Here is a 52,909-nt window from a genome sequence, read left to right as displayed (position 1 = left end):
AATCACTAATCACTAATCACTAATCACTAAAAAAGGGGGTTGGTGGGATTTGAACGGTGGTAGGAATAAAACTAAAGGAATAATATAATATGGCATACAAATAGCGACTTGGAATTTTTAAAGCGATTAAGCTCTAGCGATTTGAAAGATTTGTTTGATGCGCTTGTCTATGATGAAGATGGCACACTAAGAATGAATGAAGAATTGACAAGTTCAACAGAATACCAAAGGTATGGCCATGATTACGCCAAATACCCAAGAAGGATCGCTGAAGAATTGCAGCGTTATGGGGGCAATAGTTTTGCGAATTTTTTTAGAAACGAAGGGGTCTTATACAAAGAAATTTTGTGCGATGCGTGCGATCATTTAGATATTAATTACAATGAAAGATCTGCAACCTCTTTGATTGAGCAAAACATGCTTTCTAAACTTTTGAAAGATAGTTTAGAAAAAATGAGTGGGAGACAGATTAAAGAACTCACCCATGAATTAGGCATGACAAATATTGATAAAGTGATTGGTGAAAACAAACAAGTCCTAATCGCATCTGTTTTAACGCTGTTTAAAGCGGGCGGCTCTCATTCTTATGCGTTGGCTGTATCTGTTGCAGATGCAATGGTAAGACAAACTCTAGGGCATGGTTTATCGTCTGTGGTGGGTAAAGTAGCGCTTAAAAAAACTCTAGGCATTTTAGCTGGCCCTATTGGTTGGGTCATTACGGGAGCGTTAGTGAGCATCAATCTTGCTGGGCCGGCTTATAGGGTGACCGTGCCTGCATGCGTTTTAGTTGCCACCTTACGCAAAAAATTAAAAGCAGAACAAGAAGCGGAACAAGCAGAACAGGAAGCAAAACGGAAAGCAGAACAAGAAGCGGATAAAACTGAGAAAATGTGGTATCTGGCTATCATTTCTATCGTTCTTATCGGTCTAGCTGTTTTGGCTGTTTTTTACATGAAAGGGAAACACCATTCAAGCGATAACCCAAGCAACAACCCAAAAAGCGGTGTTGAAAAACTTAAAAACCCTAACCACAAGGATTAAAGAATAACGACACCGCTCCAATTAGCGTTTGAGGGAATTGACTGTTTGGAGCATGGCATCAGCGGTTTGAATGCTTTTAGAATTGGCTTCATAAGCCCTTTGAGCGGTGATTAGATCCGTCATTTCTTCTACCAATCTCACGTTACTAAGCTCCAAAAAGCCTTGCCTTAACTTGCCTAAGCCTTGAGAATCCGGGTTACCCACAATCGCATCGCCGCTGGCGTTGGTGATGGAAAATAAATTATCCCCCATAGAATGAAGCCCCGCCGGGTTGACAAAATTAGCCAAAGTGATTTGCCCGATCACATTAGAAGTCGTTTGCAAGCCTTGAGTCACGCTCACTGTGCCATCCACACCGATATTCACTTGCGTGGTGTCTTCGGGTAAAGTGATTTGAGGGATGAGGAGATAGCCCTCGCTTGTTACAAGATTGCCCTGCTCGTCTAGCTTGAAATTCCCGCTCCTTGTGTAAGCGGTAGTGCCATCAGGAAGCTGGACTTGAAAAAAGCCTTTACCTGTAATAGCAATATCTAAATTATTCTCCGTTTCTTTAGGGCTGCCTTGCGAAAACATTTTGGTAATCGCGCTAGGGCGCACGCCTAAGCCCACTTCCATGCCATCTGGCGATAAAGTCGTGTTGCTTGTGTTAGTGCCGGCGTATTGCATCGCTTGGTAAAACAAGTCGTTAAAATCCGCACGAGATTTTTTAAACCCGGTGGTATTGACATTGGCGATATTGTTTGAAGTGGTGTCAATGTGCGTTTGTTGGGCGAGCATCCCTGAAGTGGCGCTATAGAGAGAGCGGAGCATGGTTTTCCCTTTAACTAAACTTAACAGCCTAAAATTATAACAAAAATAAGATTAAATTTGACCAAACTTGAAACGCTTTGTTTAATAAAAAGTTTAAAAAAGGTTTAAACCTAGTCTCATGCAGAAACCTTAAACGCCTTTAGAGCTTGAAGTGAATGCGTTAGCGCTTTTAAACGCTATAAAAACCTTGTCAGTGGCATTATTTTGATTTTCTAAGCGTTTTTACAACAACATGCTTTTCATGAATAAATACGCCAGAATCCAGCTTGAAATTAGGAATTTATAGAAATTTCATTTTAAGCTTAATATCTTATTTAATGGGATTTATACTAATAGGACTATTTTATGGTACAATTCACAACATGTGTTTTTTAAAGACATTTAAAAACACTTCAAACCATTAACATTAAACCAAGAACTAATGGCTTGAACAAAAATAATGTCTCATTAAAACACGCAAAAATTCCCAAAAAAAGGAGTAAGCATGAAGCTGATCATAATCATGATAGTGCTAATGGTGATCGCAACACCACTACACTAAATACAGATTCTTAAGAGTTACCAACTCTCAAGGATTTTTTAAACCCTTTTTCTTTGAAAAGATTGTAATACGATAATCATTAAATTTAGCTTAAATAATAGCGGTTTTTTTAGATAATAATTCAGTTTAATGTGCTTTTATTCAATAATCATCTCAAATACAGATAAAAGGTTGATAAATTTTAGGGCGTTTGATTATGCACTTTCTTTTTGTATCCATTCACTCAAAAGCCTTTTTTAGTAGCGTTCTTGGCGAAATATCGGCTTTTTCTAAAGGGACAAAGCGTTTTTTTTGATAAGCCTCTAGGCTTGATCGCCCTATCATGGCGGCATTGTCGCTGCAAAATTCTAAAGGGGCTAAAACAAGCTCGCAATCAAACTCAGCGCACAAATTTTCAAACGCCTTTCTTAAAGCCAAATTTTGGCTCGCTCCCCCCACAATGCCAAAAATTTTAGGGCGTTTGATTTTAAAATAGCGTTTAGTTTGCTGGATTAAATGCTCAATAGCCGCGCTTTGAAAATGATAGCTAATCTTTTGTTTCACCTCATCGTTCAAATTATGGGCGTTTTTTTCAACCTCCAAACGCACCGCATTTTTTAAACCTGAAAAGCTAAAAGCCAGATTCGGGCTGTTTTTTAAAGGGATAGGGAACATTAAAGGCTCGTTTGGGTGCGCATAATCAAGGGCTAATTTTTCCACTATGGGGCCTCCTGGATAGCCTAAATCAAGCATTTTAGAAACCTTATCAAAACTCTCCCCAAAGCTATCGTCCAAACTCGTGGCAACGATTTTAATGTCTTCATAATCTCTAGCCTCTAAAATCAAAGAATGCCCCCCAGAAACTAGCAGAACGCTTAAAGGCATGCGAGTTTGTTTTTCATTGATGAATAGCGAATACACATGCCCTCTCAAATGATCTTCCAAAATCAAGGGCAAATTCAAAGACAAGCTCAAGGCTTTTGCCATCATCAAACCTTCTATTAAAGTAACGCTCAAACCTGGCTGATTAGTGATAGCGATGGCTTTAAGTTTAGAAAAATCCTTATTCAAGCTTATTTTAACGCGTTCTAATAAAAGCGGCAAATTCTCAGCATGCAAGCGCGATGCAAGCTCAGGCACAACGCCCCCATAAGAGCTGTGGTGCTTTTCTTGAGAGATTTTAAAATGAGCGATAAGTTTGGCGTCCTCTATTCTTGTAAGGGCTAAAGAGCTGTCATCGCAAGAACTTTCAATGCTTAAAATCATGTCTTTATCTTTTGGTGTTTTTGCTTGAATTATACCTTGTTAGCAACACTCTAAAGCCTTTAAACCAAAAACTAATGAGCGCTATTTTTTTAATCCTTTTTAATCCTTTTTAATCCTTTTTAATCCTTTTTAATCCTTTTTAAAATTAGGCAATTTGTTTCATCGTTTTGTAACTGGCCAAGCCTAAGAAATCTTATTGAACAAAGTTTATTGGTATAAAAAAGTGAATTGATAAAAATACCCATGAATGGGAAATTAAATACTTGGCATAAAGAATAAAGAGATGAGATCTAAAATTAAAGCTTTGAATAAAATAAGCCCCCTTTTTTAGAAAAAGCCTTTAAGCCAAGTATTTGATCGCATTCAAATAGCTTTTATGGTTCGCCTTATTTTGGTAAGCAATATCAAACGCTGTGCCGTGGTCAGTGGAAGCGCGTAAAATGGGGGCGTTCAAACTCACATTGATGCTTTCATCAAAATAGAGCGCTTTTAAAGGGGCTAGCCCGACATCATGGCTCATGCTCACATAAAAGGGGGTTATTTTGCGTTTATTAGGGGCAAAAGCGCTATCAGCCGGCAGTGGCCCTAAAAAGCATTCAAAACCTAGCGTTTGGTTGCTCTCTTGAATGGCTTTTAAAATCTTTTCATCTTCTTCCCCAAACAATCCCTCTTCGCCCGCATGGGGGTTAAAACCACACACTTGAACGATTTTGGCTTGAGTGCTTTTTTGAAACGCTAATAAAAACTTAACTAACGCTTCTACTTGAATGAGCTGAGAAACCGCGCTTAAAGGCACATGATCGCTAAATAGCCCCACAAAGAGTTTTGAACACCCAAGCATCATAATAATTTGATGATCTTTGTAGCGTTGTTTTAAAAAATCGGTATGCCCCACAAAAGGGATTTGAGCTTGTTGCCATGCGAGTTTGTTGATAGGCAAAGTGCAAATGCCATCCACTTCTTTACTATCCGCCAACTCGCAAGCCTTTTTAAAACTCTCAAAGCTATACGCCCCGCTTTGAGCGCTGACTTTGCCTATCGTGCTAGAGTTCAATAAGGGTAAGGGGGCATCAATAGCGATCGCATTGAGCGTTTTAGTCTCATAAGCGTTATGAAGCAATTGATTGGCTCGCTCTAAAAGTTCGCTATGAACGAGATACAACGGCTCACAAATCGCGCTCACTTCCTTATGGCTTTTTAAGATCAATTCTAAGCCTACGCCTTGAATATCCCCACAGCTGATCGCGATTTTCTTTTTAGCCATTTTATCGCTTGATGAGTTGCGCCATTTCTAAAATCGCTTTTTCTAAACCCACTAAAACCGCTTTTGAAATCACGCTATGCCCGATATTAAGCTCTCTTAAAGAGGGGATTTTTAGCAATTCTTTCACGTTAGAGTAATTCAACCCATGCCCAGCGCACACCACAATTCCCATAAAAAACGCTTCTTTGCTCATTCTCCTTAATTGCAAAAAGGCGTTGTGCAATTCTTCTTTCAATTCTTTGGGGCATTTGTCTTTGAGCGCGCTAATGGCATGGATTTGATTGTTAGCGTTAGAATATAAAGCGTTGTGCAAATTCGCATACACCCCAGTGTGGAACTCCACCTGCTTGACTTGATGCTCCTTTGCAAAATGCAGAGCGTCTTTTAAAGGATCAACAAACAAAGACACCTCAATGCCTTTATTGTGATACGCTCTAATAACTTCCCCCAAACCCTTTAATGAACAATCCAACCCTCCCTCTGTCGTAACCTCATTTCTGTTTTCAGGCACGATCGTAACCTTACTCGGCTTATTTTTTAAAGAGCATAAAAAATCAGTGATTTCAGCATTAATAGAGCATTCAATGTTGATAGGCAAAGGGCTAATTTCAAGCAGTCTCAAAACGTCTTCATTTTGAATGTGCCGTTTGTCTTCTCTTAAATGGATGGTGATTAAATCCACTTTATGGGTGTTTTTAGCGATAAACAGAGCCTCTAAAATCTCAGGCTCATAAGTCTTTCTCACTTCCCTTAAAGTAACAATGTGATCAATATTCAATCCAAAACGCATGACTATCCTTTATTTTATAATAATGATTTTTGGAATTGTAACATAAAACCCCTCCTTATGCCTATAAGATTTTGTCATCAAGCTATCTTTTAAAAATGCTATAATACCCAAAACAAAATGCCAATTAAATCCAATAAAAGTGTTGTGGGTGCTATATTTTTTAACCAGTTTATTTATTTGCTCTCTGATTATTTTGTGGTCTAAAAAATCCATGCTCTTTGTGGATAACGCCAATAAAATACAAGGCTTTCATCATGCGAGAACCCCACGAGCTGGGGGGCTTGGGATCTTTCTTTCTTTTGCGTTGGCTTGTTATCTTGAACCTTTTGAGATGCCTTTTAAGGGGCCTTTTGTTTTCTTAGGGCTATCGCTAGTGTTTTTGAGCGGTTTTTTAGAAGATATTAATCTTTCATTAAGCCCCAAAATACGCCTTATTTTGCAAGCTGTAGGGGTCGTTTGCATCATTTCATCAACGCCTTTAGTGGTGAGCGATTTTTCGCCCCTTTTTAGCTTGCCTTATTTTATCGCTTTTTTATTCGCTATTTTTATGCTGGTGGGTATCAGTAACGCTATTAATATCATTGACGGGTTTAACGGGCTTGCATCAGGGGTTTGCGCGATCGCGCTTTTAGTCATTCATTATATAGACCCTAGCAGTTTGTCTTGTTTGCTCGCTTACATGGTGCTTGGGTTTATGGTGTTAAATTTCCCTTCAGGAAAGATTTTTTTAGGCGATGGGGGGGCGTATTTTTTGGGTTTGGTGTGCGGGATTTCTCTCTTGCATTTGAGTTTAGAGCAAAAAATCAGCGTGTTTTTTGGACTCAATTTAATGCTTTATCCGGTCATAGAGGTGCTTTTTAGTATCCTTAGGCGCAAAATAAAACGCCAGAAAGCCACCATGCCGGATAATTTGCATTTGCACACCCTCTTATTCCAATTCTTGCAACAACGCTCTTTCAATTACCCTAACCCTTTATGCACTTTTATCCTTATTTTATGCAACCTGCCTTTTATTTTAATAAGCGTCTTGTTTCGTTTAAATTCTTACGCCCTCATTGTCATTAGCCTAGTCTTTATCGCATGCTATTTAATAGGCTATGCTTATTTGAGCAGGCAAGTTTTTGCCTTAGAAAAGCGAGCGCTTTAATGAAAAAACTCAAAAGTCTTTTTTTGAGCTTGCTCTTATGGGTATATCCTTTAAGGAGTGAGCCGATCAATGAGGGGGCATACATTTTAGAAGAGATTGGCGATGTGCTTAGGTTTTTGCCTATTTTTGTAGGTACGGTCAGTTTAGCGATGCGCGATTATAGAGGGTTAGGGGAATTAGCGGTCGGCACTTTGATTACTCAAGGAGTGATTTATGGCCTTAAAGGAGCTTTTAGCACCGCCCATAAAGATGGGGCTAGAGTGGGATTTGCTAAACGCCCATGCTGTAATTCCTGGAGAGGCATGCCAAGCGGGCATGCTGGGGGGGCGTTTAGCGCGGCTGGGTTTGTGTATTACCGCTATGGGTGGAAGCCGGCTCTTCCTGTGATCGCTCTTGCAATCCTCACTGACGCTAGCAGAGTGGTGGCAGGACAACACACGATCTTGCAAGTTACGATCGGCAGTCTTATCGCATGGGGGTTTGCCTATTTATTCACTTCACGCTACAAACCCAAGCGATGGATGCTCTATCCTGAAATCTCTAGCGACTTTAAAGGCAGTAGCCGCTATGGGGTGAGCTTTTCTTATCAATGGTAAAGGGATAAAATGCTAAAAAAGTTATTGCTCATTTCACTATTTTTAGGGTTTTTAAGAGCAGAGGGCGAACATTATGAAATCATCGCTGAACTTTCCAAGGCTTTTTTGAAAGCCAAAGAGGTTTTGACTGCGATCAATAAAACCTATAAAACCTGTATTGAAACCGGGCATGATCGCACCCAAATACGCCTTCAAAACGATTTTTTAGAGAATTTGTCTCAAACAGAGCAACAATTTGATGATTATTTTGAAAAGGATTTTAAAAGCGTAGGGGTTTTAAAAACCTTGCTTAAAGACATCCAATCCTTAGAAAAGTCTTCCAACAAGCTTGCATGCATTGCCCCAAAAAACGCTAAAAATTTTGAAATTTTAGAGGGAGCGATAACGCAAATCATAGGATTAGAAGAGCAGATGAATCAATTTATCAATGGCGCAAAATAAAGCCCATTTTTGCATGAGGATTTAATGGAATATTTGATCGCAAAAAGCTTTAATCCAGTGTTGAGCGATAACCTTTAAAAGCGTTTTTAAGAATTGAATTCCGCCATAAACAAAGCTTAGAAATCCCATTTAAAAAGCCAAAGCGTATTAAAGTTGGCCTTGAATATTCGTATTTGATGAGAACCAAATCCCTAATACTTATGCTTTCTCAAGCGTTTCACCACATAATCCCCCGCGCTTTGAATGATTTGCACTAAAACGATAATCACAACCACCGCGTAAAAAAGCACATCGCCCCTATAACTTTGATAGCCAATCCTAATGGCTAAATCCCCCAATCCCCCAGCCCCTAACGCTCCAGCCATAGCCGAATAGCCTATTAGAGAAATTAAAGTGATGGTGATATTATTCACTAAAGAAGGCAGGCTCTCTAAAAGCATCATTTTAATGACTTCCAAATGAGACGCTCCCAAGCTTAAAGTGGTTTCAATCTTGCCATGCTCTACTTCCATTAAAGAATTTTCAAAAAGCTTTGCGACAAAAGGAATGGCTGAAATGGCTAACGGGATAATGCTCGCGCTAGATCCAATGCTTGTGCCAATCAAAAAGTGCGATAAAGGCAGGAGCAAAATAATCAAAATGATAAAAGGGAAAGAGCGAGTCATGTTGATAGAAGTGTCTAAAATCTTATGCAAAAGGGGTTTGTTTAACAAATGCCCTTTTTTACTCACTAACAATAAAACCCCCAAAGGCAAGCCAAAAACAACCGCCAAAAAACTCGCCACAAACACCATATAAAGCGTTTCTAGCGTGGCTTGAATGAGCATTTGAGAAATCATTTTAATCCTTTAATTTTTCCACTTGCAAGCCTAAAGCGTTTAAATACTCTAAAGCCCTTTGAGTCTCTGCAGTGCTGCCTAAAAACCGCACCACTAAATACCCTATATCTTTAGTCGTAAGCTCTTCAATATTGCATGAAATGATGCTCACGTCTATTTTAAAACGCCTGATCAAATTAGAAATGATCGGCTCGTCTAAATGCTCCCCTAAAAACACGATGCGATAAACGTCTTGCGATTTCTGATCCGCATGCTCGTTTTTGATGCCAAGCAATTCTTTAGTAACGGCATGTTTAGGGTTAGCAAAAATCTCTTCCACCGAGCCTCTTTCCACGATTTCACCGCTGCTGATCACGCACATTTGATTGCACAATTCTTTAACCACTTCAATTTCATGCGTGATGAAAACGATGCTCAAGTCAAGCTTTTTTTGAATGCCGCTTAAAAGCGTTAAAATAGAATGCGTGGTTTTAGAATCCAAAGCGGATGTGGCTTCATCGCAAAGCAACAAATCAGGGCAATTCGCTAAACTCCTAGCGATCGCCACTCGTTGTTTTTGCCCGCCGCTTAGCTGTTTAGGGTAAAAATGCATTTTATCTTCTAACCCCACCAATTCCAACAATTCATGCACCCTGGATTTGATCTTATTTTTTTCCCATCGGGCGATTTCTAGAGCGAAAGCGACGTTTTCAAACACGTTTTTAGCGCTCAATAAATTGAAATGCTGGAAAATCATGCCTATTTTTTGGCGTGCTTGTTGCAATTCTTTAGGCTTTAAGTTTAACAGATTGACCCCATTGACTAAAACTTCGCCAGAACTGGGGCGCTCTAAACAATTGATCAAGCGAATGAGCGTGGATTTCCCCGCCCCTGAATAGCCTATCACGCCCAAAATATCGCCTTTTTTCAATTCCAAATTCACGCCTTTTAGAGCATGGAATCCGTTTTCATAAATCTTTTCAATGTTTTTTAATTCTACTACCATGTTATTTGACTTTTTGACTTACTTGGACATTTGCGCGTTATTTTCCACGCTATTGAGCCATAAAAACACTTGCACCACGCTTTCATACAATTCTTCAGGTATCGCACAGTCTAATCCCACCTTTAAGAGCGAATCCACCAGCATGGGGTTAGAAAAGAGCGCTATATCGTATTCCTTAGCTTTTTGAATGATCCTTTTAGCCACTTCGCCCACCCCGCTTGCGATCACTTTTGGGGCATGATCTTGCCCCATGTTATAGGCTAGAGCGGCGGCTTTTATGGTTTTATTCATCTAATACCCTAAAGTCAAAGCGTCGGCCTCATTCCAAGAGAAATTTTTTTCAAACCCTTTTGTTTTTTTCAAAATAGAGACAACGCTGCGGACTAACATGTCCGTTTCAATATTCACGCGCCGTTTGAGTTTATAAGTCTTAAAAAGGGTATTCTCTAAAGTGTAAGGGATAATCGTTAGCCAAAACCCCTTTTCTTCTACCTTGCTTAAAGTCAAACTCACCCCATCAATGGCGATAGAGCCTTGCTCAACGCACAACAAAAGCGTTTCTTTAGAAGCGCTGATGAAAAAATCCACTTGATTAGCGTTGTGAATGATTTTTTCAATGACCCCGATAGCGTCAATATGCCCTTGCACAAAATGCCCATCCAAACTCGCATCGGCTTTTAGGGCTGGCTCAATATGGACTAAATCCTTGTAATTTTCTAACGCCACGCTGTTTTGGGTTTTTTGGCTCAATTCCACGCTAAAATGCGTCTTTGAACTTTCTATGGCGGTCAAACACGCCCCATTAACCGCAATGCTGTCGCCAAGCTTGGGATTGAGATCGCTCTCTATGCTTAAAACATTGTTGTGGAAACTCTTCACTTTAGCTATTTGATTGATTAGACCACTGAACATCGTTAATGATTATTTTCCTTATGTTAGAATGCTTAAGTATTGTAACATATTAAATAAAACCATAGGATAAAAGCATGTTTATTGATACGCATTGCCATTTGGATCACAAGGACTATGAAAACGATTTAGACGAAGTGTTAAAAGAGAGTTTAGAAAAAGGCGTTACGCAATGCGTGATTCCGGGCGCGGACATGAAGGATTTGAATAGAGCGGTAGGAATTAGCGAAAAATTTGAAGGCGTGTTTTTTGCCATAGGCACTCACCCTTATGATGTGGAAAGCTTTGATGAAAGCCTGTTTGAAAAGTTTGTCAGCCATCAAAAATGCGTGGCGATAGGCGAATGCGGGCTGGATTACTACCGCTTGCCTGAATTGAATGAGAGAGAAAATTATAAAAGCAAGCAAAAAGAAATTTTTAAAAAACAGATTGAATTTTCTATCCAACACAACAAACCCTTGATCATCCACATCAGAGAGGCGAGTTTTGATAGTTTGAATCTTTTAAAAAGCTATCCTAAGGCTTTTGGGGTGTTGCATTGCTTTAACGCTGATAGCATGCTTTTGGAATTGAGCGATCGTTTTTACTATGGGATAGGAGGGGTTAGCACTTTTAAAAACGCTAAAAGACTGGTAGAGATCCTCCCTAAAATCCCTAAAAACAGGCTTCTTTTAGAAACCGATTCGCCTTATCTAACCCCACACCCTTTTAGAGGCACTAGGAATAGCCCCACTTATATCCCTTTAATCGCTCAAAAAATTGCCGAAATCATCCACATAGAAACTGAAGAGCTCGCTTCTTTAAGCACGCATAACGCTCAAACGCTCTTTAACTTCCCCTAAAATTAGGGCTGTGTTAGAAAGCGTTATTCAAGTTTAGTTATAATTACAGCCATTATTAAACTTATCAAATGATTAGGATTTTAAAAAAGAATGAAATATTTTAATACCAAATGGTTGTTTTTTTTAATGACTCATTGGCTTTTATTGGCTTCTTTAAGTCATGCGAAGATGGCTTTTGAATCTAATATTGACACCAAAGTGCTAGAGGCCTTTGGGATTAGTGCGAGCTTTTTATCCCAAATGCCAGGCGTTTTAAAAAAAGTGAATAAAGAAGAGGAATGGAAAAAGTTAGTCAAAAGATTTGATGTGAATTACCAATTCATCCCTATCATTAAAAACATGCTCATAGAAGCGAGCGTGCCACAAGAATTTTTGTTTTTAGCCATGGCCGAGTCTAAATTTTCATCAAGGGCTTATAGCAGGAAAAAAGCGGTAGGGATTTGGCAGTTCATGCCAAGCACGGCCAAAGAGTTAGGGCTTAAGGTCAATCATTACATTGATGAAAGAAGAGATCCCATTAAAAGCACTCAAGCGGCTATCGCTTATTTGAAACGGCTCTACAAGCAAACCGGGGAGTGGTATCTGGTCGCTATGGCGTATAATTACGGCTTACGCAAGGTTCAAAACGCTATTAAAGCCGCCGGTACTTCAGACATTAAAGTCTTGCTAGATGAAGATAAAAAATACCTCCCTAAAGAGACACGAGAGTATATCCGCTCCATTCTAAGCCTAGCGTTAAAATTCAACAGCCTAGACAACCTCAAAGATAAAGAATATCTGCTCAATCGTGGGGCGAGGGTGAGTTTAGTGGGCGTCCCGTTTAAAAGGCACACTTCTTTAATCCAAGTAGCCAAAAATTTGAATTTGAGTTTAGAAACCTTAAAATCTTACAACCACCAATTCCGCTATAACGTTCTGCCCTCTAAAGACCCCACCTACACCATTTATATCCCTTATGAAAAACTCGCCCTTTTCAAACAACGCCAACTCAAACAAAATAAAAACGCTCAAGCTAATCCTAAAAGCCCTTTCATCACCCATGTGGTCTTGCCTAAAGAAACCTTATCTTCTATCGCTAAACGCTACCAAGTCAGCATTTCCAGCATCCAATTAGCCAATAACCTCAAAGATTCTAGTATTTTTATCCACCAACGCTTAATCATCCCCACTAACAAAAAATTACTCGCTACAAGGGAATTTTAATGGGTTGGGCGTTGAAAAGAGTTTATTTTTTAGGCGTTGTTTTTTTGATTAGCGCTTGCACGGTTAAAAAAAATGGGGTAAAGAATTTGTCTTACAAGCATGAAAGCTTGCGCGCTTATGAAAACGCTAAAGATTATGACCCAACAACCAAAAAAGCCACCTATAAACGCAATTTTTTTGAACGCCATTTCAAACACCACACCGATTCGCAAGGTAACAATACAAAACAACCCATAGATAACGGCATGCGCGATTCTAGCGCGATCCAAAGAGCCACCATGCGCCCTTATCAAGTGGGAGGCAAATGGTATTACCCCACTAAAGTGGATTTAGGCGAGAAATTTGATGGCATTGCGAGCTGGTATGGCCCTAACTTCCATGCCAAAAAAACCAGTAATGGGGAAATCTATAACATGTATGCCCACACCGCCGCACACAAGACTTTACCCATGAACACCGTGGTGAAAGTCATTAACGTTGATAACAATTCAAGCACCATCGTGCGCATCAACGATAGAGGGCCTTTTGTGAGCGATCGCATCATTGATTTGTCTAATGCGGCCGCTAGGGATATTGATATGGTTCAAAAAGGCACGGCTAGCGTGCGTCTCATTGTTTTGGGTTTTGGTGGGGTTATCTCCAAACAATACGAACAATCCTTTAACGCCAACTATTCAAAGATCTTGCACAAAGAATTTAAAGTCGGCGAGAGTGAAAAAAGCGTGAGCGGAGGGAAATTTTCTTTGCAAATGGGGGCTTTTAGAAACCAAATAGGCGCTCAAACTCTAGCGGATAAATTGCAAACAGAGAATAAGAATTACAGCGTTAAGATTGCTTTTAAAGACGATTTGTATAAAGTTTTAGTTCAAGGGTTTCAAAGCGAAGAAGAGGCTAGGGATTTTATGAAAAAATACAACCAAAATGCGGTTTTAACGAGAGAATGATTAAGTTATTGCTTTTAGATGTGGATGGCACGCTCACGGACGGGTCGTTGTATTTTGATGAGAATTTTCACGAGATCAAGGCTTTTAATGTCAAAGACGGGCTTGGCATGACGCTATGGCAAAAATTAGGCAAAAAAATCGCTATCATTACAGGAAGAACTTCAATCATGGTGAAAAAACGCATGGAGAGCTTGGGCGTTCAGTTTGTTTTTATGGGCGTTGAAAATAAAAACGCCGTTATAGAGCGGCTCAAAAAAGACTTGCAATTGAGCGCGCAAGAAATCGCATGCGTGGGCGATGATTATAACGATTTAGGCATGTTTAAGGCATGCGCTTTGAGTTTCGCTCCTTTTGATGCGCACCCCTTGCTTAAAAGTAAGGCTTATAAAGTGTTGCAAAACTCAGGGGGTAAGGGGGCTGTTAGGGAAGCGATTGATTATCTCTTAGAATTAGAAGGCTTGCAAGATGAAGCGCTCAAGCTTTACCTCTAATAGCGTTTTAAACTTCTTTGTGGTTTTGTCTTTCATCACGATAGGGCTAGTGTTTTTCTTTTTGCGTTCCCAACCCACTAGCGTGGTCTCTAAAGAAAATATCCCTAAAATTGAATTAGAAAATTTTAAAGCGTTTCAAATCAACGATAAAATCCTTGATCTGTCCATAGAGGGAAAAAAAGCCCTACAATACGATGATTACGAAATCTTTTTTGATTCCAAAATCAAGCGCTATGATGAAGACACCATTGAAAGCGTTGAGTCTCCTAAGGCCAAACGGCAGCAGGATTTGTATTTCTTCCCTAATGGGGTAACTTATAAAAGAAGCGATGATTCCAGTTTTTGGAGTGAAACAGGGATTTACAACCATAAAGAGCAAAATTTTAAAGGCAAGGGCCGTTTCATTCTCACTTCAAAGGACAGCAAGGTTGAAGGGCTTGACATTTCTTATTCGCATGCATTAGCTATTATTGAAGCTCAAAGCATTCAAGCCAATTTGTTTTTAGATGAAATCAAACAAAGCCAAAAAGAAAAGAAAAAATTCCCCACTTTCAAAGGAGGGTTTTAATGCGTTGGTGGTGTTTTTTGGTGTGTTGTTTTGGTATTTTAAGCGTGATGAGCGCTCAAAAATTAGAGAATAAAGGTTTGAAAAAAGAAAGAGAGCTTTTAGAGATCACCGGCAACCAATTTGTAGCGAACGACAAAACCAAAACCGCCGTTATTCAAGGCAATGTGCAGATCAAAAAAGGTAAAGACCGGTTGTTTGCGGATAAAGTGAGCGTGTTTTTAAACGATAAACGAAAGCCAGAACGCTATGAAGCCACAGGGAACACGCATTTTAACATCTTTACAGAGGATAATCGTGAAATCAGCGGGAGCGCTGACAAGCTCATTTATAACGCGCTGAATGGGGAATACAAATTGTTGCAAAATGCGGTGGTTAGAGAAGTGGGGAAATCTAACGTCATCACCGGCGATGAAATCATTTTAAACAAAACTAAGGGTTATGCTGATGTGTTGGGGAGCGCGAAACGGCCCGCTAAATTTGTGTTTGATATGGAAGACATTAATGAAGAAAATCGTAAGGCGAAGCAAAAAAAGAAGGACGCTAAGGCAAAACCATGATTGTCATTAAAGACGCTCATTTCCTCACTTCTTCTAGCAATCTTTCGCAATGCCCTGCGAGCCTGACTTCTGAAATGGTCATTTTAGGGCGCAGCAATGTAGGCAAAAGCACTTTTATCAATACTCTATTAGGGAAAAATCTCGCCAAAAGCTCAGCGACGCCGGGAAAAACCCGTTTAGCGAATTTTTTTTCCACCACTTGGGAAGATAAAGAAAACGCTTTAATGACAACCTTTAATGCGATTGATTTGCCCGGGTTTGGCTACGCTAAAGTTTCTAAAAGCTTGAAAAAAGAATGGGAGGGGTTTTTATGGGAATTGTTGAGCGTTAGGGTTTCTATCAAGCTTTTTATCCATTTGATAGATGCGCGCCATTTGGATTTAGAAATTGACAAAAACGCTAAAGAAAGCATTCAAGCCCTTTTAAGGCCCGATCAAGCCTACCTCTCTCTTTTTACGAAATTTGACAAGTTGAATAAAAACGAGCAACACCGCCTTTTTTTAAACGCTCCTAAACCTTTTTTAATCAATACTATCCATTTTAACGCCCTTTCTTCAAAATACCCAACCCTTGAAATAGTGCGCCAAACCCTATTAAAATACTTGCTCACTAACCCTTTATAAGCCACCAAACCATGCTCTCTTTAAAACAAGATTCCTTTTTTTTCTTATGTTTAGGGATCTTTGGTTTTTATTTTTATAGCCTTTTAAGGGATTTGATGCCTTTTTTACCCCCTATGCTTGGGTTTTTATTTTTGTTTTATGTGAAAAAATACGACCATTTTCTGCCAAGTTTGAGCGTGTTTGGTTGCTTGTTTTGGTTTGAAAGCATGCATTTAAAGACCTTAGGCGTTTTGGCTTTATTGTTTTTAATCTACCATCAAATCGTCTATAAAAACTCTTTAAAGCTTTTTAATGACGGCTTTTTATTCAAAACTTTGCATGCGTTTTTGGTTTATTACCTTTATTTATCGCGCTTTTTTTCGGTGTCTTTGGGCTTGAAAACGCTAGGTCTTTTCGCTCTTTTTGCGCTCATAGAGGGCGCTTTGTGGGGTTTGTATGAAAAATCTTCGCTATAAGCTTTTGCTCTTTGTTTTTATAGGGGTTTGGGGGTTATTAATCTTAAATCTGTTTATTCTAAGCGTTAAAAATCAAGAATACTATGAAAAATTGGCCGAACGCAACATGACTAAAAAAGAATTTCTAATCCCTACAAGGGGCAATATTACAGACAGAAACCATGAGTTTTTAGCTATTAATGAATTGGTGTTTGGCGTGTTTTTGCCCAGCAGATTGAAACAAAAAGAGCTTTTAGAAAAAATTGAAGTGATCCAAAAGTTTTTCCCTAATTTTCCCAAAGAAACGCTTTTAAACAATTACCAAAAAGAAAATTCGCTTTATAACCACAACCTCATTAAAGTGGTGGGCTTCATTCCCTATGCCACCATGCAATCCCTTTATGCCAAACTCATTCAAACTCAAGGCATTTTTGTGCGCCCTTTAGACAAGCGCTACTACCCTAATAACGCTTTAGCTTCGCATGTTTTAGGTTATGTGGGGGTGGCAAGTTTGCAAGATTTAAAAGACGATGAAGAGAATCAATACAGCCAGATTGTAGGCAAAACCGGTATTGAAAAAGAATACAACAAGCTTTTACAAGGCAAGGTGGGTTATAAAATCATGCATGTCAATGCGCTCAATCAGGAATTAGCCACCTTAGAGGTCGTGCCACCAAGCGCCAATAACCACCTGCAATTGAGTTTAGACAAACGCTTGCAAAAAGAAGCGGACAAGCTCTTTGAAAATAAGAGAGGGGCTATTTTAGTGATGGATGCAGAAAATGGGGAATTGCTCGTTGCAGGAAGTTACCCTGAATACAATTTGAACGATTTTGTAGGCGGGATCAGTCAAGACAAATGGCAAAAACTTCAAGATGATATTTATAACCCCTTATTAAACCGCTTCGCTAACGCTTTGTATCCGCCGGGATCTGTGGTTAAAATGGGCGTGGGCTTAAGCTTTTTAGAAAACCTTCATATCACAGAAAACACCACCATACCCACCCCTCCTTTTATTGAAGTGGGTAAGCGCAAATTCAGGGACTGGAAAAAAACAGGGCATGGCAATTCTAATTTGTATAAAGCGATTAGGGAGTCCGTGGATGTGTATTTTTATAAGTTTGGGCTTGAAATCTCTATAGAAAAACTCTCTAAAACCTTAAGGGAAGTGGGCTTTGGAGAAAAAACGGGCGTTGATTTGCCGAATGAATTTGTGGGGATCGTGCCGGATAATTTGTGGAAGCTCAAACGCTTCAATCAAGACTGGCGCGTTGGGGACACGCTCATTACCGCTATTGGGCAAGGCTCTTTTTTAGCCACGCCCCTACAAGTGCTAGCCTACACAGGACTCATTGCGACAGGCAAACTGGCGACGCCTCATTTTGCTATCCATAACCAACAGCCGCTCAAAGATCCCCTGAATAGCTTTCAAAAAAAGAAGCTCCAAGCCTTGCGCGTGGGCATGTATGAAGTGTGCAACCATAAAGACGGCACGGCTTATCATTCCACAAGAGGTTCTAAGGTTACCTTAGCGTGTAAAACCGGCACCGCGCAAGTCGTAGAAATCGCTCAAAACATCGTCAATCGCATGAAAGAAAAGGATATGGAATATTTCCATCGATCCCATGCGTGGATTACGGCATTCTTGCCCTATGAAAAACCCAAATACGCTATCACTATTTTAGTAGAACATGGGGAGGGAGGGTCAAAACTGGGGGGGTTGTTAGTGAAAATGAGCAACAAACTCTATGAGCTTGGCTATCTTTAATAAACCCCAAATCTTTTCAAAAACGCATTAACCCAAACGCTAAAGACAATCAGCCAACTTGTTTCCAACTGATTCTATCGCTCTACAACTCACTCAATCTAATAATTGTTTAAAACTAGCCTTTATTAGAGGAAAATCTAAAAGCGTAACTTCAGTTAGGTTTTGGGATTGGCTGTATTTTTGGCTTTATTCTAATCGCATATTGATAACTAAAGTCTTATTTAATGTTTTTAAAAAATGGAGTTTTAGTTAATCGCTTCATTGTTTAAGATTTTTATAGCAATAATTTTTCTGATAGGGGGGTATTTTGCGCCATTCCTCCCCTCAACCAATAGCGCTTTTTAAGAAATTATCGCTTGATTAGCGCGAGCTCTTTTCGTTTTATTTTAAAAATGCTCTTAGCGTTTTTAATACTCAATAAGAAAAGAGCTTTTGATTAGCGCCTAAAACCCCCATTCATCTTAAAGATGAATTTTATCCAAATGGCTTAAAAAGCCGGGATAATCGCCCCCTTATAGGTATCCAAAATGAATTTCCTGGTCTTTTCGCTTTGTAAGGCTTCAATCAGCGCTTTTATCGCTTCATCTTGCGCGTTATCCTCACGAGAGGCTACAAGATTAGCATAAGGCGAGTCCTTATCTTCTGAAAATAAGGCTCCGGTGAGTTTTGCTTGCAAGGCATAATTCCCTGTTATGATAGCCCCATCCACATCCCCTAAAACCTTAGGCAATAGCGCGGCTTCTAGGGGTTTGATTTTAATGTTGTAAGGATTTTTGACAATATCAAACTCCGTAGCGTATAGATTGCTTGGGTCTTTGAGAGCGATAAGGCCTTGTTTATGGAGTAAAATCAACGCCCTGCCTTGATTGGCCGGATCATTTGGCACAGCAATCACTGAACCTTTTTTAAGGTTTTTAATGTCTGTGATTTTTTGAGAATAAAATCTTAAAGGCTCCACATGGATATTGGCCAAACCAACAAGGTGCATTTTTCTGTCCAAATTAAACCGATCCAAATAAGGGCGGTGCTGGAAGTAATTCGCGTCTAAAGAGCCGTCATTGAGCGCTAAATTAGGCAGCACATAATCCGTAAAAGACACGATCACTAACTTGATCCCTTTCTCTTTCAAATCGTCCACGACTGATTGCAAGATTTGCGCATGCGGAACGGGGTTAGCGCCCACTTTAAGCTCACGAGTGATTTTGTGGTCTTCTTTTTTTTCTTTGTGGTGTTTGGCGTCTAAAAGGTTAAAAAAACCTAAAACAATAGCGGTTACGCAAATAATACGCTTGAATATGTTCATAAAAACCCCTTTATTAACAAAATTAATTCAAAAATTATAAAAAGATAAAACGATACGAAAATTTTAGAAACTGGCAAAGAATAAAAAGAAAAGGATTTAATCAAGAAAAACGAAGTTTCTCTTGATTAAACAGCGAATTGAACCATTAAAGCTTAATGGAATTTTCTTTAAGATACTCTGCAACGCCTTGGTGAGTTGCTTTCATGCCTTTATCGCCTTTTCTCCAACCTGCTGGGCACACTTCACCATGTTCTTCAAAGTGTAAGAGAGCGTCGACCATGCGAAGCATTTCATCGGCATTCCTACCTAATGGTAAGTCATTGATCACCGCATGCCTTACTTTCATGTTTTTGTCAATCAAAAAAGCTCCTCTCAAAGCGATCGCTTCTTCAAACAACACATCATAGTCTCTAGAAATGCTTTTGGTAATATCAGCTACCATAGGGAAAGTTACTTGACCAATACCGCCTTTTTCTACAGGGGTGTTTTTCCATGCAAAATGCACTTGTTCGCTATCAATAGACACGCCAATCACATTAAAGCCTTTTTCTTGGAAGTCTTTCACTCTTTTGTCAAACGCAATGATTTCTGTAGGGCATACAAAAGTAAAATCTTTTGGCCAAAAGAAAAGAATCGCACCATTCTTACCTAAATTCTTAGAAAGCTCAAAGTGTTCATCAACCTCATTGTTTCCTAAAACGGCAGGTGCTTTAAAATCGGGGGCAAGTTTTGTAACTAACATATACAACTCCTTAAGTGTTTTAAAATTTTGTTGGATCAAAATTAAACCTGAATAGATTTAATTTTATTATGCTTTCCACTCAATCAGCGGAAACATAGTGGAGTATATTCTTAAAAAGTTAATGAAAAGATATTTCCTTTTAAATTTTAAGATTTTGTGAAAAAAAGTTTCATTTTTACTGCTTGTATTTCCTTAATGGTGTTATAATCGCTTCATAAATCATACGAAAGGATTGTCATGCTAATCGCTCGCTTTAAAAAAGCTTTAATCTCTTATTCTTTAGGGACTCTTCTTGTTTCATCGTTATTAGGCGTGGCTAACGCTTCTAATCAAGAAATCCAAGTCAAGGATTATTTTGGGGAGCAAACCATAAAGCTTCCTGTTTCTAAAATAATCTACTTGGGCAGCTTTGCAGAAGTGCCTGCCATGTTCAATACTTGGGATAGGGTTGTAGGCATTTCGGATTACGCTTTTAAATCTGATGTTGTTAAAGCCACTCTTAAAGACCCTGAACGCATTAAACCCATGAGCAGTGATCATGTGGCGGCGTTGAATGTGGAATTATTAAAAAAGCTTAGCCCTGATCTTGTGGTAACCTTTGTGGGTAACCCTAAAGCGGTAGAGCATGCGAAAAAATTTGGGATATCATTCCTTTCTTTCCAAGAAAAAACCATTGCAGAAGTCATGGAAGATATTGACGCTCAAGCTAAGGCCTTAGAAATTGACGCTTCTAAAAAACTGGCTAAAATGCAAGAAACTTTGGATTTTATCAAAGAGCGTTTGAAGGGCGTTAAAAAGAAAAAGGGGGTGGAGCTTTTCCATAAAGCCAATAAAATCAGCGGCCATCAAGCCCTTGATTCAGATATTTTAGAAAAAGGGGGCATAGATAATTTTGGCTTGAAATACGTCAAGTTTGGGCGCGCTGACATTAGCGTGGAAAAAATCGTTAAAGAAAACCCTGAAATTATCTTTATTTGGTGGATAAGCCCGCTTAGCCCTGAAGACGTGTTAAACAACCCCAAATTTGCTACTATTAAGGCCATTAAAAACAAACAAGTTTATAAACTCCCCACAATGGATATTGGTGGCCCTAGAGCCCCACTCATTAGTCTTTTTATTGCCTTAAAAGCCCACCCTGAAGCCTTTAAGGGCGTGGATATTAATGCGATAGTTAAAGATTATTATAAAGTGGTCTTTGATTTGAATGATGCGGAAATTGAGCCATTCTTATGGCACTGATTTTTGAAAAAGGGCTAATTTAGCCCTTAATGTATCGCACGCTTAAAACAGATCTTGTAGCTAAAATTCTCTTCCATATTTTAATCTTTAGTCTTTAATATTTATATTTAATCTTTTAAGATTTTATGAAAAAAAGTTTCATTTTTACTGCTTGTATTTCCTTAATGGTGTTATAATCGCTTCATAAATCATACGAAAGGAATTGTCATGCTAATCGCTCGCTTTAAAAAAGCTTTAATCTCCTATTCTTTAGGCGCGCTTGTTGTTTCATCATTATGGTTAAATGTGTGCAACGCTTCAGCGCAAGAAGTCAAAGTCAAGGATTATTTCGGGGAGCAAACCATAAAGCTTCCTATTTCCAAAATAGCCTACATAGGGAGTTATGTAGAAGTGCCTGCCATGTTTAATGTTTGGGATAGGGTTGTAGGCGTTTCGGATTATGCCTTTAAAGATGACATTGTTAAAGCCACTCTCAAAGGCGAAGATCTTAAACAAGTCAAGCACATGAGCACCGATCATACAGCCGCATTGAATGTGGAATTATTAAAAAAGCTTAGCCCTGATCTTGTGGTAACCTTTGTGGGTAACCCTAAAGCGGTAGAGCATGCGAAAAAATTTGGGATATCATTCCTTTCTTTTCAAGAGACAACGATTGCAGAGGCCATGCAAGCCATGCAAGCTCAAGCTACGGTTTTAGAGATTGACGCTTCCAAAAAATTCGCCAAAATGCAAAAAACTTTGGACTTTATTGCTGAGCGTTTGAAAAATGTTAAAAAGAAAAAAGGAGTGGAGCTTTTCCATAAGGCCAATAAAATTAGCGGCCATCAAGCCATTAGCTCAGACATTTTAGAAAAAGGAGGCATAGACAATTTTGGCTTGAAATACGTCAAGTTTGGGCGCGCTGACATTAGCGTGGAAAAGATTGTTAAAGAAAACCCTGAAATCATTTTCATTTGGTGGGTAAGCCCACTCACTCCTGAAGACGTGTTGAACAACCCTAAATTTTCCACTATCAAAGCTATCAAAAACAAGCAAGTCTATAAGCTCCCCACAATGGATATTGGCGGTCCTAGAGCCCCACTCATTAGCTTGTATATCGCTTTAAAAGCCCACCCAGAAGCCTTTAGGGGCGTGGATATTAATGCGATAGTCAAAGATTATTATAAAGTGGTCTTTGATTTGAATGATGCGGAAATTGAGCCATTCTTATGGCACTGATTTTTGAAAAAGGGCTAATTTAGCCCTTAATGTATCGTGCTAGGCTTAGAACAAGCCCTATAGCGATGCAATTCGCTAAAAGCGAACTCCCTCCATAGCTCAAAAACGGCACCGCTAGGCCCTTAACCGGAAAAATCCCACCCACCCCAAAGGCGTTGATCACCAAAGAAAACCCTATTAGTAGCACCACGCCCACGCAAAATAGCGAATATTTTGGCTCTTTCAAGCGGTTAGCGATCCTAAAAATCAAAACAATCATGACAGAAAACAAAATAAAACAAACGCATAACCCCAAAAACCCCCATTCTTCGGCGATCCCGGCTAAAACCATGTCCGTATGCACTTCGCTCAAAAACCCAAGTTTGATTTGCCCTAGCCCAAGCCCTTGCCCTAATAACCCCCCATTATGCATGGCATTGCCTGCATGAAAGACTTGATAGGATTCGGGCAAGTCGCTTATTCTAAGAGCGTTCGCTAATTTGTCCGGCAAGAGCGTGAAAAGCGAGTTTTGCAAATTAGACCACCACAATTTCAAGCGTAAAATCCTATGCTCGCTTGTAACAATCGCTAAAACGCTGATCGCAAACGCCCCTGAAACAATCAAGCCAAATAAATGCGTGCTCCCCCCAGAAAAAACCAATAGCACCGCTAAAACTGCCCCCAAAAGAACAATCTGCCCCAAATCGTTTTGCAAAATCCCCACCCCAATCGCTAAGGCCACAAACACAAACGAATAAGGCACAAAAGTGATGAGTTCTTCTTTGACATTAGCCTTTTCTTTTGCCACAAAGGTGCGGGACAAACTCCACGCAAGAAAAAAGGTGAAACCAATCTTTAAAAACTCCAAAGGCGCTAGAGAGAAAAACCCCAAACGGATCCAGCGCTTCGCCCCCCCTGCGCTACTGGAAAGGCTTTCTGGCAAAAAAAACATGCCAATAATGAGTAGTGATGGGACAAAAAGGAGAAAAAACCCCAAACGGCTAAACCACTTGCTAGGATCAACCCTAGACAACCCCCACATGATAACAATGCCCATGATCGCGCTCACAAGCTGGCGTATGAAAAAATGGAATTCCCCATAATGATACAGCACCACTGAGGTGTAAGTTGAGAGCGAATAGCTCATCAATACCCCCAAAAAAATCAATAGCGAAGCGCAAAAAAACAGGTTTCTGTCTGTAGTCATTAGGATTTCCTTATTTTGGTTTTTTGAATAGGCGTTATTTTAAGGTATTTTAGGGGTATTTTACACTATAATGGCTCTGAATTGGCTTATCGCTCCAACTTTAAGCATGCTGTGAAATTCATCGCATTCTTTGATGAGGGAATGAGCTATTTTTGGAATGTTTTTTGCATGCTAAAAATTTGCAAGGGTTTAAAAAGGGGTTTTGATGGATTTTTCTAAAGCGTTTGGATTGGTTTATAAAGCGCTAGATTATAGGGCTTTAAGGCAGGATATGATCGCTTCTAACATCGCTAATGTGGATACCCCCTTTTACAGGCCAAAGGATTTGGATTTTGAAAGCGTTTTAGCAGAGAAAAAAGCAGAAATTTTTGAAAACCAATCCAGTAAAGTTTTGCCTTTAGCCCACACTAACCCCAGGCATTTAGACTTTGAAAATAGCGCTAAAGAGGGGGCGAGCCTTTTTTTTAGAGACGGGCATTTGGCTAAAAATGATGGCAACAGCGTGGATTTAGACATTGAAACGAGTGAAATGGGCAAGAACTCTACCATGTATTTAGCCTTGAGTTCAGCCGTAAAAAAGTATCGAGGCGTGATCAATTACGCCATTGACTCTAGTAAGAATTTATAATTAGGAGAAAAGCATGTTTTTATCTTCTTTTGATATTAGCGGTTATGGTTTGTCCGCCCAACGCTTAAGGGCTAATTTGATTTCTTCTAATATCGCTAACGCTAACACCACGCACACGAGCGAAGGAGGCCCTTATAGGAGGCAAGAAGCGGTGTTTAGGGCTTTTGATTTCAACGAGATTTTAAACCAAAAAATCGCCCAAAACAATCAAATTACCCCCTATGAAGACCCTTTAGATGAAGGCGATGACAACCCCTTAATCCCTATCACAAGCGTGGTGGTGGATAAGATTGCGCGCGATGATAGCGAGCCTTTGATGAAATACGATCCCAGCCACCCTGACGCTAACGCTCAAGGCTATGTGGCTTACCCCAATGTGAATGCGGTGGTTGAAATGGCGGACTTAGTGGAAGCGACTAGGGCTTATCAGGCCAATGTTGCAGCCTTTCAAAGCGCTAAAAACATGGCGCAAAATGCGATTGGCATGTTACAAACATGAATGATTTTCAGCAATTTATGGTAGTATAAGGAAATTTAGGTAGTATTAGCCAAAGATCAGTAGAATACAGAAATGAATAAGATATTTAATAGAGTTAAATTTTTAAAAAAGAGCTTAAGGAGGTTCTATGCAAGCCATACACAATGATAAAAGCTTATTGAGTCCTTTCTCTGAGCTTAACACGGACAACAGGACTAAAAGAGAAGAATCGGGTAACGCCTTTAAAGAACAAAAAGGTGGGGAGTTTTCTAAACTCTTGAAACAATCTATCAACGAGCTTAATAACACTCAAGAGCAGTCTGATAAAGCCTTAGCTGACATGGCGACAGGGCAGATCAAGGACTTGCACCAAGCGGCTATCGCCATAGGGAAGGCCGAAACGAGCATGAAACTCATGCTTGAAGTGCGTAACAAAGCCATCAGTGCTTATAAAGAGCTTTTGAGAACGCAGATCTAATCTCTTAAGTGGCGTCTCTTTAAATGATCGCTTGGTCTTTTTTAAAGAGAGGGTTTGTTTTTGTTACGCCCCATTTTAATAGATTTTACCATCAAAAATCCGTGCTCCCATGCGTTGTGAAAGTCCAACGCCACGCCATTTTCAAGTAAGCGCTTATGGATAATAAGAATATTGATCCTTACTTCAACCCAGAGCAATTCCTAAAAATCCAAAGAGACAAGGGTGTGGTTACGGCGCTAATCTTTTTGTTGCTTTTTTTTATTTTTTTAATGGTCGCTTTTAAAAAAGCTTTTTTTGCACAAGCCAACATGCCCACTTTGGTGATGATCAAACAAGACACCGCTACTAGGGGGACTATTTATAGTCAAGACAACTACAGCCTAGCCACTTCACAAACCCTTTTCAAATTGGGCTTTGACACAAGGTTTTTAAACCCAAATAAAGAAGATTTTTTCGTTGATTTCCTTTCTATTTATAGCAATATCCCTAAAGAGTCCCTAAAAGACGCGCTCAATACGAAAGGCTACACGATTTTAGCTTACAATCTCACGCCCAATATGGCCGCTAATATTAGAGACTTGAATAAGAAATTTTTAGCCTTTGGGGTTTTTCAAAATTTCAAAGACGCACACGATAAAGTGTGGCAAAAGCAAGGGCTAAACATTGAAGTGAGCGGCGTTTCCAGGCATTACCCTTATCAAAATAGCCTAGAGCCCATCATTGGCTATGTGCAAAAACAAGAAGAAGACAAGCTCACTTTAACTACCGGTAAGAAAGGCGTTGAAAAATCTCAAAACAACTTGCTTAAAGCCCAACAAAATGGCATAAGAACAGGCAAAAGAGACGTGAGTTTTAATTTCATTCAAAACCACTCTTACACAGAGGTTGAGCGCCTTGATGGCTATGAGGTGTATTTGAGCGTTCCTTTAAAACTCCAAAGAGAAATTGAAACCCTATTAGATAAAACCAAAGACAAACTCAGGGCTAAAGAAATCCTGGTGGGCATTATCAACCCTAAAAGCGGGGAAATTTTATCCTTAGCTTCAAGCAACCGCTTTGATCCTAATGCGATTAAAACCAGCGATTATGAAAACTTGAATTTGAGCGTTGCCGAAAAGGTTTTTGAGCCAGGCAGCACGATTAAACCTATTGTTTATTCCTTGCTGTTAGATAAGAATTTGATTAACCCTAAAGAGCGCATTGATTTAAACCATGGCTATTACCAATTAGGAAAATACACCATTAAAGACGACTTTATCCCCAGTAAAAAGGCCGTTGTGGAAGACATTTTGATCCAATCTAGCAATGTGGGCATGATAAAAATCAGTAAAAGCCTCAACCCAGAGGATTTCTATAACGGGCTTTTAGGCTATGGATTTTCTCAAAAAACCGGCATTGATTTATCCTTAGAAGCCACAGGAAAGATCCCTCCTTTGTCCGCTTTCAAGCGTGAAGTGTTAAAGGGGAGCGTCTCTTATGGCTATGGGTTGAACGCGACTTTTTTGCAGCTTTTAAGGGCTTATGCGGTGTTTTCTAATGAAGGCAAATTAACTACCCCCTATTTAGTGCAACGAGAAACCGCCCCTAATGGCGATATTTACATCCCTAGCCCCAAACCCACCTTTCAAGTCATTAGCCCCAAAAGCGCTAGGAAAATGAAAGAAACCTTAATCAAAGTAGTGCGTTATGGCACAGGCAAAAACGCTCAATTTGAAGGGCTATACATAGGGGGAAAAACCGGCACGGCTAGGGTTGCTAAAAACGGGAGTTATAGCGCGGAGTCCTACAACAGCTCTTTTTTTGGGTTCGCTGAAGATGAAAGGCAGGTTTTTACTATCGGCGTGGTTATCTTAGGCTCGCATGGCAAGGAAGAATATTACGCTAGCAAGATTGCAGCCCCCATTTTTAAAGAAATCACCGAAATTTTAGTGCGTTACAATTATCTATCGCCCTCTATTGCGATTCAAAACGCTTTAGAAAAAAACCGCTTTAAAATAAAATAAAAGGCTCTTTTTAACCCCAACTCCAAAGAAGAAGCTTTAGACTACTAGATCTGCGATTTGAAGCTAAATTTAAAGGATGGATTAGAAGAAATCTGTTTAAGTTAGATTGATCCCAATTAAATAAAATGAGGCTTGCATAATCCCTAAAAAGATAATCAAAACTAACCCTTGAATTAAAAAAGAATGCGAATTAACTTTGCTACCATAATTTAAACGCAAGGTTTGCAATAGATGAGTATTCAAAATTTAATCAAAATAATGTAAAATTAGAGCAACTATAAACTTGGCGGTATCAACTAGACTCATTAAAAGGCGAAATCCAAATGATTAAAAGCGTAGAGATTGAAAATTACAAAAATTTTAAGCACCTTAAAATGGAAAATTTTAAACTCATCAACTTTTTTACCGGTCAAAACGATACGGGTAAAACCAATCTTTTAGAAGCTCTTTATACCAACACAGGTCTTTGTGATCCTACTGCCAATCAAGTCAGTCTTCCTCCTGAACATGCCGTGAATATTAGTGAATTCAGAAAAATCAAACTCAATGCCGACAACCTAAAAACCTTTTTTTATCAAGAAAACACCGCTAATCCTATTAGTATCCGCACTGAATTTGAACATGCTACTATCCCTCTTACTATCCAATACCCCACACAAACCAGTTACAGCAAAGACATCAATTTGAATAGCGATGATGCTCATATGACAAACCTTATAAACACAACAATAACGAAGCCACAGCTCCAATTTTCCTACAATCCATCCCTTTCCCCCATGACAATGACTTATGAATTTGAAAGGCAAAACCTAGGTTTAATCCATTCTAATTTAGATAAAATCGCTCAAACCTATAAAGAAAATGCGATGTTTATTCCCATAGAATTATCTATTGTTAATTCTCTTAAAGCATTGGAAAATTTACAATTAGCAAGCAAAGAAAAAGAATTGATTGAAATCCTACAATGTTTCAACCCTAATATTTTAAATGCTAATACAATAAGAAAGTCTGTCTATATCCAAATCAAAGATGAAAACACACCGCTAGAAGAAAGTCCCAAAAGGCTTTTAAATTCGTTTGGTTGGGGTTTTATCAAATTCTTTATCATGGTGAGCATTCTTCTTGATAATCGCGTCAAGTATCTTTTTATTGATGAAATAGAAAGCGGTTTGCACCATACAAAAATGCAAGAGTTTTTAAAAGCTCTGTTTAAGTTAGCTCAAAAATTACAGATTCAAATTTTTGCCACCACGCACAATAAGGAATTTTTATTGAACGCTATCAACACCATGCCCAATAATGAAACGGGAGTTTTTAAAGATATAGCCTTGTTTGAGCTTGAAAAAGAAAGCACTTTTGGCTTTATCAGACACAGCTATTCTATGCTAGAAGAAGCGCTCCATGAGGGCATGGAGGTTAGAGGCTAATGAGAAAAAAAATCGTTTATGTGGAGGGCGAATCAGATGCAATCTTTTTAACGCTTTTAAACAAAGTAAAAAATTTATGCATTGATGGTATCTTTAGTTGTAAGAGCAATACCAAGCTTTTTGAAAAAGCAGAGAGTATTAAAGAATACCTAAAAGTTAAGGATATTTACATCGTTTTTGATTCAGACAACCAAACAAAAGAGACTAAAATTCAAGAAATAAAGAAACAACTCCAAAAAAACCCAAAAAAAGAGTACCGCTTAAATGATGAAGAGTTTAACCAGATTAAGATTTTTTTATTGCCAGAAAATGATGAAACTGAACACAACCCCAACTATTGCGAGTTAGAGCATTTGCTAGAAAAAATGGCAAAAGAAAGTGAAAATAAGGCGTTTTACACAAGTTTCCGCCAACATTACAATGAGCTTTTTAATAAAGTCAAACAAATCAAATCTATCCAATCAGAACAAAAAAAACGCACTAAATGTTGGCTACAACCCTATATCACGCTTTCTATTTGTTTAAAGAGAGGTTTTATTCCTTGTGGGTTAAACGATCTAGATCCTGTTGCTACAACCGCTAAAATGCTAGATAAGCCAAAAAATACAGAAATTCTTGAAAAATTTTTTGATTTTGATTTAAAGAAACTTCAAGCATTGATTGATTTTTTAAAATAAACCCAATAAAAACCCTTGATTTTTACGAGTATTAACTTTCTCAAATTGAGTTTAAACCACTTAAAAGGCTTTGTAACCATAAAATCTTATAAGGGCATATTAATAATAATAAGATCCTAAAATAAGGGTTGTTTTGAAAACACCATTCAAACAACCCACCATAAATCAAAAATCATAAAACCTCCCCCCTTTTTTCAATTCAATGCACTTCGCTCCAAACTTTTCTTTTCCACGCGTAAGCCAAGAACGATAGCACCGCAAAGAAAATCATGATTTTAATCCCCAAAGTATTCCTTTCATGCTTTTTCCTATCGCCCGCTTTTTCCAAATAAGAAATGACTTGTTTTTGAGCTTTTTCATTCAATCCCACTCTAGGCATGGCCGTGCCAGGCAAAAGCTTTTGCGGATCGTTGATGAAAACGTTCAAGCCATGTTCGCCCTTAGCCCTAATCATCATGGACAAATCAGGTACATGAGAGCCTAAATAATTGGCTAAATCTTTAGGATCGCTAAAGGCCTTATCTTTAGCGTAATCCAGGCTATGGCACCTTTGGCAACTTTGCGCAAACACTTCCTTATCGCTCAAATTTTTAGGCAAAATAGAAGTGAGATACGCCACAATGTCGCTCAAATCTTGATCGCTAAATTGAGAAAACGCCGGCATAGGATAGGGCCTTTCATCGTTGAATTTATGGCTCAATTTCGCCGTTTTCACGGGGTCTTTGATGAAATGGGCTAAGAAATTCGCGTTCAAAACCCCCGCCACATGGCTTAAATCCGGTGGCACAACCCCAAAAGAGTTGCTCGCGCTAAGGCTGTCCATAGGGGCTGGAATGTTTTGGGATTTAATGCCATGGCAAGCGGTGCAATTTTCGGCTACAAGCTGTTTGCCTTTATTAGCGTCGCCATTTTTTAAATCAATCGGCTCTAAATCCTTGAAAGCAAAATCTGCCGGAGCGACTTTAGGGTGCATCACCGAATGCGCATAAGGCTCAACCCCATAATAAATCACGCCTACCACCACAATAAGGATGATTAGAATCTTAAATTCTTTCATCTAGCACCCCCTTGTTTCTTGCTCTCAGCGATAGTGATAATGGGCAATACCACAAAGAAAAGGACTAGGAAAGTGATTGAACCAAATAAGCCGATGTATTTACCAATCCCAAGCGGAGGCAATTTACCATAGATCGTTAAAACAATCATGTCAATGATTAAAAGCCAAAACCACACCATAAACGCTGGCCGTTTGTGCGCGGGAGCGACGACTGGGCTTCTGTCTAAAAAGGGCAGTAAGAAGAAGATCACTTGCGCCACGCCAAAGGCCATTAGCCCTAAATCAGCGCTAAAGAAAAAGCCTCTTAAGACTTCATAGCTCCATAAGAAATACCATTCAGGGTAAATGTGAGGCGGCGTTTTAAGGCTGTTAGCCCTTTCAAAGTTAATAGGATCCATCGCAAAATCATAGTGGTAGCACACCAAGTAAAAGAAAAAGACCATGAACGCGCAAACCACAAAAATATCTTTAGACAAGAACACCGGCCAAAAAGGAATGACTTTGGATTCTTTTTTCTTGCCTTCAATGAATTTCTTTTCTTCCAATTCAAAGTCAATCTCTTCACCTTCTTGGTTATTGACATGCGGGATGCGTAAAGAATAAAAATGCACCCCAACAAGTAGAATGATCGCAATGGGCAGTAAAAAGACATGGAGCATGAAAAAGCGCGTTAAAGTGGAATCCGCCACGACATAATTGCCCCTAATCCACTCCACCACATCAGCCCCAATGAAAGGAATACCTCCAAACAGATTAGTGATAACCGCTGCCGCCCAATAGCTCATCTGCCCCCAAGGCAGCATATACCCGCTAAAGGCTTCCGCGCTAAAGACCACAAACAAAATCATCCCGCTAATCCAAATCATCTCACGACCCTTTTTGTAAGAGCCATAATAGATGCCAACAAACATGTGGATATAAATGATGACAAAAATCATGCTCGCTGCCGTAGCATGCATGTGGCGCCAAAGCCAGCCATAAGCCACTTCTTGCATGATCGTGAAATTCACGCTATCAAACGCCATTTTCGCATCAGGCTTGTAATACATGAGCAAGAAAATCCCTGAGACTACAAGCACGCCAAAAAGGGTTAATAAAATCACCCCCATGGCCCATAAGAAATTGATGTTTTTAGGGATCCAATATTCTGTCATTAGCACTTTAACAAGCTTGTTAGTGCCAAGACGCATGTCCAGCCATTCGCCTAAATTCTTCGCTTTTTTTATCTCTGCCATTGAACTCTCCTTACGCTTTAGCCATCATTTTCTTGTATTCAGCCCCGGCTTCACCAAAAGTGATTTTAGTGCCTTCAATTTTAAAAGGCGGAATATCAAAAGGGCGTGGAGGGGGAGTGCCGGCAATATTCACGCCATCAGCCGTGAAACGCCCCCCATGGCATGGGCATAAAAAACCTTTTTCTTCATCTTGATAAGTGGGGATACACCCTAAATGCGTGCAAATTTGAATGGCTGTGGTAAAAACGCTCTCGCCAATTTTAAAATCGCGCTTTTCATTAAAGCCCTCTTTTTTAGAACGCTTGAGGATATAGACCGGTTTCCCACGCCATTCCACCGTGGAAAACTGCCCTTCTTGCATGTTCGCCACATCTATGGTTGTAAAACCGGCTGAAACAACGCTTGGGAGCGGATCCCAAGTCTTTTTCATCGCTACCAAACTCGCTATCGCCCCTATAGCTGTAACGCTAGCAAGGCTCATTCCTAAAAAATCACGCCTTTGAATATCTGCCATGATTAAAAACTCCTTAATGATAATTACCTTTTAACGACTAAAGGCCTAGCAAATCCCTATTCTACAACAAACTCTCTTAATAATTTTTTTAAAATAACAAAATTGAGACTAAAATCAAACGCTTTTAACGCCGTTTTAAAGAAATTTGAGCGCGCAAATGTTTCAAAAGGGTTTCTAAAATATCGTTATCGTCTTTGCTTGGGGCTTTCAGGCTTTCTTTATGTTCATCGCTATAAGTAAGGGTGATGTTTTGATTGAAATTAGAAAGTTTAAGGATGCCAAGCTGGTTGGCTAAGATTTTAAGCGTAATGATTTGCAAAAATTGAGTGCTCAAATCGTCCATTTTGCCAAACCTGTCTTCTATTTCTTCATGGATTTGCCCCACCTCATCTACATTTTCACACAAACTCAAACGGCGGTATAGATCCAACCTCAAACTATCGCTTGCAATGAGTTCAGGGTTTAAAAAAGCGCTCACGCCAAGTTGGATCTCTACACTTTTTTCAAGCCTTTTCTTCCCCCCACTCAATTCATAAATCGCGTCTTCAAGCATGCGCGTATAGAGCGCATAACCGATGTTTTTAATATGCCCGCTTTGATCTTGCCCAAGCAAATTCCCACCCCCTCTGATTTCTAAATCATGATAGGCGATACTCTCCCCACTGCCCAAATACGAATTTTTTTCTAAAGCGAGCAAGCGTTTTAAAGCCTGTTCATTCAAGTTTTTTTGATCTTCTATGAGGAAATAGCAAAAGCCTTCTTTTTTGCCTCTCCCCACACGCCCTCTTAACTGGTGCAAATCAGCCAGCCCGAAATTTTGCGCATTATCAATAATAATCGTGTTAGCGTTAGGCAAATGAATCCCTGATTCCACAATAGAAGTGCATAATAAAACCTGATAGTTCCCCTTAGCAAACTCTAGCATGACTTCTTCGCTCTCATTAGCGTTAATCTGGGAATGCAAAATGGCGATTTTGAGCTTAGGGATCAACTCTTCTAGCTTGGTTTTGACTTTTGAAATGCTAGCGATGTGGTTATGGATGTAAAAAATTTGCCCGTTACGGCGTAATTCTCTGTAAATAATCTCTTTTAAGAGTTCGTCATTTTTTTCTTTCAAAAAAGTGCGGCTGGGTTTTCTGTCTGTGGGTGGGGTTTTTAAAGAACTAATGCCTTTGATTTGAGAAAGCGCCATGTTTAGAGTGCGCGGGATAGGCGTGGCGGACATGCTTAAGAAATGCACGCTTTTGCTCAATTCTTTTAAAGCTTCTTTTTGTTTCACGCCAAATTTATGCTCTTCATCTACGACCATTAAACCCAAGTTTTTAAACTTTGCGCCCAAAATCGCATGCGTGCCTATTAGCGCATCAACTTGCCCTAATTCCACCGCCTTTAAAAGCTTGCTTTTTTCGCTAGTTTTAATATACCTGTCCAAACGAGCCACTTTAACGCCAAACTTTTCAAAACGCGCCCTTAAAGTTTCAAAATGCTGGTGGGCTAATAAAGTAGTAGGCACGACTAGCGCGCTTTGAAAGCCGTTCAAAAACGCGCAAAAAATCGCATGCATCGCCACTTCCGTTTTCCCAAAACCCACATCCCCACTCAATAATCTGTCCATCACCCTGTGAGAGCTTAAATCCCTTGAAATTTCAGCGATGGCTTTTTCTTGATCACTGGTGTATTCAAACCCCGCATGCGATTTAAAGACTTCCAACTCCGCTAAATGCGTGTCCATCTTTTTGCCCAAGATCAAATTGCGTTCAGCCGCTAATTCAATGATCTTGCCCGCAATTTCTAAAAGTTTAGCCCTGACTTTAGCTTTTAGTTTGAGGAAACTCCCTTTCCCTAGCCGGTCTTTAACCGGCACGCTATCGCTTTGCGCCACATAGCGAGCGATGAGATGCAAGTTTTCTACCGGTAATAGCAGTTTGTCTTCGCCCAAATAAGCGATTTCTAAAAAATCCCTCTTGCTCCCTAAAACGCTGTGCTGGATTAATTGAGAAAACACGCCCACCCCATAATCATCATGCACCACCCATTCGCCCGCATTCAATTCATTCAAAGCGAGCTTGGATTTTTGGCGTTTTTTCTTCCTTTCAAAGGAATTGAGCGAGATAAAAATTCCATTAGGGGTTTTAAAATTTAACACAAAGGGGGCGATCACGCATTCCATGTTGCTTTTTTCAAGCGCGCTTACCGCATTATCTAAAATCGTTTTATTAGGGGCTAGGAGCGTGATTTTATGATTTGAATGCAAAGCGATAAAGCCTTCTAGGGCATGCGCATGGATTTCTAAATCTTCATAGCCTTGCGCGTTTTCTAAAACCTTTAAAAATTTGAAACGCTCATCATCCAATTCGTTTAAGCTCGCTAATTCTTGAATTTCTTCTAAAGCCTTAGGGCTTATAATACTTTTATAGGTGTGCAACAAATCGTTTGCTTTTTCTCCTAAAAACCACAAACCAAAACTGGTTAAATCTTTAGAAAAGCTATTTAAGGGGCTTTGTTCCACTTTTGTTTTTAGATCCTTATAAGATGGTTCGTCCAAACTAAAAAGCGTGGGGGGGATTTCAATTTCTAACAAATCTTCTTTGAGACTCATTTGAGTGGTGGGGTCCAATTCCTTAATGCTCTCACACTCTGCGTCAAAAAAACTCAAGCGATACGCCTTAGAATTAGGTATATAAATATCCACAATATCCCCCCTAAAGCTCGCTTCGCCTTCCACTTCCACTAAGTCTAAAATTTCATAGCCATAATAAAAGAGCTTGTCTTTCAAATCTTTAAGGTTATATTTTTCTAAAAGAGTGATTTTAAAGCTTTCTAAAAGTTCTTTTTTAGGTAAAGGGTGTAATAAAGCGCTAATAGGGGCAATGATGATCGCTTCTTGCTTGTTTTCTAAGGCCTGATAAAACTCCCTCAAACCCCCTAAAAGCTGTAAAAATTCTTCAAAAAACGAACGCAAATCGTCGTTTTTTTTAGCCCTAAACTCTGGGAAAAGAACGGCTTTGGTATTTGGCTTAAAATAGCTTATGACTTCTTTAGCGAGCTTGGATTCTTTAAAATCCTTACAAGCGAGTATTTGGTAATCAAAGCCTTTGTTTAAGGCTCTATAAAGGCTAGATTGGATCATTCCCTATTTATTTTCAATTTTCTTTTCTTGCTCATTGATCAACAACGCCCCCCCCTGAATATTCTTAGGGCGAGTTTCCCCAATCAAAATCCCCTTCCTTTCCACCACAAGCTCTTGGCTAGAGATCTTACCATCAAGGCGCCCTAAAGGCATGATTTCTACCACTTCCGCTTCCACCGTGCCAGTAAACTTGCCATTCACTACTAATTTATTAGCAAAAATCTCACCCACTACCGAGCCGGTTTGTCCGATCACCACCGTGCTTTTAGAATGCACCACCCCTTCTAATTCGCCATCTATATGCAAATGGTAATCCAAATGAAGCTCCCCCTTTATTTTGGTGCCTTGAGCGATGATAGTCGCTGGTCCTGTTTTTGCATTAGCCGATTTATTATTGTTATCAAAGATTGCCATCTGATGCTCCTTTCTTTATTAAAAACTTCTTCAAAATCTTTCATGTTCCATTTGGTGAAACTCATGGGGTTTATGGGTTGATCTAAGAAGCGCACTTCATAATGCAAATGCGGTCCTGTACTCATTCCTGTATTACCACTATACCCAATCAACTGCCCTTTTTTGACAAATTCGCCCGTTTTTACGACGATTTTATTCAAATGGGCGTAGTAGGTTTTAAAACCAAAAGGGTGGAAAACCTTAATCAAATTCCCATATCCCCCATTCCACCCCTTACTCGCTAACCCCACTACCCCGCTCGCGCTCGCATACACAGGGGTGTTAATAGCGGTGCTTAAATCAAGCCCGGTATGGTTGTGCAACACATGCAAAATAGGGTGCATTCTTTTGTTAAAGGCGGCTGAAACGCGCCGATAGGATTCTAGCGGGTAGTCATTGGGGATAAGGCGCATGATAAAGCTTTTTTGAAGCCCGGTAATCCCAGCGACATCCAAGCGGCTGGAAAAATTGCCCTCTTCTTTTTCTTCTTCAGGCCTATTCACCCCCACCACTTCTTCTAAATCGTTGATGCGCTCCCCTGAAAGTTGCAAATCGTCTAAAAATTCATCCATTTGCAAAGAAAGCTTTTCATTAGTCTCTCTTTTTTTCTCAAATTCCTTAGTGATTAAAGCATGCTGTTTTTCAATATTTCTAATTTCTTTATTTAAAACCAGTAATGAAACGCCTAAAAACAATAAAGATCCCACAACGCTCAACAGCGCATACAAACTGATTTGACGGAATAAGATATGAACATTAATATAACGGCTCCCTTTAGAGTCCGTAACCATCACAATCAAACGCCTGTCTAAAAACACCAAAAACCCCTACTGACCTTTTAAGGTGTCTTTATCCACATGCTCTTGGAGCTGGACGATGTCTTCTAAAACCCAAAACAGATTCTTCCATTCAATAAATTTATTTTCTTCTAAAGCGCTTTGAAAATGATCCAAATCCCATGCCAGGAATTTTTCTGCGTCTAAAATTTTACCCAAAAAGCGCACTTCATAATGCAATTTTTCGCCGCCGCTATTACCGCTCTTCCCGCTATAGCCAATCAACTGCCCTTTTTGAATGAAGCTTTTAGGCTGCACATTGACATGATCTAAATGCGTATAAATAGAGCTAAAACCAAACGCATGTTCAATGCGCACCAAGTTCCCATACCCCACATTAGAACGAGTCTTCACAAAATCCACAATCCCATCAGCGCTCGCATAAACAGGCGTGTTTAATGGCGCGATAAAATCGATCCCAGATTCAACGCCCTTAATCTTTTTAATGGGGTGGTTCCTTTCTTTAGTGGGTTTGATAGCGCTATAAGTTTTTAGGGGCATGCCATTAGGAATGAGCATGAGCGCTAAATGTTTTTGAGCCAAATTCAAATTTTCTAAATCCACTTCATCATAGAGATGCCCTCCCCCATTAGCCCCCTTTTTGACTTCAATCAAGGATTCTAGCCCACGGATCTTTTGCCCCACAATAAAAAGCTCTTCTCGCTTGTTTTTAATCTCTTTTGTCAAAGTGTAATTTTTTTGATACAAATCCCTAAAATCTCTTAAAACCGCATTCCTCTCGCTTGTCATCGTATCCATTTTAGCGATTAAAAATTTTAAAAACCCCACGCCAAGCCCCACGATCAACAAAAAAATGATAACAGAAATGATGAGGTTGCGTTTTAAATTTTTAGAAAATTTGAGCTGTTTAGAACCTGATTCATCAATGATGGTGATCACAAGCTGGTTTTGTGGCATCAATCCCTCTTCTTTGGATAGCGTTCATAAAAAGCGTTGGCTACCAAAAATGAGCCATACACCAAATAATTTTCATTTTCTTTCACATCTTCAAACAAGGCGTGTTCTAACCCTAAAGTTTCTAAAATCCCTTTAAGTTTTTCTAATTGGATAATTCTTTCATTATGCAATTCTAAAATCAAAACCTTTTTAACCACAGGCTTTAAAATTTCTAGCACCAAAAAAGCGTCTTTATCTTGATAACAGTTATAAATCAAAACGATTGGAGCGTTAAAAAGGCGTTTGATTTCTTCTTTTAAGGCTTTAGCGCTATGGGGGTTATGCCCCACATCTATTAAAATATTAGGGCTTAAAAGCTCGCAACGGCCGATTAAATCCAGGGGCTTTAGGTTTTTTAAAACTTCTTGTTTATTGCATGGCACTAGCGTCTCAAACGCTTTTAGGGCCACTTCTAAATTCATCGCTAAAAAATGGGCTAAATGGTGGCGTTCAATATAATCCCCGACTCCTTTTGAAATTTCATTTTGAACCACAATCAATTGCGCGCGTTTTTCTTTGGCGATTTTTTGAGCCACATTTAAAACCAGTTCTTGTTGGGGAGCGATGACATTAAGAGAACTCATCGCTTTTAATTTAGTAGTCGCAATGCTTTCTAAACTATCCCCTAAAAATTCCTTATGATCGTAATCAATGGGGGTGAAAACGCTTAGGGTTTTTTCCAAAGCGTTCGTGCTGTCAAACTCCCCCCCAAGCCCCGCTTCTAAGACTAGATAATCGCAATCTTTAGCGAGCATGACGGCTAGTAAGGTAGCGTATTCAAAATACGAGCAAGCACTGCTGAAAGCATGCGATTGCAATTGCTGGTGGGCGTTTTCTAAAACGCTTTCTTTAACAACAGAACCATTCAAATAAAAGCGCTCCCTGAATTCAAAAACATGAGGGGAGGTGAAATGCAACACCTTAAAATTTTGATCGGCTAATAAAAGGGTTAAAAACCGCCCTGTGCTGCCCTTACCATTAGTCCCTACCACATGAATGACTTTGGCTTGAATCTCAAAAAAAGCGTTTTTAAAATCTTTATAAATTTGAATGAAACGGCTAGGGTCAAACTGATGGTATTCCTTAGGCTTTGTTTCTAAAAACGCCTTCAACCCATGACTATTTTTCATTATTGAATTTCCCCTCATAAGCGATTTGAGCCACAAATTTAGTCAAAGTTTGCTCCACAGCCTGATTGATAGCGTAATAGCGGTTCTGGAAAGTGTTAAGGGGGTCTTGTAAATTCACGGCGTAATTGTAGTATCCGCTATTTTGAAAAGTCTTTCTAACGCCTCTTTTATTATCGTAGGTGTAATTCACAGACACGGTCGCGCGATAGAAAGTCGTAAAACCTTCTTTATTTTGCGTGATGCTCGTATCGGTTACATTCGTGATTTCTATGATAATAATGGAATCTGAATCCTTTTCGCTCGCCAGGCGGTTTTGGAAGCGTTGCACGACTAAACGATTCATCAAATCCTTAAACTCCACAGAGTTTTCAGGGTTAGGCAAATTCACAATGAGTTTTACATACACGCTATCGCCAAGCGCGTTTTGAGCGTAAGCGGCGATGGGTTTATACCCACAGCCCTTGAACAAAAGCAACACAATAAAAAAAAGTAAAACCCTCATGCGATGACAAAGTTAACAAGCTTATTAGGCACATAAATTTCTTTTTTAACGCTCGCCTTTTCTAAATATTTCTCCAATTCTTTTTTAGCCAAAACAATAATTTCTTCTTTACTGGCGTTAACATTGACTTTCAATTCCGCGCGCCTTTTGCCATTAATGGTAAGCCCTAAAGTCATAAAGTCTTCTATCAAAGCGTTTTCATCTACTTCTATAGGCTTAAAATTCTCCCTTTTAAAAAGCCTCTCGCTCAATTCCCATGCCATGTGCGGGATAATAGGCTCTAAAATTTGCAACAACACAAAATAACCCTCGCATAAAATTTGTTCATTAGTTTGCGCGTTCAAAGCGTTTAAAGCCTCCATGCAGCTTGCGATCAAAGTGTTAAACGCGTAAGCGCTTTCAGCCTTATTGAAAATTTCATGCGATTTTTTCAACGCCTCATAGACTTTTTTGCGGGCTAGTTTTTGCGCTTCATTCAGGCTCACTCCTTTAAATTCAGGCTTAGAAGTGGTAGGGGTAATGGCGTTCGCTTTGTCGTATAAGCGCTTGATAAACCGGTGTGCACCCTCTAAAGCGCTGTCATTCCATTCCAATTCTTTAGCCGGTGGGGCAGCAAAAAGGATAAAAAGCCTTGCAGCATCAGCCCCATATTTTTTAAGTATCTCTTTAGGGCTAACGACATTGCCTTTAGATTTGCTCATCTTAGCGCCATCTTTTAAGACCATGCCTTGAGTGATAAGCTGTTTGAAAGGCTCATCTAAATTGAGATAGCCCAAATCCCTTAAAGCCTTAGTGAAAAAGCGCGCGTATAACAAGTGCAAAATCGCATGTTCAATGCCGCCAATATAAGTGTCCACTGGCATGAAATACTTCAAGTAATTTTGATCAAACGCTTGATTTTTACGCTCATCTTTGGGCGTGGTGTAGCGCAAGAAATACCAACTGGATTGGATGAAAGTGTCCATGGTGTCTGTTTCTCTTAAAGCGTCTTTGTGGCATTTAGGGCATTGAGCGAATTTCCAACTTGCATGCTTTTCTAACGGATTGCCCTCCCCATCAATCACAATGTCTTCAGGTAAAGTTACCGGTAGTTGGGTTTCAGGCACGATCCCGCAATTCTTGCAATGAATCATAGGAATGGGCGCTCCCCAATACCTTTGACGGCTCACCCCCCAATCTTGCAAGCGGTAGTTGATGACCCTTTTACCGAGGTTTTCTTTTTCAAAATAAGCGATGATTTGCTCTCTGGCCACTGAGCTAGAAAGATCGCTCCACTCCCCGCTATTTTTTAAAACCTCTTCTTTGGTGTGGGGCAAACTTTGAGAACTTTGAGTGATCACTTTAATAGGGATATGATAAAGATTAGCGAATTCAAAATCCCTTTCATCGCAGGCTGGCACGCCCATTAACGCCCCAGAGCCATAATTGGCTAGAGCGAAATTAGCCACCCAAACAGGGATTTTTTGCTTCGTTAAAGGGTGGATAGCATAAATTCCTAAAAACACCCCTTTTTTCTCTAAGGCTCTTTCTCTTTGAGTCGTGTTTAAAATCGCTTTAATAACCTTTGAATCTTCTTGGCTCACTTGCTTGATGGCATGCTCTACTAAAGGGTGTTCTGGGGCGATCGCAATGTAAGTGACGCCATAAATGGTATCCGCTCTTGTGGTAAAAACTTCAATTTCTTGAATGCCGTTGCAAGCTTTCAAACACTCATCAGCGATCTTAAAACCAAATTGCAACCCGCTAGATTTCCCTATCCAATTTTTTTGCATGGTTAGGACTTGAGAAGGCCAATGATTCTCTAAAGTTTCTAAGTCTTTTAGCAATTCTTCAGCGTAGTTTGTGATCTTCAAATAATATTGGTAGAGTTCTTTTTGAATGACTTCTGTGTCGCAACGCCAACACCTCCCATCAATGACTTGCTCATTAGCTAAAACGGTTTTGTCGTTAGGGCACCAATTGAGCATGGCTTTCTTGCGATAGATCAGCCCTTTTTCCCACAAATCAATGAAAAATTGCTGTTCAAATTTCGTGTAATCCGGATCTGAAGTAGCAAATTCCCTGTTTTTAGAAAAAGAAAACCCTAAAGCTTCAAACTCTTTTTGCATGGCTTCAATGTTTTCATAAGTCCAGGTTTTAGGGTGGATACCATGCTTAATGGCCGCATTTTCCGCAGGCATCCCAAAAGAATCAAACCCCATAGGGTGTAACACATTGTAATGGTGCAAACGATAATAACGCGCCAACGCATCGCCAATGGTGTAATTGCGCACATGCCCCATGTGGATTTCCCCACTAGGATAAGGCAACATGCTTAGAATGTATTTTTTAGGGAGGTTAAAATCGTCTTTAGGCTCAAAACTCTTATTTTTCCACCAAAATTCTTGCCATTTTTTTTCTATATTGATAAAATCCATCATTACCCCTTAGTCTGTTTCGCTCGTTACAACGCTTTCAATCAACAAAAAGATGAGGCTAAAAGCGTTACTAATTAACGCCCCAATCATGAGCATGTAAGCTGTAACCAAATTGTTTAAAATCTGTAAAAACACAAACGCCGGTATGAGGTGCAACACGGTGGCTAAAGAGCTGGCCAACAACTCTGAAGCGAAACGCTTGCACACCCCAATTTTGAGCGTAACAGAAATAAGGTTTAAAGCTAACGCTACAAACAACACCACCGTATTAGGCTCATACAAAAACCCTGCAATGGTGGTTAAAGAAATAAGGCTGAACAGCACATGAATGACCCGACCCCAATCCATAGAAACTCCTTAAACTTGACCGCCCTCATACAAACGGCGCATTTTTTCTTTCTCTTGAGCTTTTTTGATTTTTCTAGCCTCATTCTCATAATATTTACCCATATCAAAGCCTAACAATAACGCTACTTTAGGGGCGATGAAAATAGAGCTGTAAGTCCCTACAATCGTGCCTATTAGCATGGGCAACGAAAAGCCAATGATGATCTTACTCCCAAACACGCACAAAATCAACACCACAAAAAACACGGTTAAAGAAGTTAGAAGCGTGCGCGTGAGCGTGCTGGAAATGGCTTCATCAATGGCTTGAATGGCATTTTTGGTTTTTTGAGAGAGCATCTCTTCTCTGATTCGATCAAAAATAATGATCGTATCATTAATGGAATACCCAATCAATGTGAGCAAAGCCGCAATCACTTCCAGATTCATATCAATCTTAAAAACAATCACCGAGCTTGTCACTAAAATCACATCATGCACAAGCGCAACAACGCTCGCTAAAGCGAAACGCCATTCATAGCGGAAACTCACATAAACCATGATCGCTATTAGTGCTAAAATCAGCGACAAAATGCCCTTTTCTTTCAATTCGCTCCCCACTCTAGGGCCAACAGTGTCAAATTTACGGATTTCAAAATCGCCGCTGGGTTTTAAAATATTGGCCACGATAGCGTTCAAGTCTTCATTTTCGGCCGTTTCTACAAAAGGGAATTTGATTAAAATCTCTTCTTTAGAGCCAAATTCGCTCACTTGAACGCCCTTAAAACGAGCTTCTTTTTCAAACAGATCGCGCACTTCTTTAATGGGAGCGTTTTGAGCGTAGCGCACTTGCACCAAACTCCCCCCCGCAAAATCAATCCCTAAAGAAAACCCTTTGAAAAACAAAAGCCCTAACGCCAGAAGCACCAAGATCGCTGAAACGATCACCCCATAATTGGAATAACGCATGAAGCTTAAGATTCTAGTTCGTTTGAATAATTCCATAAAACCTCCTAAGCTCTTTTATTCACGCCAAACCAAAAGTAAAGGCTTTTCGTTTGGGCTAATTTAGGTAGAAGGGCTTGATAAATCCCTTGCGTACCTATAATAGCGGTGATGATAGAGGCTAAAATCCCAATGCCTGTGGTTAGGGCAAAGCCTTTAATCGCTCCTGTGCCATAAGCGTATAATAACACCGAAGCGATCAAGGAAGTGATATTGGAATCAAAAATCGCCCGACTCGCATTGATATAGCCTAAATGGATCGCCTTAACAACACCCTCTCCTTCTCTTAAAACTTCTCTAATGCGTTCGTTGATAATGATATTAGCATCCACGGCAATCCCCACGGTTAAAACAATCCCTGCCATTCCCGGTAAAGTCAGCGTCGCTCCAAAAATCGCCATGACCGCCACGATCAAAAAAAGATTGACCACTAACGCCATGCAAGCGATCACCCCAGCCATGGAGTAATAAAGCGCCATAAAGCCCATCACCAAAATAAAGCCCCCAATAAGGGCGATAATGGAAGTTTTAATGCTGTCTTTCCCTAAACTCGGACCTACAATCCTTTTTTCTAAAACCTGAATGGGCGCATTCATCGCCCCACTCCTTAAAGCGATCGCTAAATCGCTCGCTTGAGCCACGCTAAAATTCCCGCTAATCTGCCCGCTCCCCCCACCAATGCGTTCTCTGATCACTGGGGCTGAATAGACCTTATTGTCTAAAACGATCGCCATGCGTTTGCCCACATTCGCGCCTGAAAAATCCCCAAAAATCTTAGCCCCTTGCGCATCTAGCGTGAAGCTCACCACCGGCTGGTTGTTTTGATCATACACCACTTTCGCGTCTGTAAGCATTTCGCCATCTAAAATAGGGATCGCTTTGAGTAAGATTTTACCCCCCATTTCCGCATCAGACAACAACACGCTGCCTAATTTTTGAGCCTCTAAATCCGTCATATTCATCGCATCTTTATTGTGCTCTTCATCCACTGCCATCATCTGCAAATGAGCGGATTTAGAAATCAAGTCTTTAGCGCGCCGTTCTTCTTCTAAGGTCTTAATGCCGGGCAATTGCACCGAAATTTCTTCTCGGCCTTGCTGAATGACTACAGGCTCTGCCAAACCAAATTGATCCAAGCGGTTACGAATGATCCCTATCACTTGCAAAATCGTGTTTTTACGCAATTCTTCTTGCTCTAAAGGGGTGAGCTTCACGCTATAAAACTCCGCTTCTTTTTTGATTTCAAACTGGCTATGACCTTGCAATTCCAATAAAAGCGCGTCTAATTTTTTCGCTTCATCTTCATCTAAAAGCTCAAAACTGATCCCTTCTAAACTGGATTTAATGTCTTTAAGCAAGATATTTTGCTTTTTAGCGTTGTATTCTAAAGCGGACGCTAGGCTTAAATACTTGTTTTTTAAAGCTTCATCGGTTTGCACCCCTAAAAGCATGTTCAACCCCCCCCTTAAATCCAAACCTAAAGTGATTTTAGGGCCTTTAGTTTCTAGCAAAGAAGGCACAGAAAACCCTACCCCTAAAAGAAGCGCAAAGATAAAAACGATTAAACGAGGGTTAAAAAGTTTCATTTAGTTGTTGTTGGGTGTTGTTTCTTCGTCTAATTTGAACGCTACATAGTTTTTAGAAAGTTTAGCGGTGGTGTCATCATTGAGTTTCACGCTAAAAAAATTCGCTTCCGCTTTAAGCACCTCAACGATGAGCCCTCCTTGAGTGACAATTTTATCGCCCTTAGTCAAACCCTCTATCATTTCTTTATGCTTTTTTTGCTGTTGGCGTTGCGGGCGAACAATTAAAAAATAAAAAATAAGAAACAACACCAAAAAGGGTAAAAGCGTCGTTATAATTTCTTTAGTTTGTCCCATTAAATTTCCTTAAAAGATGTTTTAATCTCAAATTATAGCATTTTTCACTATTTCTTTAAAGCCGCTCTTTTATCTAGTGCGAATAAATATAAAGCCCCTATGATCCCAGAAATCAAAGATCCGAGTAAAATCGCAATTTTTGCCACTTCCATAGCGTCCTCATGCTCGATCGTAAAAGCCAGATTAGAAATAAACATAGACATGGTAAAGCCAATCCCTGCTAAAAGCCCAGCCCCTAAAATATGCCACCAGCTGATGCCTTTAGGGCGCGCGGTGATTTTAAGCTTTTCGCTTATGAAAGTGATTAGGAAAATCCCTAAAGGCTTGCCCAAACAAAGCCCTAAAATAACCCCTAAAAGCACCTTATCCACTTCTAAATTGATGCTAGAATCAACGCTCACCCCAGCGTTTGCAAACGCGAATAAGGGCATGATGAAATACCCGCTAATGGGGGCTAAAAAATGCTCCAATCTTTCTAAGGGGCTTTGTAAAGCGCTCGCTTTTTCTTCAATGGAATGCAAGATTTCTTGCTGCTCTTTGGTTAAAAGCGCTCCTGAACTCGTCTCTGCGTATCGTTTGCCTAATTCCAAAAGCTCTACATTTTTAGAATCTTTAGGGATTTTCACCGGTATTATAAAAGCTAGAACCACCGCAGCGATCGTCGCATGGATACCGCTTTGATGCACGCAAAACCAAAGCAACACCCCTAAAAGCAAGTAAGGGATGAGCGATCGGACATTCAGGCGGTTCAATACGGCTAAAACAAGAACCACCCCTAAAGCCCCTAAAAGCCATGCGAATTTTAAATTCGTGGTATAAAAGAGTGCGATCACCACAATAGCCCCCAAGTCATCAGCCACCGCTAGAGTGATTAAAAAAACCTTTAAGGCGGTTGGCACCCTCTTGCCTAAAAGCATGATCACGCCTAAAGCGAACGCAATATCCGTCGCCATAGGGATCCCAAAACCATGCTGAGAAGGCGTGTTGGCGTTAAGAAAAAAATAAATCAATCCTGGAGCTATCATGCCCCCTATGGCTGCGATCACAGGGAAAGAAGCTTTTTTGAAACTGGATAATTCCCCAAACAACAATTCTCGCTTGATCTCTAAGCCTATCATTAAAAAGAATAACGCCATTAAGACATCATCAATCCAGTTATGCAAACTAAAGCCGATAAAAAAATCCCCTACTTGAAACCCAAAAGGGGTGTGCCATAGCGCAAAATAACTTTCTTTTAAAAACGAATTAGCCACCACCATCGCTAAAACGGCGTTCAAAAAGAGGAAAATCCCCCCAAAAGACTCGCTTTTAATGAAGTTCTTAAGCGTCAAACTGAGCGCGTTTTCTGTTTTTTTGAGATTCATAGACAACCTTAAAATTTTTATTTTCAAACCCATAATTTTTCAAGCAGTCTTTTATGAGCGTAAATGATGCCCGCTTGTATCTTAAAATGGGGGGCTTGAGTTTTCAAAAACTCAGCGTAATGAGACACTTGCGCTTTATGGCTTTGCTGGTAATTTTGAGAGCTTTTGTAATCTAAAACATACAAATTTTGCCCCCTATCCCACAACAAAACATCTATCCTAGACACAACCCCTTGGAATAAAAAAGCCGCTTCACCCCTTAAGGTATAATTTTTAAAAAGAGCTTGTATCTCTGTATCGTTTTCAAAAAGCTCTAAACTCTCTTCTAACGCTTGGTGATCCAAACCATAAAAACCATGATGGTAGTTTAAATATTCTAAAACGCTTTGTTTAGGAATGTTGTAAGCGTATTGGTATTCTAATCCCTTGTGCAAAGCGATACCGAAATTAATCGCTTCTTGGTCGTTATTCTTTTCATAATCGCTATCTGGCTCTTCTTCTATCTCTTGGACTTGCTCGCCATAGGCATGGGGCTTGATGACAACGCTTGTAATTAAAGGCTCTTTTTGAGGAGAAACAACCGGCATAATTTCTCCCTCTTCTAAAGGCGTAAGATCCAATTGTTCGCGCATTGTTTTGTTTTTGCTTTCTTTTTTGCTTTCTTTTTTGTCTTTGGCCACGACAATCAGCCCTAACTCAGCCCTAGTGAATGCGACATAATACACATTGGTTTCTTCGTGATCTTTGGCCGCTTCTTCTTTGTCTAAAGCCCTAGCGTAATCTTTATCCACCACCTCACGATTTTTCATCCTGTAATAAAGGCGTGCAAGCTCTGCGCCGTTATATTCTTCAAGGAGTTGATTGGCATGGCTTGAATTAGGATTGCCCAAGCGTTCGCACACGATCACATAAGGGAATTGCATGCCTTTAGATCCATGAATGGTCATGATCTGCGCGCCTTTTGGATTGAAAGAAGCGATCTCTTTAGCCTCTAATTTTTCTAAAAATTCATTGGCGTCTTCGCACCCAATGGCCAATTCCAAACAGCTTTGCGCAGGCTCTTCATAAAGTTTAAACTGCTCCATAATTTTCCACACAAAGCTTGCCACGCTCTCTTTTTTAGGGTTAAAACCAGGTAAAGCGATCGCATCATCATGCAAGTATCCGGCGAGTTTTAAAACGCTGTGCTTATAAAAGGGCTTGTAAGGTTCTTCTGCTAAAGCGTATTCTAAAGCGTTCTTAATGATCTTAGATTCTACCAATTGAGACAATCTCGCGCTAGATTCCGTGCTTGGGCAAATTACGCTCAAACGCTCTTGCAAATAATTTTTGATTTCTAAAGCGTCCTTATTGGTGGCGCATAAAATGGTAATGTCTTTAGGATCAATACGATGATCTAAAAGGTTTTTAGCTTCTTGTAAGATTTGTTCTAATAACAATTCTTTTTCATCAGCCACTAAAGAAACTTTAACATAGCCGTCTGTAGCATGTTTATTTTGAGAAGTTTTAGGGTATTTTTGCTCCAAATAAGCGGTGGGGGAATTTTGATAAGCTTTTTTAAAAGTGGTGTTCACGTAATTAATGATTAAAGGCGCACTGCGGTGGTTGAATTCCAAATTATCGTGGTAAAAATCCTTAGAAACGCTTTCAAATAAGGAGCTAAAACTCCCCCTAAAGGCATAAATGCTCTGCTTGACATCGCCCACAAAAAACACGCTCCTGTGCCATTTCGCTTGCCCTATCCCGGCTTTAATCTCATCAATAAAAGGGGCTAAAATCTTATAATCGTTCAAGCTCGTGTCTTGAAATTCATCAACCAAAATGTGCGCGATCTTGCTGTCCAACCTGAAATAAAAAAACTCCGCCGGCATTTCTTCATAACCATTCAATAAGACATGAACCTTATCTTTAATCGCATCAAAATCTAGGGCTTGGATTTTAGAAGTGGCTTTATCATAAAGCTGGATGAATTTAGGGAATTTTTTAAATATTGCGGTTTCTTTGGCTTCATAATAGCGTTTTAAATCGTTTTCAATCTCTTCGCACTCCCTCTCTAAAGTGGGGATTTCACTTTTGAGTTTTTTGAAATAGCGATATTCGCTCTTTTTTTCAAGCCAGGTTAAAGAGCTGTTTAAAAATCCCCTAAAACTATCGCATTTAATGGCTTTTTTAGCCTCATTTGATGCTGTTTCTATGCTTTGAATTTGGTTGTTTAAGCTCCTTAGTTTTTCTAAAAAACCCTTTTCATCAAATGCGGGCTCTTTCTTATTAGGATCAAATAAATAGAGCTTGTTTTTTAAAAAACGCAGCCGCTCTAAAATAGAATCGCTTGTGTAACTCTCATAACTTAAGCATTGGACGATAAAAGCGCTCAATTCTTCAAGCTGTTCGCTGTTTAAAGCGCTCAAAAAACCCTCATTAAGGCATGTTTGATACGCTTCTGTGTCTTCATTGACTTCAAAATTCGCGCTCAACCCCACAAACCAGCAAAATTTCCTTAAAATGCTTTGGAAAAACGCATCAATGGTGCTGATCCTAATTTCAGCGTTTAAAAAGCGTTGGTAGATTTTTTGAGCGCTATTTCGCACCAAGCTAGGGTCTAAATGGTATTTTTCTTCTAATTCTTTCAGGATATTTTGGGATTTTTCTTTTTCGCTCTCAAGGTTTTCTTTTTGCAAAATTTTTAAATAGTCTAAAATGCGCTCTTTCATTTCGGCGGTGGCTTTTTTAGTGAAAGTGAGCGTTAAAATCTCGCTAGGATTAGCCCCCTTAAACAATAGGGCCAAAAACCGCACGCTCAAAGCGAAAGTCTTCCCGCTCCCTGCTGAAGCCTTTAAAGCCATGCATTGTCTTTTTGTATCCATGATAGCTATCCTAAAATTCTGTTTTGTCTTTATTATAACCTAAAAGCCTTTTTTACTTAAGCTAAAAAACCTTAATCTTTTGCTATAATCATAGGGTTTTGTCATTTTCTCTATGATTTATAGGGATTAAAGGGCAAAGACAGCGTCAAATTCACACATGCTAATCCTTGTATTTAGGTGTTCTTAAGAAATTTAAGAATCAAATGAGCATGGAGGAAGAGAACCAAAATAACTTTAAGGAGAATTCTCATGGTAACCATGAAAGATTTATTAGAATGCGGTGTGCATTTTGGACACCAAACAAGGCGTTGGAATCCTAAAACCAAAAAATTCATTTTTGGCGTTAGGAAAAATATCCATATTATTGATTTGCAAAAAACCTTGCGCTATTTTAGATACACTTATAATATCGTGCGCGATGCGAGTGCTCAAGGCAAGAGCATCATGTTTGTAGGCACTAAGAAACAAGCCAATGAGACTTTGAAAGAATTTGCTGAAAGCATTCAAGTCCCTTATGTCAATTACCGCTGGCTTGGTGGCATGCTGACTAATTTTAGCACCATTAGAAAGTCGGTTAGGAAATTAGAAATCATTGAAGAAATGGAAAATAGCGGTCAAATTGATCTATTGACTAAAAAAGAAAAGCTCATGATTTTAAGGAAAAAAGAAAAGCTGGATAAGTATCTTGGTGGGGTGCGCCACATGAAAAAAATCCCTGATATGATTTTTGTGATTGATGTGGCTAAAGAAAAAATCGCTGTCGCTGAAGCGAGGAAACTCCATATCCCTATCGTGGCTCCCTTAGACACCAACTGCGACCCTGATTTAGTGGATTACCCCATTCCTGGAAATGACGATGCGATCCGCTCTATTAGGCTATTTTGTAAAGAAATGAGCGAAGCGATTTTAGAGGGGCGAGAACTCATGCAAGAAGAAATCGTCCATGCGGATGAAAATAGTGAAGAGATAGAGTTCGTGAGCAATGAAGAAAAAGAAGAAATGCTCGCTGAAATCCAAAAAGAAATCACTCAAGGAGTCGAATAATGTCAGGAATTAGCGCTCAATTAGTCAAAAAATTAAGGGATTTAACCGATGCGGGCATGATGGATTGCAAAAAAGCCCTTGTGGAAGTGGCTGGGGATTTGCAAAAGGCCATTGATTTCTTGCGCGAAAAAGGCTTGAGTAAAGCCGCTAAAAAAGCCGATAGGATCGCTGCTGAGGGCGTGGTCGCTTTAGAAGTAGCGCCTGATTTTAAAAGCGCAATGATGGTAGAAATCAATAGCGAAACGGATTTTGTGGCTAAAAATGAGGGCTTTAAGGAATTGGTTAAAAAAACTTTAGAAACGATCAAAGCCCACAACATTCATACCACAGAAGAACTGCTTAAAAGCCCGTTAGACAACAAGCCTTTTGAAGAATATTTGCACTCTCAAATCGCTGTGATCGGTGAAAACATTTTAGTGAGGAAAATCGCTCATTTAAAAGCCCCTAGCTCTCATATTGTCAATGGTTATGCGCATTCTAACGCCAGAGTGGGCGTGTTAATCGCCATAGAATACAATAATGAGAAAAACGCTCCAAAAGTGGTTGAACTGGCTCGAAACATCGCTATGCATGCCGCAGCGATGAAACCTCAAGTGCTAGATTGCAAAGACTTTAGCCTTGATTTTGTCAAAAAAGAAACCTTAGCCTTGATCGCTGAAATTGAAAAAGACAACGAAGAGGCTAAACGCTTGGGCAAACCTTTGAAAAACATCCCCACTTTTGGGAGCCGCATTGAATTGAGCGATGAAGTTTTAGCCCATCAAAAAAAGGCTTTTGAAGACGAATTGAAAGAGCAGGGTAAGCCTGAAAAAATCTGGGATAAAATCGTTCCAGGAAAAATGGAAAGATTCATCGCTGATAACACCCTTATTGATCAACGCCTAACCCTTTTAGGGCAATTCTATGTCATGGACGATAAAAAAACTATCGCTCAAGTCATCGCTGATTGTTCCAAAGAATGGAATGATGATTTAAAAATCACTGAGTATGTGCGTTTTGAATTGGGCGAAGGCATTGAGAAAAAAACAGAGAATTTCGCTGAAGAAGTGGCTTTGCAAATGAAGTGAGATTTTAGGAAACGACCTTTAAAGGTTGTTTTCTTTTAACTTTTTAACTTTCTTTATTTAATCTTGTTTTTAGCTAAATTCTAAACGCTATAGTTTATTCCAACAGCCCCTAAGACCCCAAAATTTAAGTGCTCTTAAGCTAAGTCTAATATAGTTAAAAGATTTAAAGGGAACTTAAAATTGTATCAGTAGGGATTTGAGAATTTGAAAAAATATTATAGGTAATGAAATCATTGGTATCTGTGTATTGCGGTTTGAATGAAGGTGATTTAAACAAACTCCAAGAGACTATCAAGCCTTTCAAACATTTTTCCACCTTAAAATACTAATACATTAGCACCGCCCTTGATTCTTTGCCCACTATATCACAGATAGCGCATGGGTTAATCGCTATTCTAGAATAACTCTAGTCAAATACCTTCTCCCTAGTTTATTCCCCCAATATGACAAAATGATTTTATCTGATGCGAATACGGCCTAAAGTGAGATGAGAGCGAAGCGAACCGGCTAAACACCCCCTACCCGTTTCATCAATGCCTAGAGTCATTTACATAATTCTCAATATTTTCTTTAAAATCTTTGAAAATAAATTTAATGTTCAAAATTTTAATTTTTTCTTGAATGTTTTGTCCCAAATGATCATCGCTTGATATTAAAATGCATTTCGCATTAGCTCCACCAAAAATTTGAGCGTTAGTAGATAAATTGGCTAAAACCCCTTTATCTTTTAATCCCCCACTCTTGCACTCTATAATATAGAGATTTTTACCATCGCTAAAAGCCATGTCAAGCTCAGCGTAAATAGGACGCTCATTTCTTTGAGTATCAGTCATGCTTTCAACGCTCAAACGCATATTCAAGCGTAGATCATAAATCACTTGTTTATCTAGCAAATCTAGTAATTCAAAATAAATATATTCTTCAAACCAACCCCCTATAATGTATTTTCTAAAATCATCTTCATTTTCTGAATATTTAAGCTTCATTTCCTTTCCGTCTATATTCACGCAAACTTGATGGTCTTTGTAAAGCAATTTAAGGTTATTGCCGCAGATTTTTATCGTTTTGTCTTTAGAATAACTATTATTAATTCTTTGATAGAGTGGAATAATTCTTGAACGATGCTCATACAATAGATTGCTTAAAGCCGCATGCTTACCAAAAGCAATATCGTTTTTATTAGGGATTGGGATTTCCCAAATTTGTTTGGTAAATTCCACCCATTCCTCTTGAGTCAATTGGCTTTGTTCTTTTTGCTCTTCTGTGGGTTGTTTGGGTTTGCCGTCTTTGACAAACACGCCGATAAATTCTATAGTATTTTGCGCATAAAAATTTCTAGGATAAGGGTAGCTCCCAAACATCAATCTTTTAGTAGGATTGGCGCGTTTCCAAATATAGACATCCAGCAAGAACATTTTAGGCTTGTTTTCTAGCGTGTTGTTTAAATCATGCAAAATGGAGCGCTGAATATCAGCATGCAAATCAAAGATATGGCGGTTATAGTGCGTGTTTAAAACCTTTTTAAGCATGGGCATTAAAGGCGCATTAATGCATAGCTTACCATTGGGTTTTAGCGCTCTGTAGCACTCAAGCCAAACTTTTAAAAGACCTAAAAGATAATCTTCATATTTTTCTAACGCCCCCAAATCTTCAACATGTTGGGCTGAATGCTGTAAGTCTTGTGTGCCATTTTTCGTGTAATCTTTGATGTTG

Annotated in this window: 52 protein-coding genes (1 of these 52 running past the window's edge); 24 read left to right on the top strand and 28 right to left on the bottom strand. The window is 39.5% G+C overall.

The window, feature by feature from the left end; genetic code table 11:
- Positions 1 to 108 precede the first annotated feature (108 nt).
- Positions 109 to 1,041: a YaaW family protein gene (locus CS889_RS08220; protein WP_172825142.1), complete on the top strand. Its 933-nt coding sequence runs from the start codon at positions 109 to 111 to the stop codon at positions 1,039 to 1,041.
- Positions 1,042 to 1,062: 21 nt separating this feature from the next.
- Here CS889_RS08220 and flgG read toward each other — a convergent pair whose 3' ends face one another.
- From flgG to pdxJ, 4 genes are all read right to left on the bottom strand, one after another.
- On the bottom strand, positions 1,063 to 1,851 hold the full coding sequence (gene flgG / locus CS889_RS08215; protein WP_000946433.1) for a flagellar basal-body rod protein FlgG: 789 nt from the start codon (positions 1,849 to 1,851) through the stop codon (positions 1,063 to 1,065).
- A gap of 760 nt (positions 1,852 to 2,611) precedes the next feature.
- Positions 2,612 to 3,637, bottom strand: a complete 1,026-nt coding sequence (gene tsaD / locus CS889_RS08210; protein WP_089087364.1) for a tRNA (adenosine(37)-N6)-threonylcarbamoyltransferase complex transferase subunit TsaD — start codon at positions 3,635 to 3,637, stop codon at positions 2,612 to 2,614.
- A 340-nt stretch (positions 3,638 to 3,977) separates the two neighbouring features.
- Complete coding sequence (gene pdxA / locus CS889_RS08205) at positions 3,978 to 4,901, bottom strand: 4-hydroxythreonine-4-phosphate dehydrogenase (RefSeq protein ID WP_089087363.1); 924 nt, start codon at positions 4,899 to 4,901, stop codon at positions 3,978 to 3,980.
- 1 nt (position 4,902) lies between these two features.
- Positions 4,903 to 5,691, bottom strand: a complete 789-nt coding sequence (gene pdxJ, locus CS889_RS08200; RefSeq protein ID WP_001210886.1) for a pyridoxine 5'-phosphate synthase — start codon at positions 5,689 to 5,691, stop codon at positions 4,903 to 4,905.
- 139 nt (positions 5,692 to 5,830) lie between these two features.
- Here pdxJ and wecA point away from each other — a divergent pair, with 139 nt between their 5' ends.
- Genes wecA through CS889_RS08185 form a run of 3 tightly spaced genes read left to right on the top strand, consistent with a single transcriptional unit; the run spans position 5,831 to position 7,875 of the window.
- A complete protein-coding gene (wecA, locus tag CS889_RS08195; protein WP_089087362.1) occupies positions 5,831 to 6,838 on the top strand; it encodes an undecaprenylphosphate N-acetylglucosaminyl transferase WecA in 1,008 nt (335 codons plus the stop codon).
- Positions 6,838 to 7,434, top strand: coding sequence for a lipid A 4'-phosphatase (gene lpxF, locus CS889_RS08190; protein WP_172825141.1), 597 nt, complete (start codon positions 6,838 to 6,840; stop codon positions 7,432 to 7,434). Before wecA ends, lpxF begins: the two co-directional genes overlap by 1 nt.
- A 9-nt stretch (positions 7,435 to 7,443) precedes the next feature.
- Entirely contained in the window at positions 7,444 to 7,875 is a 432-nt protein-coding gene (locus tag CS889_RS08185) for a hypothetical protein (protein ID WP_001950800.1), read from the top strand.
- A 191-nt stretch (positions 7,876 to 8,066) separates the two neighbouring features.
- Here the strand turns inward: CS889_RS08185 and metI are convergent, their stop codons facing one another.
- The 4 genes from metI to ribE are packed head-to-tail and all read right to left on the bottom strand — an operon-like array spanning position 8,067 to position 10,611.
- Positions 8,067 to 8,714: a methionine ABC transporter permease gene (gene metI / locus CS889_RS08180; RefSeq protein WP_089087360.1), complete on the bottom strand. Its 648-nt coding sequence runs from the start codon at positions 8,712 to 8,714 to the stop codon at positions 8,067 to 8,069.
- A gap of 1 nt (position 8,715) precedes the next feature.
- The gene (locus CS889_RS08175; protein ID WP_089087359.1) at positions 8,716 to 9,699 is read right to left on the bottom strand and encodes a methionine ABC transporter ATP-binding protein; all 984 of its coding nucleotides are present in this window, start codon (positions 9,697 to 9,699) and stop codon (positions 8,716 to 8,718) included.
- 18 nt (positions 9,700 to 9,717) lie between these two features.
- Positions 9,718 to 9,990 carry a FlhB-like flagellar biosynthesis protein gene (locus tag CS889_RS08170; protein WP_001044057.1) on the bottom strand — a complete coding sequence of 91 codons (273 nt, stop codon included), beginning with the start codon at positions 9,988 to 9,990 and terminating at the stop codon, positions 9,718 to 9,720.
- The gene (gene ribE / locus CS889_RS08165) at positions 9,991 to 10,611 is read right to left on the bottom strand and encodes a riboflavin synthase (RefSeq protein WP_089087358.1); all 621 of its coding nucleotides are present in this window, start codon (positions 10,609 to 10,611) and stop codon (positions 9,991 to 9,993) included. It abuts the gene before it with no gap.
- Positions 10,612 to 10,685: 74 nt separating this feature from the next.
- Between ribE and CS889_RS08160 the strand changes: the two genes are divergently transcribed.
- The 9 genes from CS889_RS08160 to mrdA all read left to right on the top strand — a co-directional run bounded on the left by CS889_RS08160 (position 10,686) and on the right by mrdA (position 18,038).
- Positions 10,686 to 11,450 (top strand): TatD family hydrolase, encoded by a 765-nt coding sequence (locus CS889_RS08160; protein ID WP_089087357.1) that lies wholly within the window; start codon positions 10,686 to 10,688, stop codon positions 11,448 to 11,450.
- 90 nt (positions 11,451 to 11,540) lie between these two features.
- A complete protein-coding gene (locus tag CS889_RS08155; protein ID WP_089087356.1) occupies positions 11,541 to 12,653 on the top strand; it encodes a lytic transglycosylase domain-containing protein in 1,113 nt (370 codons plus the stop codon).
- On the top strand, positions 12,653 to 13,597 hold the full coding sequence (locus CS889_RS08150; protein ID WP_089087355.1) for a septal ring lytic transglycosylase RlpA family protein: 945 nt from the start codon (positions 12,653 to 12,655) through the stop codon (positions 13,595 to 13,597). The genes CS889_RS08155 and CS889_RS08150 overlap by 1 nt, the downstream gene beginning before the upstream one ends.
- A complete protein-coding gene (locus tag CS889_RS08145; RefSeq protein ID WP_000593714.1) occupies positions 13,594 to 14,088 on the top strand; it encodes a KdsC family phosphatase in 495 nt (164 codons plus the stop codon). The genes CS889_RS08150 and CS889_RS08145 overlap by 4 nt, the downstream gene beginning before the upstream one ends.
- The gene (locus CS889_RS08140) at positions 14,063 to 14,656 is read left to right on the top strand and encodes a hypothetical protein (RefSeq protein ID WP_000831028.1); all 594 of its coding nucleotides are present in this window, start codon (positions 14,063 to 14,065) and stop codon (positions 14,654 to 14,656) included. Before CS889_RS08145 ends, CS889_RS08140 begins: the two co-directional genes overlap by 26 nt.
- Complete coding sequence (gene lptA / locus CS889_RS08135) at positions 14,656 to 15,213, top strand: lipopolysaccharide transport periplasmic protein LptA (protein WP_001267785.1); 558 nt, start codon at positions 14,656 to 14,658, stop codon at positions 15,211 to 15,213. Before CS889_RS08140 ends, lptA begins: the two co-directional genes overlap by 1 nt.
- Positions 15,210 to 15,836 (top strand): ribosome biogenesis GTP-binding protein YihA/YsxC, encoded by a 627-nt coding sequence (gene yihA, locus CS889_RS08130; RefSeq protein ID WP_000635380.1) that lies wholly within the window; start codon positions 15,210 to 15,212, stop codon positions 15,834 to 15,836. Before lptA ends, yihA begins: the two co-directional genes overlap by 4 nt.
- A gap of 11 nt (positions 15,837 to 15,847) precedes the next feature.
- Positions 15,848 to 16,291, top strand: coding sequence for a hypothetical protein (locus tag CS889_RS08125; RefSeq protein WP_089087354.1), 444 nt, complete (start codon positions 15,848 to 15,850; stop codon positions 16,289 to 16,291).
- On the top strand, positions 16,272 to 18,038 hold the full coding sequence (gene mrdA / locus CS889_RS08120) for a penicillin-binding protein 2 (protein ID WP_089087353.1): 1,767 nt from the start codon (positions 16,272 to 16,274) through the stop codon (positions 18,036 to 18,038). The genes CS889_RS08125 and mrdA overlap by 20 nt, the downstream gene beginning before the upstream one ends.
- A 487-nt stretch (positions 18,039 to 18,525) precedes the next feature.
- Here the strand turns inward: mrdA and CS889_RS08110 are convergent, their stop codons facing one another.
- Together CS889_RS08110 and CS889_RS08105 are read right to left on the bottom strand one after the other, a co-directional pair.
- Positions 18,526 to 19,341 carry a MetQ/NlpA family ABC transporter substrate-binding protein gene (locus tag CS889_RS08110; RefSeq protein ID WP_001020046.1) on the bottom strand — a complete coding sequence of 272 codons (816 nt, stop codon included), beginning with the start codon at positions 19,339 to 19,341 and terminating at the stop codon, positions 18,526 to 18,528.
- 145 nt (positions 19,342 to 19,486) lie between these two features.
- Entirely contained in the window at positions 19,487 to 20,083 is a 597-nt protein-coding gene (locus CS889_RS08105; RefSeq protein WP_000961643.1) for a peroxiredoxin, read from the bottom strand.
- A gap of 237 nt (positions 20,084 to 20,320) precedes the next feature.
- Between CS889_RS08105 and CS889_RS08100 the strand changes: the two genes are divergently transcribed.
- Positions 20,321 to 21,322 (top strand): ABC transporter substrate-binding protein, encoded by a 1,002-nt coding sequence (locus CS889_RS08100; RefSeq protein WP_089087351.1) that lies wholly within the window; start codon positions 20,321 to 20,323, stop codon positions 21,320 to 21,322.
- A gap of 207 nt (positions 21,323 to 21,529) precedes the next feature.
- The gene (locus CS889_RS08095) at positions 21,530 to 22,540 is read left to right on the top strand and encodes an ABC transporter substrate-binding protein (protein ID WP_089087350.1); all 1,011 of its coding nucleotides are present in this window, start codon (positions 21,530 to 21,532) and stop codon (positions 22,538 to 22,540) included.
- 19 nt (positions 22,541 to 22,559) lie between these two features.
- Here CS889_RS08095 and CS889_RS08090 read toward each other — a convergent pair whose 3' ends face one another.
- Positions 22,560 to 23,726 carry an FtsW/RodA/SpoVE family cell cycle protein gene (locus CS889_RS08090; RefSeq protein ID WP_089087349.1) on the bottom strand — a complete coding sequence of 389 codons (1,167 nt, stop codon included), beginning with the start codon at positions 23,724 to 23,726 and terminating at the stop codon, positions 22,560 to 22,562.
- A 205-nt stretch (positions 23,727 to 23,931) separates the two neighbouring features.
- Here CS889_RS08090 and flgB point away from each other — a divergent pair, with 205 nt between their 5' ends.
- The 7 genes from flgB (at position 23,932) to CS889_RS08055 (ending at position 29,417) form a co-directional block, all read left to right on the top strand.
- Complete coding sequence (flgB, locus tag CS889_RS08085; protein WP_089087348.1) at positions 23,932 to 24,354, top strand: flagellar basal body rod protein FlgB; 423 nt, start codon at positions 23,932 to 23,934, stop codon at positions 24,352 to 24,354.
- Positions 24,355 to 24,367: 13 nt separating this feature from the next.
- Entirely contained in the window at positions 24,368 to 24,853 is a 486-nt protein-coding gene (gene flgC / locus CS889_RS08080; RefSeq protein ID WP_000480070.1) for a flagellar basal body rod protein FlgC, read from the top strand.
- Between the two features lie 127 nt (positions 24,854 to 24,980).
- A complete protein-coding gene (gene fliE, locus CS889_RS08075) occupies positions 24,981 to 25,310 on the top strand; it encodes a flagellar hook-basal body complex protein FliE (RefSeq protein ID WP_001147916.1) in 330 nt (109 codons plus the stop codon).
- Positions 25,311 to 25,333: 23 nt separating this feature from the next.
- Positions 25,334 to 25,459, top strand: a complete 126-nt coding sequence (locus CS889_RS08070; protein ID WP_001875485.1) for a hypothetical protein — start codon at positions 25,334 to 25,336, stop codon at positions 25,457 to 25,459.
- 6 nt (positions 25,460 to 25,465) lie between these two features.
- A complete protein-coding gene (locus CS889_RS08065; RefSeq protein ID WP_089087347.1) occupies positions 25,466 to 27,313 on the top strand; it encodes a peptidoglycan D,D-transpeptidase FtsI family protein in 1,848 nt (615 codons plus the stop codon).
- 323 nt (positions 27,314 to 27,636) lie between these two features.
- Positions 27,637 to 28,740: an AAA family ATPase gene (locus tag CS889_RS08060; protein ID WP_000597747.1), complete on the top strand. Its 1,104-nt coding sequence runs from the start codon at positions 27,637 to 27,639 to the stop codon at positions 28,738 to 28,740.
- Entirely contained in the window at positions 28,740 to 29,417 is a 678-nt protein-coding gene (locus CS889_RS08055) for a DUF3226 domain-containing protein (RefSeq protein WP_089087346.1), read from the top strand. Before CS889_RS08060 ends, CS889_RS08055 begins: the two co-directional genes overlap by 1 nt.
- Before the next feature lie 199 nt (positions 29,418 to 29,616).
- On the opposite strand, the gene CS889_RS08050 is transcribed toward CS889_RS08055, so the two are convergent.
- The 16 genes from CS889_RS08050 to CS889_RS07975 form a co-directional block, all read right to left on the bottom strand.
- On the bottom strand, positions 29,617 to 30,474 hold the full coding sequence (locus CS889_RS08050; protein ID WP_089087345.1) for a cytochrome c1: 858 nt from the start codon (positions 30,472 to 30,474) through the stop codon (positions 29,617 to 29,619).
- The gene (locus CS889_RS08045) at positions 30,471 to 31,709 is read right to left on the bottom strand and encodes a cytochrome b (RefSeq protein WP_089087344.1); all 1,239 of its coding nucleotides are present in this window, start codon (positions 31,707 to 31,709) and stop codon (positions 30,471 to 30,473) included. Before CS889_RS08045 ends, CS889_RS08050 begins: the two co-directional genes overlap by 4 nt.
- 10 nt (positions 31,710 to 31,719) lie before the next feature.
- Entirely contained in the window at positions 31,720 to 32,223 is a 504-nt protein-coding gene (gene petA / locus CS889_RS08040) for a ubiquinol-cytochrome c reductase iron-sulfur subunit (protein WP_000763638.1), read from the bottom strand.
- Between the two features lie 124 nt (positions 32,224 to 32,347).
- A complete protein-coding gene (gene mfd / locus CS889_RS08035; RefSeq protein ID WP_089087343.1) occupies positions 32,348 to 35,353 on the bottom strand; it encodes a transcription-repair coupling factor in 3,006 nt (1,001 codons plus the stop codon).
- Positions 35,354 to 35,356: 3 nt separating this feature from the next.
- Complete coding sequence (locus CS889_RS08030; protein ID WP_000963936.1) at positions 35,357 to 35,767, bottom strand: bactofilin family protein; 411 nt, start codon at positions 35,765 to 35,767, stop codon at positions 35,357 to 35,359.
- The gene (gene csd1, locus CS889_RS08025) at positions 35,686 to 36,624 is read right to left on the bottom strand and encodes a peptidoglycan DD-metalloendopeptidase Csd1 (protein WP_000478120.1); all 939 of its coding nucleotides are present in this window, start codon (positions 36,622 to 36,624) and stop codon (positions 35,686 to 35,688) included. The genes CS889_RS08030 and csd1 overlap by 82 nt, the downstream gene beginning before the upstream one ends.
- A 9-nt stretch (positions 36,625 to 36,633) precedes the next feature.
- On the bottom strand, positions 36,634 to 37,560 hold the full coding sequence (csd2, locus tag CS889_RS08020) for a M23B family cell shape-determining DD-metalloendopeptidase Csd2 (RefSeq protein ID WP_089087342.1): 927 nt from the start codon (positions 37,558 to 37,560) through the stop codon (positions 36,634 to 36,636).
- The gene (locus tag CS889_RS08015; RefSeq protein ID WP_089087341.1) at positions 37,560 to 38,729 is read right to left on the bottom strand and encodes a bifunctional folylpolyglutamate synthase/dihydrofolate synthase; all 1,170 of its coding nucleotides are present in this window, start codon (positions 38,727 to 38,729) and stop codon (positions 37,560 to 37,562) included. Before CS889_RS08015 ends, csd2 begins: the two co-directional genes overlap by 1 nt.
- On the bottom strand, positions 38,719 to 39,231 hold the full coding sequence (gene lptE / locus CS889_RS08010; protein WP_089087340.1) for an LPS assembly lipoprotein LptE: 513 nt from the start codon (positions 39,229 to 39,231) through the stop codon (positions 38,719 to 38,721). Before lptE ends, CS889_RS08015 begins: the two co-directional genes overlap by 11 nt.
- Positions 39,228 to 41,648: a leucine--tRNA ligase gene (leuS, locus tag CS889_RS08005; protein WP_089087339.1), complete on the bottom strand. Its 2,421-nt coding sequence runs from the start codon at positions 41,646 to 41,648 to the stop codon at positions 39,228 to 39,230. Before leuS ends, lptE begins: the two co-directional genes overlap by 4 nt.
- 9 nt (positions 41,649 to 41,657) lie before the next feature.
- Positions 41,658 to 41,996, bottom strand: a complete 339-nt coding sequence (locus CS889_RS08000) for a DUF6394 family protein (protein WP_000383761.1) — start codon at positions 41,994 to 41,996, stop codon at positions 41,658 to 41,660.
- Positions 41,997 to 42,005: 9 nt separating this feature from the next.
- A complete protein-coding gene (gene secF / locus CS889_RS07995; RefSeq protein ID WP_089087338.1) occupies positions 42,006 to 42,977 on the bottom strand; it encodes a protein translocase subunit SecF in 972 nt (323 codons plus the stop codon).
- 8 nt (positions 42,978 to 42,985) lie between these two features.
- The gene (secD, locus tag CS889_RS07990; RefSeq protein WP_000765447.1) at positions 42,986 to 44,563 is read right to left on the bottom strand and encodes a protein translocase subunit SecD; all 1,578 of its coding nucleotides are present in this window, start codon (positions 44,561 to 44,563) and stop codon (positions 42,986 to 42,988) included.
- Positions 44,564 to 44,857: a preprotein translocase subunit YajC gene (gene yajC / locus CS889_RS07985; RefSeq protein WP_000531759.1), complete on the bottom strand. Its 294-nt coding sequence runs from the start codon at positions 44,855 to 44,857 to the stop codon at positions 44,564 to 44,566.
- Between the two features lie 47 nt (positions 44,858 to 44,904).
- Complete coding sequence (gene nhaA / locus CS889_RS07980; RefSeq protein WP_089087337.1) at positions 44,905 to 46,221, bottom strand: sodium/proton antiporter NhaA; 1,317 nt, start codon at positions 46,219 to 46,221, stop codon at positions 44,905 to 44,907.
- A gap of 23 nt (positions 46,222 to 46,244) precedes the next feature.
- Positions 46,245 to 49,085 carry a RecB-like helicase gene (locus tag CS889_RS07975; RefSeq protein WP_089087336.1) on the bottom strand — a complete coding sequence of 947 codons (2,841 nt, stop codon included), beginning with the start codon at positions 49,083 to 49,085 and terminating at the stop codon, positions 46,245 to 46,247.
- A gap of 249 nt (positions 49,086 to 49,334) precedes the next feature.
- On the opposite strand from CS889_RS07975, the gene rpsB reads away from it, so the two are divergent.
- Together rpsB and tsf are read left to right on the top strand one after the other, a co-directional pair.
- On the top strand, positions 49,335 to 50,129 hold the full coding sequence (gene rpsB, locus CS889_RS07970) for a 30S ribosomal protein S2 (protein ID WP_000258277.1): 795 nt from the start codon (positions 49,335 to 49,337) through the stop codon (positions 50,127 to 50,129).
- Positions 50,129 to 51,196 (top strand): translation elongation factor Ts, encoded by a 1,068-nt coding sequence (gene tsf, locus CS889_RS07965; protein WP_089087335.1) that lies wholly within the window; start codon positions 50,129 to 50,131, stop codon positions 51,194 to 51,196. The genes rpsB and tsf overlap by 1 nt, the downstream gene beginning before the upstream one ends.
- Positions 51,197 to 51,726: 530 nt before the next feature.
- On the opposite strand, the gene CS889_RS07955 is transcribed toward tsf, so the two are convergent.
- Positions 51,727 to 52,909 carry the 3' portion of a DNA methyltransferase gene (locus CS889_RS07955; protein ID WP_089087334.1) on the bottom strand. 95 nt of this gene lie beyond the right edge of the window, so only the last 1,183 of its 1,278 coding nucleotides appear in the window; its start codon lies beyond the right edge, outside the window; its stop codon occupies positions 51,727 to 51,729.

Source organism: Helicobacter pylori, from assembly GCF_900120335.1.
In the GTDB taxonomy this organism is placed as follows: domain Bacteria; phylum Campylobacterota; class Campylobacteria; order Campylobacterales; family Helicobacteraceae; genus Helicobacter; species Helicobacter pylori_BU.
The sequence above is the reverse complement of the archived record's forward strand: the minus strand, read 5'-3'. Positions and strand labels throughout refer to the sequence as shown.

What these genes read in the sequence shown, in the direction of transcription:
- tsf (WP_089087335.1), top strand. Translation starts at nt 50,129, where the DNA reads ATGTCAGGAATTAGCGCTCAATTAGTCAAAAAATTAAGGGATTTAACC.
- pdxJ (WP_001210886.1), bottom strand. Translation starts at nt 5,691, where the DNA reads ATGCGTTTTGGATTGAATATTGATCACATTGTTACTTTAAGGGAAGTG.
- CS889_RS08060 (WP_000597747.1), top strand. Translation starts at nt 27,637, where the DNA reads ATGATTAAAAGCGTAGAGATTGAAAATTACAAAAATTTTAAGCACCTT.
- pdxA (WP_089087363.1), bottom strand. Translation starts at nt 4,901, where the DNA reads ATGGCTAAAAAGAAAATCGCGATCAGCTGTGGGGATATTCAAGGCGTA.
- CS889_RS08185 (WP_001950800.1), top strand. Translation starts at nt 7,444, where the DNA reads ATGCTAAAAAAGTTATTGCTCATTTCACTATTTTTAGGGTTTTTAAGA.
- CS889_RS08150 (WP_089087355.1), top strand. Translation starts at nt 12,653, where the DNA reads ATGGGTTGGGCGTTGAAAAGAGTTTATTTTTTAGGCGTTGTTTTTTTG.
- flgB (WP_089087348.1), top strand. Translation starts at nt 23,932, where the DNA reads ATGGATTTTTCTAAAGCGTTTGGATTGGTTTATAAAGCGCTAGATTAT.
- flgG (WP_000946433.1), bottom strand. Translation starts at nt 1,851, where the DNA reads ATGCTCCGCTCTCTCTATAGCGCCACTTCAGGGATGCTCGCCCAACAA.
- CS889_RS08000 (WP_000383761.1), bottom strand. Translation starts at nt 41,996, where the DNA reads ATGGATTGGGGTCGGGTCATTCATGTGCTGTTCAGCCTTATTTCTTTA.
- CS889_RS08030 (WP_000963936.1), bottom strand. Translation starts at nt 35,767, where the DNA reads ATGGCAATCTTTGATAACAATAATAAATCGGCTAATGCAAAAACAGGA.
- secD (WP_000765447.1), bottom strand. Translation starts at nt 44,563, where the DNA reads ATGAAACTTTTTAACCCTCGTTTAATCGTTTTTATCTTTGCGCTTCTT.
- CS889_RS08050 (WP_089087345.1), bottom strand. Translation starts at nt 30,474, where the DNA reads ATGAAAGAATTTAAGATTCTAATCATCCTTATTGTGGTGGTAGGCGTG.
- yajC (WP_000531759.1), bottom strand. Translation starts at nt 44,857, where the DNA reads ATGGGACAAACTAAAGAAATTATAACGACGCTTTTACCCTTTTTGGTG.
- lpxF (WP_172825141.1), top strand. Translation starts at nt 6,838, where the DNA reads ATGAAAAAACTCAAAAGTCTTTTTTTGAGCTTGCTCTTATGGGTATAT.
- yihA (WP_000635380.1), top strand. Translation starts at nt 15,210, where the DNA reads ATGATTGTCATTAAAGACGCTCATTTCCTCACTTCTTCTAGCAATCTT.
- CS889_RS07975 (WP_089087336.1), bottom strand. Translation starts at nt 49,085, where the DNA reads ATGGATACAAAAAGACAATGCATGGCTTTAAAGGCTTCAGCAGGGAGC.
- tsaD (WP_089087364.1), bottom strand. Translation starts at nt 3,637, where the DNA reads ATGATTTTAAGCATTGAAAGTTCTTGCGATGACAGCTCTTTAGCCCTT.
- CS889_RS08175 (WP_089087359.1), bottom strand. Translation starts at nt 9,699, where the DNA reads ATGGTAGTAGAATTAAAAAACATTGAAAAGATTTATGAAAACGGATTC.
- CS889_RS08160 (WP_089087357.1), top strand. Translation starts at nt 10,686, where the DNA reads ATGTTTATTGATACGCATTGCCATTTGGATCACAAGGACTATGAAAAC.
- CS889_RS08125 (WP_089087354.1), top strand. Translation starts at nt 15,848, where the DNA reads ATGCTCTCTTTAAAACAAGATTCCTTTTTTTTCTTATGTTTAGGGATC.
- CS889_RS08145 (WP_000593714.1), top strand. Translation starts at nt 13,594, where the DNA reads ATGATTAAGTTATTGCTTTTAGATGTGGATGGCACGCTCACGGACGGG.
- CS889_RS08170 (WP_001044057.1), bottom strand. Translation starts at nt 9,990, where the DNA reads ATGAATAAAACCATAAAAGCCGCCGCTCTAGCCTATAACATGGGGCAA.
- mfd (WP_089087343.1), bottom strand. Translation starts at nt 35,353, where the DNA reads ATGATCCAATCTAGCCTTTATAGAGCCTTAAACAAAGGCTTTGATTAC.
- metI (WP_089087360.1), bottom strand. Translation starts at nt 8,714, where the DNA reads ATGATTTCTCAAATGCTCATTCAAGCCACGCTAGAAACGCTTTATATG.
- CS889_RS08095 (WP_089087350.1), top strand. Translation starts at nt 21,530, where the DNA reads ATGCTAATCGCTCGCTTTAAAAAAGCTTTAATCTCCTATTCTTTAGGC.
- csd2 (WP_089087342.1), bottom strand. Translation starts at nt 37,560, where the DNA reads ATGCCACAAAACCAGCTTGTGATCACCATCATTGATGAATCAGGTTCT.
- secF (WP_089087338.1), bottom strand. Translation starts at nt 42,977, where the DNA reads ATGGAATTATTCAAACGAACTAGAATCTTAAGCTTCATGCGTTATTCC.
- rpsB (WP_000258277.1), top strand. Translation starts at nt 49,335, where the DNA reads ATGGTAACCATGAAAGATTTATTAGAATGCGGTGTGCATTTTGGACAC.
- CS889_RS08065 (WP_089087347.1), top strand. Translation starts at nt 25,466, where the DNA reads ATGGATAATAAGAATATTGATCCTTACTTCAACCCAGAGCAATTCCTA.
- CS889_RS08155 (WP_089087356.1), top strand. Translation starts at nt 11,541, where the DNA reads ATGAAATATTTTAATACCAAATGGTTGTTTTTTTTAATGACTCATTGG.
- CS889_RS08140 (WP_000831028.1), top strand. Translation starts at nt 14,063, where the DNA reads ATGAAGCGCTCAAGCTTTACCTCTAATAGCGTTTTAAACTTCTTTGTG.
- CS889_RS08070 (WP_001875485.1), top strand. Translation starts at nt 25,334, where the DNA reads ATGATCGCTTGGTCTTTTTTAAAGAGAGGGTTTGTTTTTGTTACGCCC.
- fliE (WP_001147916.1), top strand. Translation starts at nt 24,981, where the DNA reads ATGCAAGCCATACACAATGATAAAAGCTTATTGAGTCCTTTCTCTGAG.
- CS889_RS08105 (WP_000961643.1), bottom strand. Translation starts at nt 20,083, where the DNA reads ATGTTAGTTACAAAACTTGCCCCCGATTTTAAAGCACCTGCCGTTTTA.
- CS889_RS08055 (WP_089087346.1), top strand. Translation starts at nt 28,740, where the DNA reads ATGAGAAAAAAAATCGTTTATGTGGAGGGCGAATCAGATGCAATCTTT.
- petA (WP_000763638.1), bottom strand. Translation starts at nt 32,223, where the DNA reads ATGGCAGATATTCAAAGGCGTGATTTTTTAGGAATGAGCCTTGCTAGC.
- CS889_RS08110 (WP_001020046.1), bottom strand. Translation starts at nt 19,341, where the DNA reads ATGAACATATTCAAGCGTATTATTTGCGTAACCGCTATTGTTTTAGGT.
- CS889_RS08100 (WP_089087351.1), top strand. Translation starts at nt 20,321, where the DNA reads ATGCTAATCGCTCGCTTTAAAAAAGCTTTAATCTCTTATTCTTTAGGG.
- CS889_RS08015 (WP_089087341.1), bottom strand. Translation starts at nt 38,729, where the DNA reads ATGAAAAATAGTCATGGGTTGAAGGCGTTTTTAGAAACAAAGCCTAAG.
- CS889_RS08045 (WP_089087344.1), bottom strand. Translation starts at nt 31,709, where the DNA reads ATGGCAGAGATAAAAAAAGCGAAGAATTTAGGCGAATGGCTGGACATG.
- CS889_RS08090 (WP_089087349.1), bottom strand. Translation starts at nt 23,726, where the DNA reads ATGACTACAGACAGAAACCTGTTTTTTTGCGCTTCGCTATTGATTTTT.
- nhaA (WP_089087337.1), bottom strand. Translation starts at nt 46,221, where the DNA reads ATGAATCTCAAAAAAACAGAAAACGCGCTCAGTTTGACGCTTAAGAAC.
- lptA (WP_001267785.1), top strand. Translation starts at nt 14,656, where the DNA reads ATGCGTTGGTGGTGTTTTTTGGTGTGTTGTTTTGGTATTTTAAGCGTG.
- mrdA (WP_089087353.1), top strand. Translation starts at nt 16,272, where the DNA reads ATGAAAAATCTTCGCTATAAGCTTTTGCTCTTTGTTTTTATAGGGGTT.
- flgC (WP_000480070.1), top strand. Translation starts at nt 24,368, where the DNA reads ATGTTTTTATCTTCTTTTGATATTAGCGGTTATGGTTTGTCCGCCCAA.
- ribE (WP_089087358.1), bottom strand. Translation starts at nt 10,611, where the DNA reads ATGTTCAGTGGTCTAATCAATCAAATAGCTAAAGTGAAGAGTTTCCAC.
- leuS (WP_089087339.1), bottom strand. Translation starts at nt 41,648, where the DNA reads ATGGATTTTATCAATATAGAAAAAAAATGGCAAGAATTTTGGTGGAAA.
- lptE (WP_089087340.1), bottom strand. Translation starts at nt 39,231, where the DNA reads ATGAGGGTTTTACTTTTTTTTATTGTGTTGCTTTTGTTCAAGGGCTGT.